This window comes from Brachybacterium sp. NBEC-018 (genome assembly GCF_024860185.1).
Lineage (GTDB): Bacteria > Actinomycetota > Actinomycetes > Actinomycetales > Dermabacteraceae > Brachybacterium > Brachybacterium rhamnosum.
The window spans coordinates 228,472-283,996 of sequence record NZ_CP100650.1 but is presented as its reverse complement, the minus strand read 5'-3'; the positions used below and the strand labels follow the sequence as shown (position 1 = coordinate 283,996).

General features: G+C 74.8%; 52 protein-coding genes and 1 tRNA gene (2 of these 53 running past the window's edge). 29 read left to right on the top strand and 24 right to left on the bottom strand.

The window, feature by feature from the left end; all coding sequences use genetic code 11:
• From NLU66_RS01275 to NLU66_RS01255, 5 genes are all read right to left on the bottom strand, one after another.
• On the bottom strand, positions 1 to 461 hold the 5' portion of the coding sequence (locus NLU66_RS01275; RefSeq protein ID WP_259361149.1) for a response regulator transcription factor. The gene continues 154 nt to the left of window position 1, outside the view; only the first 461 of its 615 coding nucleotides appear in the window; the start codon lies at positions 459 to 461; the stop codon falls past the left edge of the window.
• Positions 458 to 1,669 (bottom strand): sensor histidine kinase, encoded by a 1,212-nt coding sequence (locus NLU66_RS01270; RefSeq protein WP_259361148.1) that lies wholly within the window; start codon positions 1,667 to 1,669, stop codon positions 458 to 460. Before NLU66_RS01270 ends, NLU66_RS01275 begins: the two co-directional genes overlap by 4 nt.
• Before the next feature lie 48 nt (positions 1,670 to 1,717).
• Positions 1,718 to 2,458 carry an ABC transporter permease gene (locus NLU66_RS01265; protein ID WP_259361147.1) on the bottom strand — a complete coding sequence of 247 codons (741 nt, stop codon included), beginning with the start codon at positions 2,456 to 2,458 and terminating at the stop codon, positions 1,718 to 1,720.
• Between the two features lie 29 nt (positions 2,459 to 2,487).
• The gene (locus tag NLU66_RS01260; protein WP_259361146.1) at positions 2,488 to 3,399 is read right to left on the bottom strand and encodes an ABC transporter ATP-binding protein; all 912 of its coding nucleotides are present in this window, start codon (positions 3,397 to 3,399) and stop codon (positions 2,488 to 2,490) included.
• A gap of 90 nt (positions 3,400 to 3,489) precedes the next feature.
• Complete coding sequence (locus NLU66_RS01255) at positions 3,490 to 4,017, bottom strand: SRPBCC domain-containing protein (protein ID WP_259361145.1); 528 nt, start codon at positions 4,015 to 4,017, stop codon at positions 3,490 to 3,492.
• An 84-nt stretch (positions 4,018 to 4,101) separates the two neighbouring features.
• Here NLU66_RS01255 and NLU66_RS01250 point away from each other — a divergent pair, with 84 nt between their 5' ends.
• The 3 genes from NLU66_RS01250 to NLU66_RS01240 are packed head-to-tail and all read left to right on the top strand — an operon-like array spanning position 4,102 to position 6,714.
• A complete protein-coding gene (locus tag NLU66_RS01250) occupies positions 4,102 to 5,118 on the top strand; it encodes a methionine ABC transporter ATP-binding protein (RefSeq protein WP_259361144.1) in 1,017 nt (338 codons plus the stop codon).
• A complete protein-coding gene (locus NLU66_RS01245; RefSeq protein ID WP_259361143.1) occupies positions 5,115 to 5,822 on the top strand; it encodes a methionine ABC transporter permease in 708 nt (235 codons plus the stop codon). The genes NLU66_RS01250 and NLU66_RS01245 overlap by 4 nt, the downstream gene beginning before the upstream one ends.
• A gap of 40 nt (positions 5,823 to 5,862) precedes the next feature.
• A complete protein-coding gene (locus NLU66_RS01240; RefSeq protein WP_259361142.1) occupies positions 5,863 to 6,714 on the top strand; it encodes a MetQ/NlpA family ABC transporter substrate-binding protein in 852 nt (283 codons plus the stop codon).
• A gap of 83 nt (positions 6,715 to 6,797) precedes the next feature.
• Here the strand turns inward: NLU66_RS01240 and NLU66_RS01235 are convergent, their stop codons facing one another.
• Positions 6,798 to 8,960 carry a S9 family peptidase gene (locus NLU66_RS01235; RefSeq protein WP_259361141.1) on the bottom strand — a complete coding sequence of 721 codons (2,163 nt, stop codon included), beginning with the start codon at positions 8,958 to 8,960 and terminating at the stop codon, positions 6,798 to 6,800.
• 135 nt (positions 8,961 to 9,095) lie between these two features.
• On the opposite strand from NLU66_RS01235, the gene NLU66_RS01230 reads away from it, so the two are divergent.
• From NLU66_RS01230 to NLU66_RS01210, 5 genes are all read left to right on the top strand, one after another.
• Entirely contained in the window at positions 9,096 to 9,608 is a 513-nt protein-coding gene (locus NLU66_RS01230; protein ID WP_259361140.1) for a hypothetical protein, read from the top strand.
• Between the two features lie 10 nt (positions 9,609 to 9,618).
• Positions 9,619 to 10,845, top strand: a complete 1,227-nt coding sequence (locus NLU66_RS01225) for a sensor histidine kinase (RefSeq protein ID WP_259361139.1) — start codon at positions 9,619 to 9,621, stop codon at positions 10,843 to 10,845.
• Positions 10,842 to 11,510 carry a response regulator transcription factor gene (locus tag NLU66_RS01220; protein ID WP_259361138.1) on the top strand — a complete coding sequence of 223 codons (669 nt, stop codon included), beginning with the start codon at positions 10,842 to 10,844 and terminating at the stop codon, positions 11,508 to 11,510. Before NLU66_RS01225 ends, NLU66_RS01220 begins: the two co-directional genes overlap by 4 nt.
• Before the next feature lie 63 nt (positions 11,511 to 11,573).
• Positions 11,574 to 11,661: transfer RNA gene (locus NLU66_RS01215), tRNA-Ser, on the top strand.
• 187 nt (positions 11,662 to 11,848) lie between these two features.
• Positions 11,849 to 13,120, top strand: a complete 1,272-nt coding sequence (locus NLU66_RS01210) for an MFS transporter (RefSeq protein WP_259361137.1) — start codon at positions 11,849 to 11,851, stop codon at positions 13,118 to 13,120.
• 18 nt (positions 13,121 to 13,138) lie between these two features.
• Here the strand turns inward: NLU66_RS01210 and NLU66_RS01205 are convergent, their stop codons facing one another.
• On the bottom strand, positions 13,139 to 13,411 hold the full coding sequence (locus NLU66_RS01205; RefSeq protein ID WP_103385081.1) for an HPr family phosphocarrier protein: 273 nt from the start codon (positions 13,409 to 13,411) through the stop codon (positions 13,139 to 13,141).
• 94 nt (positions 13,412 to 13,505) lie between these two features.
• Here NLU66_RS01205 and NLU66_RS01200 point away from each other — a divergent pair, with 94 nt between their 5' ends.
• A complete protein-coding gene (locus tag NLU66_RS01200; protein ID WP_259361136.1) occupies positions 13,506 to 14,183 on the top strand; it encodes a TetR/AcrR family transcriptional regulator in 678 nt (225 codons plus the stop codon).
• A gap of 18 nt (positions 14,184 to 14,201) precedes the next feature.
• Here the strand turns inward: NLU66_RS01200 and NLU66_RS01195 are convergent, their stop codons facing one another.
• Positions 14,202 to 15,560, bottom strand: a complete 1,359-nt coding sequence (locus NLU66_RS01195) for a M20/M25/M40 family metallo-hydrolase (RefSeq protein WP_259361135.1) — start codon at positions 15,558 to 15,560, stop codon at positions 14,202 to 14,204.
• 154 nt (positions 15,561 to 15,714) lie between these two features.
• On the opposite strand from NLU66_RS01195, the gene NLU66_RS01190 reads away from it, so the two are divergent.
• Entirely contained in the window at positions 15,715 to 16,623 is a 909-nt protein-coding gene (locus tag NLU66_RS01190; protein ID WP_259361134.1) for a hypothetical protein, read from the top strand.
• 13 nt (positions 16,624 to 16,636) lie between these two features.
• Here NLU66_RS01190 and NLU66_RS01185 read toward each other — a convergent pair whose 3' ends face one another.
• Positions 16,637 to 17,098 carry a SufE family protein gene (locus tag NLU66_RS01185; RefSeq protein WP_259361133.1) on the bottom strand — a complete coding sequence of 154 codons (462 nt, stop codon included), beginning with the start codon at positions 17,096 to 17,098 and terminating at the stop codon, positions 16,637 to 16,639.
• Positions 17,095 to 18,012, bottom strand: a complete 918-nt coding sequence (locus tag NLU66_RS01180; protein ID WP_259361132.1) for a sulfurtransferase — start codon at positions 18,010 to 18,012, stop codon at positions 17,095 to 17,097. Before NLU66_RS01180 ends, NLU66_RS01185 begins: the two co-directional genes overlap by 4 nt.
• A gap of 238 nt (positions 18,013 to 18,250) precedes the next feature.
• On the opposite strand from NLU66_RS01180, the gene NLU66_RS01175 reads away from it, so the two are divergent.
• Together NLU66_RS01175 and NLU66_RS01170 are read left to right on the top strand one after the other, a co-directional pair.
• Positions 18,251 to 18,679, top strand: coding sequence for a VOC family protein (locus tag NLU66_RS01175; protein WP_137769132.1), 429 nt, complete (start codon positions 18,251 to 18,253; stop codon positions 18,677 to 18,679).
• Positions 18,680 to 19,390: 711 nt separating this feature from the next.
• A complete protein-coding gene (locus NLU66_RS01170) occupies positions 19,391 to 20,911 on the top strand; it encodes a 13E12 repeat family protein (RefSeq protein ID WP_259361131.1) in 1,521 nt (506 codons plus the stop codon).
• Here NLU66_RS01170 and NLU66_RS01165 read toward each other — a convergent pair.
• The 4 genes from NLU66_RS01165 to NLU66_RS01150 are packed head-to-tail and all read right to left on the bottom strand — an operon-like array spanning position 20,908 to position 24,446.
• Positions 20,908 to 21,705 (bottom strand): inositol monophosphatase family protein, encoded by a 798-nt coding sequence (locus NLU66_RS01165; RefSeq protein WP_259361130.1) that lies wholly within the window; start codon positions 21,703 to 21,705, stop codon positions 20,908 to 20,910. The two genes, NLU66_RS01170 and NLU66_RS01165, sit on opposite strands and share 4 nt — an antisense overlap.
• Before the next feature lie 28 nt (positions 21,706 to 21,733).
• Positions 21,734 to 22,756, bottom strand: coding sequence for an asparaginase (locus tag NLU66_RS01160; protein ID WP_259361129.1), 1,023 nt, complete (start codon positions 22,754 to 22,756; stop codon positions 21,734 to 21,736).
• Positions 22,753 to 23,955 (bottom strand): methyltransferase domain-containing protein, encoded by a 1,203-nt coding sequence (locus tag NLU66_RS01155; RefSeq protein WP_259361128.1) that lies wholly within the window; start codon positions 23,953 to 23,955, stop codon positions 22,753 to 22,755. The genes NLU66_RS01160 and NLU66_RS01155 overlap by 4 nt, the downstream gene beginning before the upstream one ends.
• 32 nt (positions 23,956 to 23,987) lie before the next feature.
• Positions 23,988 to 24,446: a DUF3817 domain-containing protein gene (locus tag NLU66_RS01150; RefSeq protein WP_259361127.1), complete on the bottom strand. Its 459-nt coding sequence runs from the start codon at positions 24,444 to 24,446 to the stop codon at positions 23,988 to 23,990.
• Positions 24,447 to 24,598: 152 nt separating this feature from the next.
• Here NLU66_RS01150 and NLU66_RS01145 point away from each other — a divergent pair, with 152 nt between their 5' ends.
• Positions 24,599 to 25,249, top strand: a complete 651-nt coding sequence (locus tag NLU66_RS01145; protein WP_259361126.1) for a GOLPH3/VPS74 family protein — start codon at positions 24,599 to 24,601, stop codon at positions 25,247 to 25,249.
• A gap of 6 nt (positions 25,250 to 25,255) precedes the next feature.
• Here NLU66_RS01145 and hrpB read toward each other — a convergent pair whose 3' ends face one another.
• Entirely contained in the window at positions 25,256 to 27,853 is a 2,598-nt protein-coding gene (gene hrpB, locus NLU66_RS01140; RefSeq protein WP_259361125.1) for an ATP-dependent helicase HrpB, read from the bottom strand.
• A gap of 38 nt (positions 27,854 to 27,891) precedes the next feature.
• Positions 27,892 to 28,461 (bottom strand): hypothetical protein, encoded by a 570-nt coding sequence (locus NLU66_RS01135; protein WP_259361124.1) that lies wholly within the window; start codon positions 28,459 to 28,461, stop codon positions 27,892 to 27,894.
• 157 nt (positions 28,462 to 28,618) lie between these two features.
• Here NLU66_RS01135 and NLU66_RS01130 point away from each other — a divergent pair, with 157 nt between their 5' ends.
• Entirely contained in the window at positions 28,619 to 29,398 is a 780-nt protein-coding gene (locus NLU66_RS01130) for a hypothetical protein (protein ID WP_259361123.1), read from the top strand.
• A 115-nt stretch (positions 29,399 to 29,513) separates the two neighbouring features.
• Positions 29,514 to 30,728, top strand: coding sequence for a MalY/PatB family protein (locus NLU66_RS01125; protein WP_259361122.1), 1,215 nt, complete (start codon positions 29,514 to 29,516; stop codon positions 30,726 to 30,728).
• A gap of 12 nt (positions 30,729 to 30,740) precedes the next feature.
• On the opposite strand, the gene NLU66_RS01120 is transcribed toward NLU66_RS01125, so the two are convergent.
• The 3 genes from NLU66_RS01120 to NLU66_RS01110 form a co-directional block, all read right to left on the bottom strand.
• Complete coding sequence (locus NLU66_RS01120; RefSeq protein WP_259361121.1) at positions 30,741 to 31,346, bottom strand: DinB family protein; 606 nt, start codon at positions 31,344 to 31,346, stop codon at positions 30,741 to 30,743.
• 344 nt (positions 31,347 to 31,690) lie between these two features.
• Entirely contained in the window at positions 31,691 to 32,743 is a 1,053-nt protein-coding gene (locus NLU66_RS01115) for a bile acid:sodium symporter family protein (protein WP_416232172.1), read from the bottom strand.
• Positions 32,744 to 32,803: 60 nt separating this feature from the next.
• Positions 32,804 to 33,031 carry a hypothetical protein gene (locus NLU66_RS01110; RefSeq protein WP_259361120.1) on the bottom strand — a complete coding sequence of 76 codons (228 nt, stop codon included), beginning with the start codon at positions 33,029 to 33,031 and terminating at the stop codon, positions 32,804 to 32,806.
• Between the two features lie 184 nt (positions 33,032 to 33,215).
• Between NLU66_RS01110 and NLU66_RS01105 the strand changes: the two genes are divergently transcribed.
• Complete coding sequence (locus tag NLU66_RS01105; RefSeq protein WP_259361119.1) at positions 33,216 to 35,438, top strand: ArnT family glycosyltransferase; 2,223 nt, start codon at positions 33,216 to 33,218, stop codon at positions 35,436 to 35,438.
• Positions 35,435 to 36,643, top strand: a complete 1,209-nt coding sequence (locus tag NLU66_RS01100) for a bifunctional glycosyltransferase family 2/GtrA family protein (RefSeq protein ID WP_259361118.1) — start codon at positions 35,435 to 35,437, stop codon at positions 36,641 to 36,643. The genes NLU66_RS01105 and NLU66_RS01100 overlap by 4 nt, the downstream gene beginning before the upstream one ends.
• A 47-nt stretch (positions 36,644 to 36,690) precedes the next feature.
• Here NLU66_RS01100 and NLU66_RS01095 read toward each other — a convergent pair whose 3' ends face one another.
• The 3 genes from NLU66_RS01095 to NLU66_RS01085 all read right to left on the bottom strand — a co-directional run bounded on the left by NLU66_RS01095 (position 36,691) and on the right by NLU66_RS01085 (position 41,065).
• A complete protein-coding gene (locus NLU66_RS01095) occupies positions 36,691 to 38,217 on the bottom strand; it encodes a glutamate--cysteine ligase (RefSeq protein ID WP_259361117.1) in 1,527 nt (508 codons plus the stop codon).
• 82 nt (positions 38,218 to 38,299) lie between these two features.
• A complete protein-coding gene (locus tag NLU66_RS01090; protein ID WP_259361116.1) occupies positions 38,300 to 39,613 on the bottom strand; it encodes a prolyl oligopeptidase family serine peptidase in 1,314 nt (437 codons plus the stop codon).
• Positions 39,614 to 39,751: 138 nt separating this feature from the next.
• A complete protein-coding gene (locus NLU66_RS01085) occupies positions 39,752 to 41,065 on the bottom strand; it encodes an MFS transporter (protein ID WP_259361115.1) in 1,314 nt (437 codons plus the stop codon).
• 288 nt (positions 41,066 to 41,353) lie between these two features.
• On the opposite strand from NLU66_RS01085, the gene NLU66_RS01080 reads away from it, so the two are divergent.
• The 7 genes from NLU66_RS01080 (at position 41,354) to NLU66_RS01050 (ending at position 49,672) form a co-directional block, all read left to right on the top strand.
• Positions 41,354 to 42,064, top strand: a complete 711-nt coding sequence (locus tag NLU66_RS01080; RefSeq protein WP_259361114.1) for an NUDIX hydrolase — start codon at positions 41,354 to 41,356, stop codon at positions 42,062 to 42,064.
• A 41-nt stretch (positions 42,065 to 42,105) separates the two neighbouring features.
• A complete protein-coding gene (nadA, locus tag NLU66_RS01075) occupies positions 42,106 to 43,410 on the top strand; it encodes a quinolinate synthase NadA (RefSeq protein WP_259361113.1) in 1,305 nt (434 codons plus the stop codon).
• Positions 43,407 to 45,029 carry an L-aspartate oxidase gene (gene nadB, locus NLU66_RS01070; RefSeq protein WP_259361112.1) on the top strand — a complete coding sequence of 541 codons (1,623 nt, stop codon included), beginning with the start codon at positions 43,407 to 43,409 and terminating at the stop codon, positions 45,027 to 45,029. The genes nadA and nadB overlap by 4 nt, the downstream gene beginning before the upstream one ends.
• Positions 45,029 to 45,883: a carboxylating nicotinate-nucleotide diphosphorylase gene (nadC, locus tag NLU66_RS01065; RefSeq protein ID WP_259361111.1), complete on the top strand. Its 855-nt coding sequence runs from the start codon at positions 45,029 to 45,031 to the stop codon at positions 45,881 to 45,883. Before nadB ends, nadC begins: the two co-directional genes overlap by 1 nt.
• Before the next feature lie 13 nt (positions 45,884 to 45,896).
• A complete protein-coding gene (locus NLU66_RS01060; RefSeq protein ID WP_259361110.1) occupies positions 45,897 to 47,012 on the top strand; it encodes a cysteine desulfurase family protein in 1,116 nt (371 codons plus the stop codon).
• A gap of 32 nt (positions 47,013 to 47,044) precedes the next feature.
• Complete coding sequence (locus NLU66_RS01055) at positions 47,045 to 48,283, top strand: NAD(P)/FAD-dependent oxidoreductase (protein ID WP_259361109.1); 1,239 nt, start codon at positions 47,045 to 47,047, stop codon at positions 48,281 to 48,283.
• Between the two features lie 147 nt (positions 48,284 to 48,430).
• Complete coding sequence (locus tag NLU66_RS01050; protein WP_259361108.1) at positions 48,431 to 49,672, top strand: MFS transporter; 1,242 nt, start codon at positions 48,431 to 48,433, stop codon at positions 49,670 to 49,672.
• A gap of 10 nt (positions 49,673 to 49,682) precedes the next feature.
• Here the strand turns inward: NLU66_RS01050 and NLU66_RS01045 are convergent, their stop codons facing one another.
• Positions 49,683 to 50,075, bottom strand: a complete 393-nt coding sequence (locus NLU66_RS01045) for a hypothetical protein (RefSeq protein ID WP_259361107.1) — start codon at positions 50,073 to 50,075, stop codon at positions 49,683 to 49,685.
• Positions 50,076 to 50,166: 91 nt separating this feature from the next.
• On the opposite strand from NLU66_RS01045, the gene NLU66_RS01040 reads away from it, so the two are divergent.
• From NLU66_RS01040 to NLU66_RS01025, 4 genes are all read left to right on the top strand, one after another.
• Positions 50,167 to 50,907 (top strand): DUF402 domain-containing protein, encoded by a 741-nt coding sequence (locus NLU66_RS01040; protein ID WP_259361106.1) that lies wholly within the window; start codon positions 50,167 to 50,169, stop codon positions 50,905 to 50,907.
• Positions 50,904 to 51,737 (top strand): sugar phosphate nucleotidyltransferase, encoded by an 834-nt coding sequence (locus NLU66_RS01035; RefSeq protein WP_259361105.1) that lies wholly within the window; start codon positions 50,904 to 50,906, stop codon positions 51,735 to 51,737. The genes NLU66_RS01040 and NLU66_RS01035 overlap by 4 nt, the downstream gene beginning before the upstream one ends.
• On the top strand, positions 51,734 to 53,101 hold the full coding sequence (locus tag NLU66_RS01030; protein WP_259361104.1) for a galactokinase family protein: 1,368 nt from the start codon (positions 51,734 to 51,736) through the stop codon (positions 53,099 to 53,101). Before NLU66_RS01035 ends, NLU66_RS01030 begins: the two co-directional genes overlap by 4 nt.
• Before the next feature lie 63 nt (positions 53,102 to 53,164).
• Positions 53,165 to 54,007, top strand: coding sequence for a hypothetical protein (locus NLU66_RS01025; RefSeq protein ID WP_259361103.1), 843 nt, complete (start codon positions 53,165 to 53,167; stop codon positions 54,005 to 54,007).
• A 25-nt stretch (positions 54,008 to 54,032) separates the two neighbouring features.
• Here the strand turns inward: NLU66_RS01025 and NLU66_RS01020 are convergent, their stop codons facing one another.
• Positions 54,033 to 54,989, bottom strand: coding sequence for a DMT family transporter (locus NLU66_RS01020; protein WP_259361102.1), 957 nt, complete (start codon positions 54,987 to 54,989; stop codon positions 54,033 to 54,035).
• Positions 54,990 to 55,152: 163 nt separating this feature from the next.
• Here NLU66_RS01020 and NLU66_RS01015 point away from each other — a divergent pair, with 163 nt between their 5' ends.
• Positions 55,153 to 55,525: the start of a WXG100 family type VII secretion target gene (locus NLU66_RS01015; protein WP_259361101.1), read on the top strand. Its footprint extends 929 nt past the window's final position; the window shows 373 of its 1,302 coding nt (coding positions 1-373); its start codon is at positions 55,153 to 55,155; its stop codon lies off the right edge, out of view.

Below are 55,525 nucleotides of genomic sequence, written 5' to 3'. Positions count from 1 at the left end.
TACTCGAGGACGTCGGCCTCGCGCGGGGTGAGCGGGGAGTCGCCCGAGGAGATCGTCTCCGCGGCGAGCTCGGGGTCGATCGCCCGGCGGCCCGCGGCGACGGTCCGCACCGCGGCGGCGAGCTCCCCGGCGGCCGCGGTCTTGGGCAGGAAGCCCAGCACCCCCTCGGCGAGGGCGCGCTTGAGGTAGCCGGGTCGCGCGTGCGAGGTCACGACCAGCACCCGCGTGGCGGGGGAGACGGCCGCGACCCGCCGCGCGAGCTCGAGGCCGTCGCCGTCGGGCATCTGCAGGTCCAGCAGCGCGACCTGCGGCTGCAGGCGCTGCGCGAGCTCCTCGCCCTCGGCGCAGCTCGACGCCTCGCCGACCACGTCGAGGTCCTCCTCGAGCGAGAGCATCGTGGCGAGCGCCGAGCGGATCAGGTGCTCGTCGTCGACCAGGATCACCGTGGTCCTCTCGGTCATCGCGCGTCCTCCTCCGTGGTCCCCGTGAACGCGGCGCGGAGGGCGAAGCGATCGCCCTCGCGGCCCGCGGTGATGCTCGCGCGCTCGCCGAAGCGCTCCCGCAGGCCCGTGATCCCGCTGCCCTCCATGTGCTCCTCCTGCTCGGCCCGCTCCGGCTGCGGGCGCAGCCCGTCGTTGTCGACCTCGACGCCGTCGGCGCCCAGGCGGATCCGCACCGACCGGGCGTCCGCATGGCGCAGCACGTTCGTGCCGCCCTCGCGCAGCACCCAGGCGGCGGGCTCCGCGAGCGCGGCGGGGACGTCCTCCGCCCCGCCGAGCACCGTCACCGACGCCCCGGCCGAGCGGAGCAGCGATACCGTGCCCCGCAGCTCGGCGGCGAGGTCCACCTCGCGGTACCCGCGCACGAGCGCCCGCGTCTCGGCGAGGGAGCCGCGGGCGATTCGGGCCACCTCCCGGCTGTGCTCGGCCGCCCGCGGATCGCCCCGCTCGACCAGCTGGGCGACGAGCTCCCCGGTCACGGCGATCGCGGAGAGGTCCCGGCCGGTGACGTCGTGCAGGTCACGGGCGAAGCGCAGCCGCTCCTCGGCGACCGCGAGCCGCGACTGCGCGACCCGGGCGAGGTCCAGCTCGCGCACCAGGGCGGCGAGCCACAGGGAGCTGCGGCACGCGCCCACGAGGCTCGTGAGCACGACCGCGAGGATCACCGCGGCGAGGAGCGAGAGGCCCAGCGGCACCATGAGCAGGGCCGCCGCGGTGATCGCGCCGCCCGCCCAGGTCCACGGGACGCGCAGGGCGAGCGTCGAGACCCCGCCGATCACGCACCCCACCGCCACGTTCACCGTCGTCGCGCCGAGGGCGAGCACCACGAGCGAGGCGACCGCGGGGAGCACGGGCAGGACCAGGGTGTGCAGCGGGCCGCGCATCCAGCCCACGTCGGGGAGGGAGCCGGCCGGGCCGGGAGCGGCGGGGCGCCGGGCCCAGGCGGCCGTCACCTGCCACCCGGCCACGCTGCAGAGCACGGTCGAGACCCCCACCAGGGCGACGGTCGTGACGGTCCCGGGGACGCCCTCGCCGGCCGCGCGGAGGAAGAGCGCGGCGAGCGCCGGGATGGAGCCGACCAGGAGCGCGACGGACCAGATGGTGTAGTCGCGGAACACCTCCCACGGCCGGCCGACGCCCGGCGCCTTCCCCTCGATCGTCCCCGTCATGATGGTCATCCTCTCAGGTCAGGCGGTCCGCAGGTGTTCCGGGCCGGATCAGCCGCGCGGCTCCCAGCGCATCTCCCGCTGCACCGCCCACAGGCCGAGCACGAGCCAGGCGACGAGCACGCCGAGGGGCTTCAGCGCCGCGGACCACGGATCCTCCGCGAGCCAGCCGAGCTGGAGCAGGTCGTCCATCGCGGCCGAGGGGATGAGGGAGATCGCCCGCTGCGCGACCTCGGGCAGGCCGTCCGTGGGGATCGCGCCGGCGCCGATCACGAGCAGGGCGATCACGGGCAGGGAGGTCACGCCCGCCGCCTCGACGGTGCGGGTGCGGTTCGCGGTGAGCAGGGCGAGCGGGACCATGACGAGCGCGCCCGCGGCGATCCCGGCGATGACGAGCACCGGCCGCTCGGGCAGCGGCAGGTCCATGAGCACGATCGCGAGCACGGTCATGAGCACGGTCATGACGGCGGCGATCGCGAGCGCGGGCACGGCGGCCGCGGCGAGCACGGTCGCATCGGAGGCCTCGCCGGTGCGCAGGCGCTTCAGCACGAGCTCCTGGCGCCGCGCGACATAGGTGGAGAGCAGGTTGTAGTAGACGATGAACACGAGCGCGATGACGAACTGGGCGCCCAGCAGGGGGATCAGCTGGGCGGGCGCGAGCTGCTGGTCCTTGAGCAGCGCGGCGAAGAAGACCGTGATCGCGGGCGGGAACGCGAGGGCGAGGAAGAGCTGGGTGCGGTTGCGCACCAGGAGCGTGAGCTCGGCGCGGGAGAGGCCGACGATGGCGGGCATGGGAGGTCCTTCCGTGGGTGGGGCAGGGGTCAGGAGGCGAGGGTGAGGAACACGGACTCGAGGCTCGCGGCGCGCGCGTCGAGGCCGCGCAGCGGGACCTGCTCCGCGCGGGACCAGGTGAGCAGCGTGTGGAGGTCATCGGCGAGGGACTCGGTGGAGACCTCGAGCCGGCCGCCGCGCAGCACGGCCTCCCCGTGCAGCGGGGGCGGGAGCGGGGCGTCCTCGGGGAGGTCGGCGCGGATCCGGGAGGGGTGCCCGGCGACGACCTCGTCGACCGTGCCCTCGCGGACGATCCGGCCCTGGTGCATGATCGCGAGCCGGTCCGCGAGGGACTCCGCCTCGTCGAGGTAGTGGGTCGTGAGCACGATCGTGGTGCCCTGCTCCTTGAGGCCCCGCACGAGCTCCCAGGCGCGGGAGCGGGACTCGGGGTCCAGGCCCGTCGTGGGCTCGTCGAGGAAGAGCAGCTCGGGGTCGCCGGCGATCGCGCAGGCCAGGTCGAGGCGTCGCACCTCGCCGCCGGAGAGGGAGGAGATGCGGGTCCCGGCGCGGTGGGTGAGGTCGACGGCGGCGAGCAGCTCGCCGACGGGGCGCGGTGCGGAGAGCGTCGAGGTCCACATGCGCAGCGCCTCCGCGGCCGTGAGGTCCGCGGGGAAGCCGCCGCTCTGGAGCATGAGGCCCTGACGGGGGCGCACCGCGCGGCGGTCTGCCACGGGATCCATGCCGAGGACGCTCACGGTGCCGGCGCTCGCCGGGGCGAGGCCCTCGAGCACCTCGAGGGTCGAGGTCTTCCCGGCGCCGTTGGTGCCGAGCAGGGCGAAGAGCTCGCCGCGGCGGACCTCGAGATCGATGCCGTCGACGGCGGTGTAGGCGGAGGCGCCGCGGCCGTAGCGGCGGGTGAGCCCCCTGGCGGAGAGGACGGGGTCTGCGGTGCTGTTCGTCATGGGGACCAGCCTTCCGCCGCGGGCGGCGGGGCGGCAGGGCGCCCGGTCATCGGCTCCGGTGCGATCCTCACGCCCCGGTCATGACATTCCTCAGGTCGCGGGGTACAGCGCCCGGAAGTGGTCGCAGCGGCCGGGCACGTAGTCCGGCTCGAAGCTGATGGCCGTCACGTCCCCGCGCGTGCGCGAGGCGACCAGGCGGTCGAGGTAGAACTCCCAGCCGGGGCCGATCATCGCCGCGGCCTCCGCCTCCGCGACCCGCTGGCGCAGCGTCACCGCCGTCCACCCGGGGCCCGCCTCCTCGACCGTGAGCTCGAGGACCCACGGGTCGCCCGCCTCCCCGGTCTCGAGCTCGAGCCGCCGCGGGCCGTCGCACACGAGGACCCTCGCCTCCATCCACGGCCGGCCCTCCTCGGCGTCCATCTGCACCTCGATCCCCGTGGCGGGGTCGCCGCGCCAGGTGCCGAACCAGGTCGCGGTCCGCGCGGGGTCGGTGAGGGCCGTCCAGGCGTCCTCGACGGTGCCGGGGAGCAGGCGACGGATCGCCAGGCGACCGTCCGGATCGAGGGTCGAAGAGGGGCCGGCGGGGGTGTCGCCGAGGCGGGGCAGGTGGTCGCTCATGGGCGGAGCGTAGTCCTGTGAACTTCGTTTCTCCGGATGAACAGGGGTGCCGGAAAGGGGTGCTTGGATGCTTCACTGCCTGACGTGATCACTCTCGACGGACTGCGCAAGGTCTTCCCCGCCCCCGGCGGCGGAGACCCCGTCGTCGCGCTCGACGGCATCGACCTCCACCTGGACGCCGGCCGCATCCACGGCATCGTCGGCCGCTCCGGCGCGGGCAAGTCCACGCTCATCCGCTGCCTGACCGGCCTCGAGAAGCCCACCTCGGGCCGCGTCGAGATCGACGGCACGGACGTGGCCGCCCTCGACGGCGCCGCCCTGCGCGGCGCGCGGCGGAACCTCGGCATGGTGTTCCAGCACGCGAACCTGCTGGACTCCCGCACCGCCGCCCAGAACATCGCCCACCCGCTCGAGATCGCCGGCGTGCCCCGCGCCCAGCGCGAGGAGCGCGTCGCCGAGCTCGTGGAGCTCGTGGGCCTCTCCGGTCGCGAGCACAACCACCCCGCCCAGCTCTCCGGCGGCCAGGTCCAGCGCGTCGGCATCGCCCGCGGCCTCGCCGCGGAGCCCAAGGTGCTGCTGTGCGACGAGCCCACGAGCGCCCTGGACGGCGGCACCACCCGCCAGATCCTGCGGCTGCTCGCGGACCTCCGCGAGCGCCTCGGCATCACGGTCGTCATCATCACGCACGAGATGGCGGTGGTCCGCGAGGTCTGCGACACCGTGACCCTGCTGCAGGACGGCCGCGTCACCCAGACCGGCGACCTCGTCGACGTCGCCGCGGATCCCCACGGCCCGCTCTCCGGCGAGCTGATCCCGCTGCCGCCCGTGCCCACGGGCGTGGTCGGCACGATCCTCACCTGCGACTACGGCGACTCCGGCACGCTCCGCACGAGCGAGGACCTCGTGCGCGCCGCCGAGCGCCACGGCGCCCAGGCGCAGATCGTCGCCGGCACCATCGAGACCATCGGCGGCCGCCAGGTGGGTCGCGTGCAGCTCGCGCTGCGCGGGTCCGACGGCCGCCCCGCGGGGCCCGAGCTCCTCGCCGCCCTCACCGCCGAGCTCACCGAGGCCGGCGTCGTCGCCCGGGAGGTGGCCGCATGATCGAGACCCTGCAGGAGTGGGCGCAGAACCGCGCCTTCACCGAGTGGACCGGCACCGGCAGCCTCTGGTGGTCGATCCTCGTCACGCTCTACATGACGGCCGGCACGATGGTGCTGACCGTGCTGCTCGGGCTGCCGCTCGGCGTCGCGCTCTTCGAGACCGAGTCCTCGCCGCGCCCCGCCGTGCGCGCCGCGAACCGGGTCGTGGGCTTCGTCGTGAACGTGCTGCGCTCGTTCCCCTTCTTCATCCTCATCATCGCGCTGATCCCGCTCAGCCAGCTGCTGCTGGGCCGCTCGACCGGCCCCAACGCGGCGATGCTCGCCCTGGTCATCGCCTCCGTGCCCTTCGCCGCGCGGCTGTTCGAGCTGAACCTGCGCGAGATCCCCGCCGGGAAGATCGAGGCGGTGCAGATGATGGGCGCGACCCGCTGGCAGGTGATCCGCCAGGTGCTGATCCCCGAGGCGCTGCCCGGCATCATCGGCTCGATCACGACCACCACGATCGCCGTCATCGGCTACACCGCGATGGCCGGCTCCGTGAACAGCGGCGGCCTCGGCCAGCTCGCCTACAACCGCGGCTACACCGGCTACCAGACCGAGATCATCGTCGCGACGGTGATCCTGCTGGTCCTCATCGTCATCGCCGTGCAGTGGATCGGCTCGCGCCTCGCGCGCGCCGTCGACCACCGCGCCCGCACCGCCTGAGCCCCCGCCTCCCCACCCCTCCTCGGAAGGACCACCCCTCATGAGCATCCTGAACCGTCGCTCCCTGTTCGCCGTCTCCGGCGTCGGCCTCGCGGCCGCCGGCCTCGCCGCCTGCGGCGGCGGCTCCTCCGACGGCGACTCCCTCGCCTCCGACGGCGGCGTCACCACGATCCGCGTCGCCGCGACCCCCAAGCCGCACCTGGAGATCCTCCAGTTCGTCTCCGACAACCTCGCCGAGGGCGCCGGGCTGAAGCTCGACCTGCAGGAGCAGTCCGACTACAAGGTCCCCAACCGCCTGCTCTCCGACGGCGAGGTGGACGCGAACTACTTCCAGCACAAGCCGTACCTCGACACCGAGATCAAGGAGAACGGCTACGAGATCACGGCCTTCGAGGGTGTGCACATCGAGCCGCTGGGCCTGTACTCCGACGCGCTGAAGAGCATCGACGAGCTGCCCGACGGCGGCGAGATCGCGATCCCGAACGACCCGACCAACCGCGGCCGCGCCCTCGCCCTGCTCGCGGACAACGACGTCATCACCCTCACCGACGGCATCGAGCCCACCGAGGCCACCCCGGACGACGTCGCCGAGAACCCGAAGAACCTCACCTTCTCCGAGGTCGACGCCGCGCTCATCGGCCGCACGCTCGCGGACTACGACGCGGCCGTCGTCAACGGCAACTACGCGATCGAGGCGGACCTCGTCCCCTCCGAGGACGCGCTCGTGCTCGAGGCCGGCGAGGGCAACCCCTACGCCAACTTCCTCGCCGTGCGCACCGAGGACAAGGACAACGCGGCCCTGAAGAAGCTCGACGAGCTCCTCCACTCCGAGGACGTCAAGACCTTCATCACGGACACCTACAAGGACGGCTCGGTCATCCCGGCGTTCTGATCTGCGCGGACATCTGTCCGACGCGCCACCACGGAGGGTCCGCCTGCAGCTGCAGGCGGGCCCTCCGGACGTCTCGGGCCCGCTCAGACCCGCGCGGTCGCCCCGAGCTGGTCGAGCAGCCAGGCGAGCTCGTCCGCCCGCTGCTCCCACTTGCGGTAGCGGCCCGAGCGGCCGCCGTGCCCGGCGACCATCTCGCAGCGGAAGAGGATCGGCCGGTCCTGCTGATCGGAGGTCACCGTCTCCCGCAGCCGCGCGACCCACTTCGCCGGCTCGACGAAGAACACGCGGGTGTCGTTGAGGGAGGTCGAGGCGAAGATCGCCGGGTACTCCACGGCGCGCACGTTCTCGTAGGGCGTGTACTCCTTCATGTACCGGTAGACCTCCTCGCTCTCGAGCGGGTTGCCCCACTCCTCCCACTCGCCGACCGTGAGCGGCAGGTTCGGGTCGAGGATCGTGGTGAGCGCGTCGACGAAGGGCACGCCGGCGATGATCGCCCGGAAGCGCTCGGGCGCGAGGTTCGCGACGCCGCCCATGAGCAGGCCGCCCGCGCTGCGCCCCTCGGCGGAGAGCCGGTCCGGCGCGACGAGGCCCTGGTCCACGAGGTGCGCGGCCGCGGCGACGAAGTCGGAGAAGGAGTTCTTCTTCGCGAGGATCTTGCCCTGCTCGTACCAGTCGCGGCCCATCTCGCCGCCGCCGCGCACGTGCGCGATCGCGACGACGAGCCCGCGGTCCAGGAGGGACAGGCGCGTGGGCACGAAGGACGGGTCGATGCTCACCTCGTAGGAGCCGTAGCCGTAGAGGTAGCCGGGGGCGGTGCCGTCCGCGGGCACGTCCTTGCGGGCCACGAGGGAGATCGGCACGGCGGTGCCGTCCTCCGCCTGCGCCCACAGGCGCTGCTCGCGGTACAGCTCGGGGTCGTAGCCGGGCACGGGGGTGCGGCGCAGCACGGTGCGCTCCCCGGAGGCGACGTCCACCTGGGCGATCGTCGCGGGGGTGAGCAGGCTCGTGAGCTGGTAGCGCAGGGCGGGGGAGTCCCAGGCGGGGTTCGTGTCGAGCTCGACCACGTCGAGCTCCCCGCCGTGGTCCACGTCCCAGGCGGCCTCGACGTCGAGGGAGCCGTCGGCCCGGCGGGGGATGACGCGCACCGCGGCGAGGCCGCCCGCGCGCAGCTCGAGGGCGACGCAGCCGGCGAAGGACTCGACGCCCAGCAGGCGCTCGCCCTCCCCGGCGCTCAGCAGCGGCGTCCAGGCGGAGGAGTCCGCGGCGTCGAGCGGCGCCTCGGCCAGGGCGAAGCCCTCCACCCCGTCGTTGTGGACCACGAGCAGGCGGTCGCCGGCCCATTCGACCGCGTAGTCGACGCCGTCGCGTCGCCCGCCTGCGGGGCGCGGGGCGGCCGTCGGGTCGGCGAGGTCGAGGATCCAGGCCTCCGCCGTCGTCGTCGAGCTCGACTGCAGCACGAGGGCCTTCCCGTCGCGGGAGCGCTCGAACCAGACGGTGAAGCGCTCGTCGGCCTCCTCGAGCACGAGCTCGTCGGCCGACGGGTCGCCGCCGATCCGGTGCCGCCAGATCTGGTGCTGGCGCCAGGCGTCGTCCACGCGGGCGTAGAAGATCCACTGCTGGTCGGCGGAGAACGCGAGGCCGTAGCCGGTGCCGGTGACGGACTCGTCGATCACGGTCCCGGTCGTGAGGTCGGTGACGACGATCGTGAAGCGCTCGTCGCCCGCGAGGTCCACGGCGTGGGCGAGCAGGTCGTGCTCGGGGGAGGGGGTGAGGCCGCCGAGCGAGAAGAACTCGGCGTCCTTCGCGGCGGCCTGCGCGTCGAGCAGCATCTGCTCGCCGGGCAGCAGCTCCCCGGGCTCGATCGCGGGCACGCCGCCCGTGCCGCGGGGCAGCTCCGGCGACTCGGCGACGCGCGTGAAGGCGGGGTAGTCGTCCCCGGCGGTGGTGCGGGTGATGTACCACCAGTCGGCACGGCGCACGGGCACGGAGAGGTCGGTCTCCTGGGTGTGGCCCACGAACTCCTGCACGAGCTCCTCACGCAGGCCGGCGAGGTGTGCGGTGCGGGCGTCCGCGTAGGCGTTCTCCGCCTCGAGGTGCGCGATGACCTGGGGGTCCTCCTTGTCGCGGAGCCATTCGTAGGGGTCCGTGACGGTGTCGCCGTGATGGGTGCGCTCCTGCGGCCGGCTCTCGGGGACCGGGGCGGGCGGAGCGGCGGGGTCGGGCACGGGGACCAGGGGTGACGTCATGGATCGAGCCTAGTTGCCCCACGGAGTGTCCACCTCCTTCTCCACCCTCCTCTCCACCCGTGGGTGGTTCGGCTCCGGGCGGGTCCTGCGAAGACTGGGGTCACCCGTTCCGCCGCCCCCAGGAAGGCCACTCCGATGTCCCTCTCGTCCCTCCCGCCGCTCAGCCCGATGACGATCCTGATCGTCGTGCTGGTGCTCGTGCTGATCTCCCTCCAGCAGATCCGCTGGTCCCCGCTGGACACCCGCCGTCTCCTCCGGGCGCCGGTGATCCTGCTGATCGGTGCCGTCTACCTCGCACGGGACGCCCTCAACGGCACCGCCGGGTGGTCCCTCCATCCGATGGACCTCGTCCTGCTCGTCGTGGAGGTCCTGCTCGCGCTCGGCGGCGGTCTGCTCATGGGCCGGCTCTCCGAGACGAAGGAGGTGGGCGGCGGGGTGATGATGCGCCTGCGCCCGGTGGGGCTGGTGGTCTGGTTCGGCTACTTCGGCGTGCGGATCGGCACGGAGGTGCTCGCCCACGGCCTGCACCTCGTCCTCAGCTCCTCGACGCCTCTGCTGCTCGTGATGATCGCCGTGGTCAAGGGTGTGCAGGCGGCGGTGATGCTGCAGAGCAGCGCCCTCGCGACCGCGTCGCTGCGCACGGCGTAGCATCACGGCCGTGCCGACCCGCGAGCAGGTGCCGCCGCATGAGGACGGGGAGGAGCGTCGCCTGGATCGCGGGCTCGTCCTCCTCGCCCTCGCGCTCGTCCTCGTCGTCGCCGTGGTGCGCGAGGCGCTCGCCGGGCCCTGGTGGGTGGTCCTGCTCGCCCTGGTCCTCGTCCCCGCCGCGCTGGTCGCCGCGATCTCACGGCTCCCGCGCGCGGCCGGGCCCCTCCGCCCCGGCGGACCCCTCGCCGAGGTCGCCTGGGTCGTCGTGGTGATCGGGGGCGGAGCTCTCGTGGGCGTCGCCGGCTCCGCGGGCTGGCCCACCTTCGCGGCCGGCGCGATGCTGCTGGCCGGGATGCTCACGGTCCCCGCCCGGCGCGTGGCGCTCGTCATCGCCGTCGCGGCGGTGCTGGTCGCCGCGGGAGAGCTCGCGCGTCCCGCCTCCACCGATGAGCTGGTGGTGACCGCGCTCGGGCTGGGGGTGGTCGTCCTCGGGGCCGTCGGTCGCCGCGCCACCGCGGAGCGCCACCGGGAGCAGAGGCGCTCGGCGCACGAGGCGGCCCGGGCGGCGGCGCTCGAGGAGCGCGCGAGGATCGCCCGGGACCTCCACGACGTCCTCGCCCACACGCTCGGCGGGCTGGTCCTGCAGCTGGACGCGGCGCAGGCGGAGCAGAGGGCCGGGGCGGATCCGGAGCGGCTGGCGGCGCGCCTGGACGCATCGCGGGAGCTGGCGGTCGGCGGGCTGCGGGAGGCGCGGCGCGCGGTGCAGGAGCTCCGCGGCGAGCAGGAGACTCCGAGCGCGCGCGTGGACCTGCAGGATGCGCTCGCGCCGGTGCTCGACGGCACCGTCGCGCGAGAGGCAGGGCTGCGCCGCGAGACCGTCGGCCCCTCGCCCCTGGTCCCCGATGCCGTCGCGCGGGAGGTCGCCGCGGCCGCCCGGGAGGCGGTCACGAACCTCGCCAAGCACGCCCCGGGGAAGCGCGCGGCGGCGACCCTCGTCGCGGTCGGCGGCACCGACCCCGGGGCCTTCCGCCTCGACCTCGTCAACGCCCTGCCGGACGGTCCGCGCAACGGCGCCCTCGCCCCGACCGGCGGTGGCTTCGGCCTGCCGGGCATGCGCGACCGGCTCGCGGCGGTCGGTGCGGGCCTCGAGGCCGGCGTCGAGGGCGACGAGGGCGGTGCCCCGGGACGGTTCGTCGTCACCATCCGATGGCCCGAGGAGAGGGGAGAGGCCTCATGAGCGAGGACCTGCTGCGCGTGATCGTGGCCGACGACCAGGACATCGTGCGTGACGGCCTGGTGACGGTGCTGGGGCTGATGGAGGGCATCGAGGTGGTCGGCGAGGCGGCCGACGGCGCCGCCGCCTGCGACCTCGTCTCCCGCACGGCCCCGGACGTGGTGCTCATGGACCTGCGCATGCCGGTGCTCGACGGCGCCGCGGCGACCGCGCGGATCACGGCGGAGCATCCGGGGACCGCGGTGCTGGTGCTGACGACCTTCGCGGACGACGCCTCCATCGGCGGGGCCCTGCGCGCAGGGGCCCGCGGCTACCTCACCAAGGATGCCGGGCGCGAGGACATCGCGGCGGCGCTTCGGAGCGTGGCGCGCGGGCAGACCGCCCTCGGGGCGGTGGTCGCCGCACGTGTGCTGCCGAGTGCCGGCGCAGGGCCGGACGACCGGTCGTCCGGGCCGGCGGCGACGACGGGACCGGCGCAGCTGACGCGCCGCGAGCAGGAGGTGCTCGAGATGATCGGGCGCGGGCTCAGCAACGCGGAGATCGCGGGGGAGCTGTTCGTCTCCACGGCGACCGTGAAGACCCACATCAACAACCTCTTCGCGAAGCTCGGTCTGCGCGATCGCGCCCAGGCCGTGCGGCTGGCCCTGCGCGGCGGCCCTCCGACGTGAGGTCGCTCGCACCGTCGGAGGACGGATTGAACGGCGGGCGGGCAGGCCGGTAGGGTGATCGGCGGTAGCGTGTCCGAGCGGCCGAAGGTGCATCACTCGAAATGATGTGTACGGTAACCCCGTACCGCGGGTTCAAATCCCGCCGCTACCGCTCGTGACCAGGGATGTCGTCCCGGTCCGCGAAGGCCCCCACCGCGAGGTGGGGGCCTTCGTCGTCTCCGGGCGCGTCAGGGTCTCGCGGGGCGGACATGCGCGTCCCGGTGCGTGGTCGTGGCGCCCGTCACGAGAGCGGTCCGGGGGTCTCGCCAGCGATGAACCTCCGGGTGGAGGATTTCCCCATGGCATCGTCCTCCTCCTCGTGCGACACCGACACGCCCGCCCCCGCCGTCCCCACCACGACCCTCGAGGTCCCCGTGATCATGCCCGGCGCCCTCGAGGACGCCGCAGAACCCGCCGCGCCCGAGGCCGCCGCGGGCCGCGCCCACCACCCCGTGGTCATCGCCCTCGCGCTCTCCGCCGGGACCGCTGCGCTGGTCAGCGCCGAGTTCATCCCCGCCGGCGTGCTGCCCGGCATGGCCGCGGACCTCTCCGTCACCGAGGGGCGCGCCGGCCTCACCGTCGGCGCGACCGCCCTCGCCGGCGCCCTCACCGCCCCCACGATCGCCTCGATCGTGCCGCGCGCGGACCGCCGCACCGTGCTCCTGGCCCTGCTGGGCCTCGCCGTCCTCTCCAACCTCGTCGTCGCGATCGCGCCGAGCCTCGCCGTGGTCCTCGCGGCCCGCGTGCTGCTGGGCGCCGCGATCGCCGGCTTCTGGTCCTTCGCGCTCCCCGTCGGCGTGCAGGTCACGGGGCGCGGACCGCTCGTCTCGACGACCGTCGCCCTCGGCACGAGCACCGCGACGATCGTCGGCGTGCCCGTCTCCTCGGTGCTCGGCGACGTGATCGGCTGGCGCGCCGTGTTCGTGCTCGTCGCCGTGGTCACCGCGCTCGCGGGCGTGATCCTCGCGCTGCTGCTGCCGCGGGTCCCGGCCTCGCCCGGCGCGGGCTTCGCCATGATGCGCGCCGCCCTCGCCAACCGCCGCCTCGTCGCCGGCGTCGCGGTCATCATGGTCGCGGCCTTCGCGAACTTCGCCGCCTACCCGTACATCCGCGTCGCGATCGAGGCGGTCGACGCCTCCGCGGTCGCCGTGCTGCTGCTCGCGTGGGGCCTCGGCGGCCTCGCCGGGAACCTGCTGGGCGGCTGGGGCAGCCGCCGCCTGCGCCCCGCGCTCGTCGCGGCGCTCTCCCTGCTCGCCCTCGCCCTCGTGGGCATGGCGCTCACGGAGCAGACGGCCGTCCTCGCCCTCGCGGTCATCGCCTGGGGCGTCAGCTTCAACATGGTCCCCGTGCTCACCCAGCTGTGGGTCGCCACGGCGGAGCCCACGCGCGTCGAGTCGGCCGTGGCGCTGCAGGTCACGGCGTTCCAGATCGCGATCATGATCGGCGCGGTCGTGGGCGGCGCGATCGTCGACGCGCGCGGCCCGGACACGGCCATGCTGCTCGGCGCGGGCTCCGCGCTCGTCGCCGTCGTCGGCTTCGCGGCGATCCGGGTGCGCCCGCGCACCGCCTGACCGCTCAGGAGGGAGGGGTCAGTACTCCTCGTCGAGGTTCTTCTCGAGCAGCGCCGCGAGCGCGTCGACGGCCTCCTCGGCACCCTCGCCCTCGGCCCGCAGCGTGACCTCGTCGCCGTGGTCGGCGCCGATCGTCAGGAGCATGAGGATGCTCCGCGCCGGGACGGCGTCGCCCCCCTGCTTCTGGACGGTGACCTCGACGGACTGCTCCGTCGCGGCCTGGGAGAAGATCGCGGCGGGGCGGGCGTGGAGCCCGCTCGTGCTCGCGATCCTCACGGTGCGCTGTGCCATCGGCAGTGCCTCTCTGTGCTGCGGCGGTCGGGGGCAAGGGTACCGCCGTCGCGCCGTGTCCCGGTTCGCCCGAGTGCGGCCTTACGATGTGCGGATGGCATCCGATGAGCGCGCCCCGGACCCCCGCCCGGCCCGTACCCGCGCAGCGATCTACGCCGCCGCCCGCGAGCTGAGCGCCGCGGACGGCGAGGTCACCGTCAACGCACTGGCCAAGCGGGCGGGCGTCAGCCGCGCCGCCTTCTACAGCCACTTCGGAGGCCTGGACGACCTGATCGGCGCGATGGTCCACGAGCTGCTCGACGGGATCCGCGTCGAGACCGTCGCCCTGTTCCACCAGGGCCGCAGCGTGCACGAGATCGTCCAGTACTCCGCCGCGGCGACCTCCGCCTACGTGGTCGAGCACCATGCCTTCCTGCGCGGCGCGATCGACTGGAAGTTCACCCAGCGCCCCTACATGGGCCTCGTGCGGATCTACGCGGAGCTCTTCGAGTACGCCTTCCAGGCGCTCGGGGACGAGGTGCCCGCGCACCTCCCGCAGCGGGAGATGTCCCGCTTCCTCGCGGGCGGCTACATCCACGTCATCGCCGCGTGGCTGCTGGACACCGAGGAGAAGGCCCTCGCCGGGGAGGAGCTCGACCCCCGGGAGCTGCTCACGATCCTGCTGCGCGTCCTCCCGCCCTGGTACACGGGCGTCGGCCCCGACGACCCGATCCCCGAGGTCCCCGTGCGCGTCGACGACGAGCCGGGGCCGACGGCGGCGCCGACGGTCTGACCGGCCCGCCCGCGCGCCTCAGCAGTCGCGCACGAGGCGCAGCAGCACCCGCGCGCCGAAGCGGATCGCGTCCACCGGCACCCGCTCGTCGATGCCGTGGAACAGCGGCGCGAAGTCGAGGTCCGCGGGCAGCTGCAGCGGCGTGAAGCCGTAGCCGGCGATGCCCAGCTGGGTCAGCGGCTTGTTGTCGGTGCCCGCGCTCAGGCAGTACGGCAGCACCTTCGAGCCCGGGTCCTCCGCCTGCAGGGCCGCCGCCATCGCGTCGTACAGCGCGCCCTCGCGCGGGGCGTCGGTGTCGATGCCGAGGTTGTCGACCACGACCTCGACGTGCTCCCCGGCGAGCTCGCGCAGCAGGTCGAGCACCTCGTCGAGGTGCCCGGGCAGGTAGCGCACGTCGAAGCCGGCCTCCGCCGTCTGCGGGATGACGTTGACCTTGTAGCCCGCGTCGAGCTGGGTGATGTTCGCGGAGTCCCGCAGGGTGCCCGTGACGAACTGCCGCGCCCCGCCCAGCAGCGGCAGGAAGGCGTCGACGTCCTCCTCGTCCCAGGCGGTGCCGGTGATCTCGGTGACCCCGTCGAACAGGGCCCGCACGCTCGCGACGTACTCGATCGGGAACTCGTGCTCGTCGATCGCGGTGATGGCCCGTGCGAGGCGCACGATCGCGTTCTCGTCGTTGGGCACGGAGCCGTGGCCCGCCCGGCCCGTGGCCCGCAGCCGACCCCACGCGTAGCCCTTCTCCGCCGTCTGCACGAGGTAGGCGCGCACGTCCTCGCCGGTCGCCTGCTCGGGCAGGGTGATCGAGTAGCCGCCCACCTCGCTGATCGCCTCGGTGTACCCCTCGAACAGCTCGGGATGCTCGGCGACCAGCCACTTCGCGCCCCACACGCTGCCGTTCTCCTCGTCCGCGAAGAAGATCAGGCGCAGGTCCCGCGGGGGAGTGGCGCCCGTGCGCGCGAGATGCCGCACGAGCGCGAGCATCATCCCGACCATGTCCTTCATGTCCACGGCGCCGCGGCCGTAGAGCATCCCGTCGCGGATCTCCCCGCCGAACGGGTCCACGCTCCAGTCCTCCGCCCGCGCGGGGACCACGTCGAGGTGGCCGTGGATGATGAGCCCGCCCCGCTCACGGTCCTCCCCGGGCAGCGTGACGACGACCGTCGGCCGGCCCGGCGCGGACTCGTGCACCTCCGGCTCGAGACCCACCTCGCGCAGCAGCGCTACCACGTGGTCGGCGGCCTCCGCCTCGCCCTTGCCCCAGGTCTCCGGATCGTTCCCGCCGAAGTTCGAGGTGTCGATGCGGATGAGCTCCTGGGTGAGCCGCACCGCCTCGTCCTGCAGCTGCTCGAGCTCGGCGGCGGTGGGATCGGCGATGGGCATGGAGGGGGCTCCTGGAGGTGCTGGCCGGCGGGGTCGGACGTGCTCCCGCCACCGTAGCGCCCGCCGCCCCGCCCGGCCCCCAGCCAGGTCACCCGGCGTCACGGGAGCGAGCCGCCCTACGATGGGGGCCCAGGCCGATCCCGGAGGTGACCCGATGTCCCCGCGACGTCTCCCGCTGCCCCGCACGCTCCCGTCCCTGCCCCTCGGCGCCGCGGCCCGCGAGCGCTCGCGCCTGCTCGCCGAGGCCCGCGCGATCGACCCCGACCTGCCCCGCTCCGCCGACGCCGCCGCCGTGGTCCGCTCCGCCCGTCGGCTCGCCCGCCGCGCCGCGCAGGACGAGTACGCGCGCGACGGCGTGCGCCACGTGACCCTGCCCCCGGACTTCGGCCGCGCCGAGCTGCGCCGCGCCGACATCCCCGGCGACGCCGAGTTCCAGCTGTTCACGCAGGACGTCATCGGCGCCCTCGACATCGCCCCGAGCACCCTCGAGGTGGACGACGCCCGCGCCCTGCTGCGCTCCGCGACCTCCCGGGACGGCTACGGCCTGGGCCCCGAGGCCGCCGCGGATCTCGTCTCCTACCTGCTGAGCCGCGCCTGGGCGCTGCAGGAGGCGGAGCTCGCCGAGCGCGGCGCCCCCGCCGCCCGCAGCGAGGAGGAGTTCGTGGCGCAGGAGGCCGCGACGATCCGCGAGGAGGTGCGGGAGGCGCTCGTGCGGCTCGTGCGCACCCCGCTCGAGCTGCAGATCGCCCGACGTCGCCACGAGGAGATCGAGGCCGGCCGCAGCGACCCCGCCCCCGCCGCGGAGCGCGAGGGACGCCCCGGGCAACGCGCCGACGCCGGCACCGCAGGTGCCGCCGGCACCGCTGGCACCTCCGGCTCCGACGGCGCGAAGGTGCCGCTCGACGCGGCCTGGCGCTTCGCGAACTCGGAGACCGGCCGCCGTGCCTTCGGCGCCGCGAACGACTTCTACCGCTCCGAGGCGGGGCAGAAGGTGTTCCACGCCGCGAAGGACGGCGCCGGGAAGCTGCGGAAGGCCTACGACCGCCGCGGCGACCGCGGCTGACCCGGGTGCGGGGTCAGGCCCCGGCCTTCTCCACCAGCTGGCGCTTGATGCGGGCGAGCATGCCCGCCATGCCATTCAGCCGCAGCGGGCTCACGACCTCCGCGAGGCCCAGCCCCCGGGTGACGCCCTCCGGGGTGTCGAGCACCTCGCCCACGGTGCGCCCGTCGAGCGCCTCCGCGAGGATCGACGCGAAGCCGCGGGTCGTCGGCGCCTCCTGCGGGGCGGAGAAGAACAGGTGCGCGATCGCCTCGCGACCGCTGCCCTCCACCTCGGTGACCAGGAAGATCGGGGACTGGCACTCGGGCACCGGCTCGAGCAGCTCGGGGTGCTCCGCGTAGCGCTCGGGCAGCGCCGGCAGCGACTGCGAGAACTCCAGCAGCAGCTGCAGGCGGTCCTTCGGTCCCAGGGCGTGGAAGTCGTCGGCGATCTCCTGGAAGGCCTCCGGCAGGGCGTCGGCGCCGTCGGTCGGGCTCATCGGGTCGGGGCCTCGCCCGGCTCGGTGCCCACCGCGACGGGCAGGCGCACGCCGTTGCCCCACTCTGTCCACGAGCCGTCGTAGTTGCGGACGTCCTCGAAGCCCAGCAGGTAGCGCAGCACGAACCAGGTGTGGGAGGAGCGCTCCCCGATGCGGCAGTACGCGATCGTCGGCTGCGCGGCGTCGTAGCCGAGGTCCTGCAGGTAGATCGCCTCGAGCTCGGCCCGCGGCCTGAAGCGGCCGTCCTCCGCGGCGGCCCGCGCCCAGGGCACGGAGTGCGCGGTGGGGATGTGCCCGCCGCGCACGGTGCCCTCCTGCGGGTAGTCCGCCATGTGGGTCCGCTCGCCCGTGTACTCGGCGGGGGAGCGGACGTCGATCAGCTGCCCGCCGAGGAAGCCGAGCACGTCGTCGCGGAAGGCGCGGATCGGCGCGTCCTGGCGCTCGACCACGGGATACCCGCTGCTCGCTGCGCGCGTGGGCTCCGCGGTGGTCAGCTCGCGCCCCTCGGCCTGCCAGGCGGCGCGGCCGCCGTCGAGCAGACGCACGTCCGCGTGGCCGAACAGCTCGAACACCCACAGGGCGTAGGCGGCCCACCAGTTGGACTTGTCGCCGTAGAGCACGACTGTCGTCCCGCGCGTGATGCCGTGGCGGTCCATGAGCGCCGCGAAGGCCTCGCCGTCCACGTAGTCGCGGGTGACCGTGTCGTTGAGGTCGAGGTGCCAGTCGATCTTGACGGCGCCGGGGATGTGCCCGGTCTCGTAGAGCAGCACGTCCTCGTCGGACTCGACGACGACGAGCTCGGGGCCGTCGGCCTCGCCGGCGGCGATCCGCTCGGCGAGCCACTCGGTCGTCACGAGCTTCTCGGGATGCGCGAACTCCTGCAGCGCGGGACTCGGGTCGAGGGCGATGGGCATGGGGCCTCCTTCGAAGCGGCGCGGCGTGAGGGCCGGGAGTGGACGACGGGGCGCCGTCCGAGGCCGCTTGCGCGCCGGCGATGCGGACCCCACCAGTCTGTCACCCGGGAGGCGGCGATGGTGCGACGGGGTGCTCGTGTGAACAGCGTGCGTCCCCGGGGCGTCCGACGGGCGACGCCGAGGGCCGGAACCCGCGAAGTGCCTTCCCGGAGCACCCCTCGCGCCCTACCGTGTCGTCATGGAGAACCTGGACCAGGACCCCGTCATCCCCCGCCTCGACCTCGTCGTCCTCGACTGCCCGGACGCGCTCGAGCTCGGGACCTTCTACGCGAAGCTGCTGACCTGGCGGATCGAGGAGGGCTCCGACCGCGACTGGACGACCCTCACCCCGCCGCGCGGCGGCATCACCCCGGAGAACCTCGAGGGCGAGGCGACCCTGGCCTTCCAGCGGATCGACGACTACGTCGCCCCGACCTGGCCGACGGGCACCCACCCCCAGCAGTTCCACCTCGACTTCTCCGTGAGCGACGTCGAGGAGGCCGAGCCGCGCGTCCTCTCCCTCGGCGCGACGGTCCACGAGCACCAGCCCTCCGCCTCGGGGTCGTTCAAGGTCTACCTCGACCCGGCCGGGCATCCCTTCTGCCTCGTGCGGCATTCGGTGGTCTGAGCCAGGGAATCTGACACCTCGCATTCTTGTGGGAAGGCGCCCGATATTCCTTCTGGGGTTTCGGGCGCTTCTGTGTGTGGAATTGCGGGGTGTGGGTTTGTGGGTTCGCGGGGTGAGGGGTGGAGGGTCGAGGGTAAGGCGCGAGGGGCTGGACGGGTCGGGCCTGTCGGGGCGTGCCTGCCGCGCCGCCGTCCCTGCTGTGTCGGCAGCCCCCGAGGGTCGGCCATTCCTCCTGTGCCGGCAGTGCTCGTCGACCTGCTGACTCTGCTGTATCCCCAGCGCCTGCCTTCCTGACACCTCTGCTACTTCCGCAGTGCTCGTCGACCTGCCGTCTCTGCTGTACCGGCGGGGCTCCCCGGGCCTGCGGTGTCAGCACCTCGGCCGTGTCCCCTCGGCCTGTCGTTCCTGCTGTGCCTGCCGCGTTCGGCGTGCCCGCCGACTCCGCGGCGCCCGCCGTGCCCCTCGACTCCGCGGCGCCCGCCGTGCCCGCCGCGCCCGTCGGCTCTGCGGCGCCCGCCGCATCGGGCGTGCCTGTCGGCCCCGCGGCGCCCATCGTTCCTCCCCACTCACGGGTTATCCACAATTTCCACGGATGTGGTGGAGATGCTTGATCTCGAACGACTGTTCGGGGATGATGGGGGAAGCGAACAAGGGGTCGAATGCAGGGTGTCGTGTTTCGGATGCTGTAGGGCAGGATGAGGGAGGGGAATCATGGTCGAGCAGTGGATGCAGGACATGGCGTCGCTCCTCGCCGCGGCGCCGGATCAGGCCGCCCTCGCGTCCCTCCCGGATGCCGTCCAGATCGACCTCGTCACGGCCCTCGAATCCGCACGCGCATCGCTGAGCGCGGTCCAGGCGCGGGCGGAGGTCGCCTTCCGCGACGCGCAGCTGGAGGAGCAGCGCCGGCTCGGCGTGCCTCGCAAGGACCTCGGCCGGGGGATCGCGGATCAGCTCGCCCTCGCCCGCCGGATCACCCCCAAGCAGGCCTCGGACCAGCTCACCTTCCATCGCGTGCTGGTCGAGAGCCTTCCCCGCACCCTGCGCCTCCTCGAGGGCGGCCGGATCAGCGACTGGGGTGCGAACCAGGTGGCGCGGAACGTCCTGCTCCTGGACGAGGAGGACCGTGACCGGGTCGACGAGGCCCTCGCCCCGGTCCTCCCGTCCCTGACGGCCGGGGCGGCCGGCCGTCGGGCCCTCGCCCTCGCGCAGTCCCTGGATCCGGAGGCCGCCGTCCGCCGCCGATCCCTCGCGGTCGCCTCCCGGCGCGTGGGCCTGCGCCCGGCGCCTGACGGCATGAGTCATCTCCACGCCCTCGTCCCCGTCGAGGACGGCGTGGCCATGATCGCGGCGCTCCGCTCCGCGGCGGCGACCGCCCGGGCCACAGGGGAGAGCGGCGCGCTGCCGGTGGGCGCCGTCATGGCGGATTTCCTCGTGGAGCGCGTGACCGGCCGATCCCCCATGGTCGGGGTGCCCATCGAGATCCAGCTGCTCATGACGGATCGCACGCTGCTCACCGGTACGGAGGAGACCGCCACCCTCGACGGCATGCCCCTCCCGGGCGGCGTCGCCCGCGGCCTCGCGCTCGGTGCGACGGCGGCGCTCCGCACCCCGCATCGCACGTCGGTGCCACCCGGCACCGCCTCGCCGCCATCCGGCATCGGATCAGCGTCACCCGGCGCCGGGCCCCTGCTGCGCGGCGTCAGCTCGCCGCCACCGCCATCTGCGCAGGCATCATCGCCTCACTCGCCGCAGTCACCACCCGCGGACCGTCAGGGCACCACTCTGCCGATCGCCCCGCCGGAGGAGGCCTCGCGCTGGATCCGGCGGCTGTACACGGATCCCGCCACCGGTGAGCTGAACGGCATGGACACCCGCCGCCGCTTCTTCACCGGCTCCGTGCGCCGCTTCATCAGCCTGCGCGATCAGCACTGCCGCACGCCCTGGTGCGACGCGCCGATCCGGGACATCGACCACGTGCACCGCGCGGCCGACGGAGGCGCCACCGACCTCACCAACGGCGTCGGCCACTGCGAGCGCTTCAACCACGTGCGGGAGATGCCCGGCTGGGACTCGCGCCTCGAGCCCGTTCTCGCGCCCGGTGGCGCCATCGCGCCCGACCCCGCCATCACCTCCGACCCCGGCGCTGCATCGGGGAAGGTCCTGCGCATCACCACCCCCACCGGCCACGAGTACACCTCGCTCGCCCCGTCGCTGCGTGACGCTCTCGCCTAGCGGAGGCTGAGGCCCCCATCCGCGCCCAGCATCCCGACGAGCTCCTGCACGGTCTCGGGGATGCCGACGACCACCAGCTCCCCGGCGTCATCCGAGGCGATGGCGGCGCCGGCCTCGCTCGCCAGGAGCGTTCCGCCCACGAGATCCCAGATCTCATTGCGGTACGCCACCAGAGCAGCCAGCTGTCCTGTCACCAGCAGTCCCCAATCGGCCGACGGTGCCCAGGTCCGCAGGAGGCGCTTGGTGCCACGCTCCAGCGTCTCGAACATGGCGTTCCGCCGCGCATCGTCGTGCCCGACGCGGTAACCCTGGGTGAACGAGACCGTGGAGGTGCGCAAGGACTGCGGTGTGCCGACGGCCAGTCGCCGGGGCATGTCCGCCCCCTGCTGCCATGCGCCTTCGCCGCGGACCGCCCAGAAGGTACGCCGGCGAGGGGAGTCGTGGACCGCCGCCACGACCGGCTCGCCGTCCTCGCACAGCGTCAGGCACACGCCATAGACGGGGAGCCCGAGCACGTAGTTGTTGGTGCCGTCCAACGGGTCGATGAGCCAGCGATACCGGGAGTCTCCCGCAGCGCCCTGCTCCCCGTTCTCCTCACCGAGCACGGCGTGCTCCGGATAGTGCTCAGCGAGCGCCGCGGCGATCCTGTGTTCCGCCTCCCGATCCACGTGGGTGACGAGGTCGCCGTCCTCGCCCTTCGCCTCGACCCTCGCGCGCTCGAGCTCGGCAACCGCCAGATCACCGGCGTCCTGCACGAGGGAGACGGCGAGGGACGCGGCGCGGTGGAAGTCCATCTTCCGACTGTAGCCACGTCCTCGCTGTTCAGGAGCCGAAGCCGGCGAACGCCTCCCGGATCGCCGCGGCATCGGCGCCGGAGGCCAGCAGCACCTGCAGCAGCAGGCGCGCCTTCTGCGGGGACAGCAGCCCGGCCATGACGATGCCGCGCGCCACCAGATCCGCGCCCGCGCCGGGGTAGGCGTAGTGGGTCTCCGAGGTGCCGCCGCTCGCCACCCGCGTCGCGACGACGACCGGCACGCCGGCCTCGAGCAGGGCCGTGAGCCGCGGGACGGTGCCCGCCGCGACGTGTCCCATGCCGGCGCCCGCGACGACGAGGCCCCGCAGCCCCGTCGCCGCGGCATCGAGCAGCGCGAGGTCATCCCCGAGCCCGCTCATCACCGTCGCCACCGTCGGCAGCTCCGCCGGCAGGTCGCCGTCCACGAGCGCCGGCCGCGTCGGCGCCGGGAACAGGGGGCGCAGCAGCGGCCCGTCGATCAGCGCCACCGGGCCCGACGGCTCCGAGGTGAACGCCGAGACCGACCGCGAGGACGCCTTCGTCACCCGGTCCGCGAGATACAGCGCGCCGTCGAAGGCGACGAGCACGCCGAGCCCCCGGGCGAGCGGCGACGCCGCCGCATGCACCGCGTCCTGTAGATTCGCGGGCCCGTCGGCCCCCGCGGCGTTCGCGGGGCGCATCGCGCCGGTGACCACGAGCGGCGCGTCCCGGTCCCAGAACCGGTTCAGCAGGAACGCCGTCTCCTCGAGCGTGTCCGTCCCGTGGGTGAGGACCACGCCGCGGGCGCCCGCGTCCACCGCGGCCCGCGCCCGCTGCAGGACCGTGCGCAGGTGGGAGGGTCGCACCGAGGCGGAGGAGACGTTCGCGATCTCCTCGTGCACGAGCTCGATCCCGCCCTCGCCGCCTGCGCCCCGGAGACCGGCGGCGAGGCGGGCGCCCGCGTCGGCGGAGGGCACGGCGCCCTGGCCGTCCGCGTCCTGATGCATGAAGATCGTGCCGCCCAGGGACAGCAGCTGGACGCGGGCGGCCTCGGCGGCCGGGGCGGGGGTCATCGGGGATCCTTCGGGGAGGGGACGGCGGTCGGGGTGCGGCGCAGTCGCACGATCACCTCGGCGTGCTCCGTGTGCGGGAACATGTCGACGTAGCGGGCGGCGACGATCCGCAGCGAGGGCATGGCGGCGAGGTCCGCGGCGAGCGTGGCCGGGTTGCAGCTGGAGTAGACGACGTCGGCGACGCCGGAGCCCTCGAGCCAGGCGGCGAGCTCGGGGCCGATCCCGCGCCGCGGCGGGTTGACGATCGCGGCGTCCGGCGGACCCTCGGGACTCTCCGCCTCGTGGCGCGCCCAGGCGGTCGCGTCGTCGGCGAGGAAGGTGACCGGGAGGCCGTGCGCCGTGGCCGCCTCGCGGGCGCCGTCGATCGCCTCGGGCGTGGCCTCGACCCCGGTGATGCGGGCGGCGGGCGCGGCGAGCGCGGTGTGCAGGGCGAAGCCGCCGAGGCCGCAGTAGAGGTCCCAGACGCGGGGCGCGGGGGCGGAGAGCGCCTCGGCGATCCAGGCGGCACCCTGGCGGTACAGCTGCCCCGCGACCTCCGTGTGGGTCTGCAGGAAGGACCGCGGCCGCGCCCGCAGCACCACGTCCCCGGTGCGCACGCCGATCGAGGCGGCGCCCCACAGGGGCACCTCCTCCTCGCCCTCCACCCGCGTCGTGTGCTCGGGGTGGAGGTTCGCGGAGACAGCGACGATCGAGGGGTGCTCCTCCAGCAGTCGCGGCAGGTGCTCGCGGATCCGGCCCAGCGCGGAGTCCGTGCGGAGCACCAGGCGCACCACGTGCTCCCCGTCGGGCGAGGCGGTGACCAGCACGTTCTTGAGCTCGCCGCGACGCCGGGCGACGCTGTAGGGCGGCACCTGCGCGCGCCGCACGAGGGCCTTCACGCCCTCGAGCACGGCCTCGACGCCCACGGGGTAGAGGGGGCAGTCGCAGAGGTCCGCGCCCTCGGCCTGACCGGGCAGGCCCAGCACGGGCTCCTGCGCGGTGCCGGAGACGGCCATCTTCCCGCGGGCCCGGAAACCGGACTCGGCGCCCAGGACCGGCGGCCCCCACACGTCACCGGCAGCGGGGCCGGCGGTGGGGTCGACGAAGGGGGAGAGCAGCTCCTGGATCCGTGCGCCGGCCTCCTGCACCTGACGGGTGCGCGGGAGGGGCAGCAGGGTGCAGGAGCGGCATTCCCCGGCGTCGAAGTGGTGGCACTGCACCGGGGAAGTCTACGGGCGGTCGCGGAGGGCGATCAGCTCCCGGGAGGGCCCACCACGAGCATCGCGGAGAACACCACGGCGACCAGCACCACGGCGATCACGGCCGACGGGACCGGGCGTCGCACGGCGAGCGAGACGAGCTTCTCCGGTGCGGTGCGCGCGGGCTCCTCCCGCAGGCGCCACTGCTCGCCGACCTTCCCGCGCCGCAGCAGCCAGCGCTCCGCGGGGATCGTCGCGAAGGGCACGATCGCCGAGGCGAGGCCCAGCAGCAGCTCGCCGGCCCGCCAGCGCTGGTCGATCGCGACGACGACGGTCGCGACGACGAAGGCGAGGAACACGAAGCCGTGCAGGCCGCCGCCGATCCGCACGCCGAGCTCGGTGACCTGCGGCCCGTACTTGAGGAACATGCCGATCAGCAGGAGGGCCCAGGTCACGGCCTCCGCGAGGGCGAGGGCGCCGTAGAGACGGGCGGGGGAGAAGGCAGAGCGCATGGGGTCCTCGGGGTCGGGGGAGGGCGTCCGGCCGATCCTGCCAGGCACGGCTGGAGGTTCACCGGGACCTCGGGCCCGGGGCCGACGGGCGTCGGGCAGGACCCCGACGATCGGGTGGTGACCACGCGCACGCCCCGGGTCACACTGGGGGCATGACCTCGATCCCCGGCGAGATGTTCCTTCTCCTGACCCACGAGTCCGGCCGCCAGGAGGCGACGCAGTACCGCCGCCAGGCGCTCGTCGCCGCTGTGCTGACCGAGCTGCTGCTGCGCGAGCGGATCGCCCTGACGGAGGGGCGCAGTCCCCGCGTCGACGTGCTCGACCCGGCCCCCACCGGCGTGGCGGAGCTGGACCAGGTCCTCGCGCACCTGACCACGCTGCGGTCCCCGAAGATGGGCTCCCTGCTCGGGAAGCGCGCCTGCGACGTCACGGAGACCATCGGCGATGCCTTCGCGGCCGCCGGTGAGGTGCGGCGCAAGGACGGCTGGTTCCTCACCTCGTGGCCCGCCGGCAGCTCGGCCCTCGAGGCGGAGCTCCGCGCCCGCCTCGGCGCCGTCCTGCAGGGGACCCGGCGGGCGAGCCTGCAGGACGCCGTGCTGCTGGAGATCCTGAAGGCCCTCCGGGTGGGGCAGAGGATCCTGCGCGAGGAGTCCGGCGGCATGTCCCGGCGACAGCTCGACCGGACCGTCGAGGCGCTCGACGTCGACGTGCCGGCCGCCGCCGCCCTGCGCCGCATGATCGACGCCCTCAACGCCGCCATGGCGACCTCCGCGAGCACGACCACGATGGCCGGCGGGTCCTGACCCTCCTCAGCTCCGCCGCGTGGTGCGGGCGGTCGCCGGCGCGGTCCACGGGTCCTCCGGCCAGGGATGCTTCGGGTAGCGGCCGCGCATCTCCTTGCGCACGTCCTGATAGGGCCCGTCCCAGAAGGACCGCAGGTTGTCGGTGACGGCGAGCGGGCGGCGGGCCGGGGAGAGCAGGTGGAAGAGCACCGGCACCCGGCCCTGCACGAGCCGCGGGGTCTCCGCGAGGCCGAACAGCTCCTGCAGCTTCACGGCGACGACGGGGCGGGCGCCCGGGTCGTCGGGGTCCGGGTAGTCGATCCGGGCGCTGCTGCCGGAGGGGACCGCGAGCCGCGGCGGCACCAGCTCGTCGAGGGCGGCGGCCTCCGGCCAGGGCAGCAGGGTGCGCAGCGCGGCGGTCACGTCGATCGTGTCGAGGCGGGTCGCGGCGCGGCCCCGTCGGCCGGAGAGCTGCGGCCCCAGCCAGGCATCGAGCGTGTCCAGCAGGGACGCCTCGTCCATCGCGGGCCACGGATCGCCGAGCTCGCGGTGCACGAGCGCGAGGCGGGCGCGCAGGTCACGGGCCGTCTCCGGGAGTCGCAGGGCATCGAGCCCCTCCGCTCGGACGGCGGCGAGCACGGCGGGAGCGGCATCCTCCGCTGTCGCGGCGACCGGGGTAGAGGACAGCTCGATCGCGCCGAGGCGCCTCCGTTCCCGCACCCGCACCGCGCCGTCCTCGAGACGGGCGTCCCGGTCGCGCACGAGCAGACCGGCGCCGATCGTCAGGGCATCCTCCTCGGTGAGCGGGGCCGCGGCACGGATGACGGCGCCGGTGCCGTCGGCCGCGCGTCCCTCCGCCCGCTGCACCTCCCACACGGCGAGCCACTGGGCGCCGCGCAGGGTCGACTCCGCGGGCAGCGCCGCACGGGTGCCGGAGGCGAGCAGGTAGCTGCGGTGCTCGCCGCGGGGGCCGTCGTCGACCCGGCGGGCGATCCGCTCCGGCCGGCCGAGGGCGAGGACGGCGCCCACGCGCTCCTCCTCGCCGCCCGCGGTGAGCGGCGGCGGGGCCGACGGGGGTGCGTCCCGGTGCTCGCCGCGCACGAGCCGCTCGAGCCGCTCGACCTCCCGCCGCCAGGCGGCCGACGAGGGCGCCCGCCCCGCGCGCAGGTCCCGCAGCAGGCGCGGGAGGTCCGCGCCGACGGGCCGATGGTCGCCGGAGAGCGCGGCGACGGCCTCCGCCGCGGGGCGCGGGGCCCCGAGGGCGAGTGCGCCGTCCGCGAGGGCGCGCGCCTCGCGGACCCCGACGGGCCAGCGGGAGGCCCGCTCGCCTGCGGGGGTCGCCCGGCCGTCCTCGTCGACGAGTCCCATCGCCCGCAGGGTCGCCTCGGCGGCGCGGATCTCCCGCTCCGGCGGCGGTGTGAGCAGGGAGAGGCCCTCGCCGCGGGGCGTGCCCCAGCAGGCGAGCTGCAGCGCGGCGTCGGTGAGGTCCGCCGCGGTGATCTCCGGGGCGGAGTGCGCGGGCATGCCGGCGAGGTCCGCGGGCGAGAGGACCCGCACCGCGCGGCCGGGGCCGGTGCGGGCGGCGCGGCCCGCCCGCTGCTCGATCGCGGCCCGTGAGGCGCTCACCGTGACCAGGCCCGTCATGTCCCGCCCGCGGTCGCGGCGCACCTCGCGGGACAGGCCCGCGTCTACCACGAGGTGCACGCCCGGGACGGTCAGGGAGCTCTCCGCGATCGCCGTCGAGACCACGATCCGCGGCGGCTCGCCCGGGCGCCGGCCGCCCGTCGCGCGGTCCTGCGCGGCGGCGTCGAGGCGGCCGTGCAGGGGCAGCACCTCGACCCCGTCGCCGACGAGGCCGCGCAGGCGGGAGACCGTCTCGTCGACCTCCCGCGCGCCGGGCACGAAGACGAGCGCGTCGCAGTCCTCCTCCGCCCGGGTGCGGGCTGCGGTGCGGGCGAGGTGGTCGAGGTACTCGCGGGGCACGCCCCGGGCGTCGAGCCGCGGGGTGGGCGGCGGCGCGAGGTCCAGGCGCAGCGGGTGCAGGGCGCTCGGCACCTCCACGATCGCGGCGCCGCCCAGCAGATCGGCGACCGCCGCGGCGTCGAGCGTCGCGGACATCGCCCCGACCAACAGGTCCTCCCGCAGCAGGCGCACCTCGGCGAGCATGCCGAGCAGCAGGTCCGTCTCGAGGGAGCGCTCGTGCACCTCGTCGAGCAGCACCGCGCCCACGCCGGGGAGCTCGGGATCCGCGAGCAGGCGCCGCAGCAGCACGCCCGGGGTGAGCATCTCCAGCCGCGTGGACGCCCCGACCTCGCGCTGACCGCGCACGGTGAAGCCGACGGGGCCGCCCGCTCGGCTGCCGTCGAGCTGGGCGATACGGCGGGCGGCGGCGCGCACGGCCACCCGCCGGGGCTGTGTGACCAGGGTCGATGCGGTGGACGCCGGGGACCGCTCGGCGAGGAGGTTCGCGATCAGCGGCGGCAGCAGGGTCGTCTTGCCGGTGCCGGGCGGCGCGGTGACGACGAGCGCGCCGGTCGCGGCGGCCGCCTCGAGCTCCGCGCGGGCGGCGGCGACGGGCAGGCCCTCGCCGATCCGGTCGAGGTCGAAGCGATGCGGCGCGGTCACCGTGGAAGGCTAGCCGAGCGGTCCGCGCCGGTGCGGGGTCAGTCGATGAGGTCGAACTCGACCTGGTCCGTGTCCCCGCAGACGCTCGTCACGGAGATCGTCCACTGGTCCTCGATCGAGACGGTCTCGCCGATCGCCGCGGGCTCGATCCCGCGGGTGCCGCCGTCGACGGTGGCGCTGAGCACCGCCTTCTCCCCGTCGATCGAGACGGCCTCGATGCTCAGCGACTCGCCGCCGCGCTCGGGGAGGTCCGGCGTGGACGGCGAGCCCTCCTCGGTGAGATAGGCGCCCTCGCCGGTGCAGGCGGCGGGCGGCTCGAAGCCCTCCGGCGCCGGGGTGACCGGATACGGGTCGCTCGAGACCTCGACGGTGGCCTGCCCGGTGCCGCCGCCGTCGGAGGGCGCGAGGACGACGGTGCCGTCGCCGCCGTCGTCGGAGGCGCCGCTCGCGCCGCCCGCATCGGAGGCGGAGGAGGGGGCGGTCGGGTCCGCGACCGGGTCCTCGACGCCGCTCGTGCAGCCGGCGGCGAGCAGGCCCACGGCGAGCAGGGACGTGAGGACGCCCAGGCCGGAGCGGTGGAAGGGGCGACGGGCGGCGGTGCGGGTCACGCGGGGAGTCCTCCGGGGTCAGGGGTCGCGGCGGGACACCGCGACGGGCCGACCCTATCCCCGGGCCCCGTCCGTGGCACCATCGGGGGAGCGGCAGGACCTGCCGGAACGCGGAGGAGCACCGCGAACACGGCGAACGTGACGAGGAGGGGAGCGCATGGTCAGGACACCGCGACCGACGCCGGCGGCGCTCGCCGGGAGCACCCCGCCCGCGCAGCGCGTGCGGCCCGTGGACTGGAGCGCGCGGCCCGCCGGTGCCGGCAGCGCGGAGGGAGCCGACGGCGGGGATGTCGCTGCCGCCGCCGACCCCTCCCGCAGTCCGTCGGCCCCGCTGCCCCGCCGGCGCGCCCGCACCGTCGAGCTGCCGCGCCCCGAGTCGGCGCCGCCCGCCGGGGCCGTGCACTCGCTCCGTGCCGACGACCCCCGTCCCCTGCCGAGACCGCTGCGGATCGACGAGGGGCTCGTGCGCACCGTCGGCGTGGACGGGGTGGACAGTGAGCAGATCGTGCTCGCCGTCGCGGACCCCGAGGACGCCTGGACCGCGGACGCCGGAACGAGCGACCACTTCCGCCGTGGCGGCATCGTGGTGCAGGTGCGGCGCGCGGACAACGCCGTGATCGGCCTGTTCTCGACGCCCTACGCCCTGTCCGTGCGGCCCGAGGAGTACGAGCCCGCGCTCGACCTCGCCGATCTCGCCGCCGGTCGCAGCGCCCGCGGCGGCACCGGCACCCGCCACCCCACCTCCCGCCGCGAGCTGCTCGTGCGCATGCAGGAGGCCGGGTTCGTGGTGACCCCGGGATCCGGCCACGGCCGCGTCACCCACCCCGACCACCCGGGGCTCTTCGTGCCCTTCGCCTCGACACCGTCGGACCGCCGCTTCACCCGGCACGCGGTCGCGCAGATCCGGCGCGTGTTCGGCATCGACCTGCGCCGCTGAGCACCGCCGGGCCGGACGCTGCCCGTTCACAGTGCGTGACCTCCTGACCGCGTGCGTGCGCGGGGCTCCTAGCCTGGGCGTGGACCGCCGCCGCCCGTGAGGAGAACCCGCCAGCATGACCCGCTACGACTTCGAGACCCTCGTGGACCGCACCGCCATGGGCTCCTCCAAGTGGGCGGCGATGCACCGCGCGGCCGCCGCGCACGGCACGGACCTCACGGCCCATGACGGGCCGATCGCGCCGTTCTCCATCGCGGACCTCGACCTGCCCAACGCGCCCGAGATCGTCGAGGCCCTGCAGGAGGCGCTCGCCGGCGGGCTCGTGCTCGGCTACACGGTCCCGACGGAGGCCTACCTCGACGCGGTGACCGGCTGGTTCGCGCGACGCCACGACTGGCACGTGGAGCCGGAGTGGGTGCGCGTGACGCCCGGCGTGATCCCCGCCTTCACCCTCGCGATCCGCGAGTTCACCGCGCCCGGCGACGGCGTCATCGTGAACACGCCCGCCTACTACCCGATGTTCCCCTCGATCGGGTCGAGCGGCCGGCGCGTGGTGCGCAACCCGCTCGTGGAGCGCGAGGGCCGCTTCCGGATCGACCTCGACCTGCTCGAGGAGCAGGCCCGGGACCCGCGCACCACCGCGCTGCTCTTCGCGAGCCCCCACAACCCCACCGGGCGGGTCTGGGAGCGGGAGGAGCTCGAGGCCGTCGCCCGGATCGTCGTCGAGCACGACCTGCTGCTCATCAGCGACGAGATCCACCACGACCTCGTCCAGCCCGGGCACCGGCACACCGTCGTCACCGAGGTGGACCCCGCGCTCGCGGAGCGGACCCTCGTGCTCACCTCGACGAGCAAGTCCTTCAACATCGCCGGCCTCGGCATCGCGAACGCGATCATCCCGGACCCGGAGCTGCGGGACCGCTTCACGCGGGCGCGCGACGACCTCGGCTTCGACAACCCGACCGTGCTCGGCGCGGTCGCCGTCCAGGCCGCCTACACGCGCGCCGAGGGCTGGCTCGACGAGCTCAACGCGCTCGTGGGCCGGAACCAGGCCCTGCTCACGGCGTTCTTCGCCGAGCAGTTCCCGAGCGCACGGGTCGCGCCGCTCGAGGGCACGTTCCTGAGCTGGGTGGACCTGCGGCCGCTGGGGCTGGACGCCGAGCGCCTCGCCCGCCTCACCGCGGGGGAGGCCGCCCTGTTCCTCGACGAGGGCACCGTCTTCGGCCCCGAGGGGGAGGGCTTCGAGCGCTTCAACATCGCGACCCCCACCCCCGTGCTCGAGGCCGGTCTCGAGCGTCTGCGCCGGGCGCTCGACGCGGCCCTCGCCTGACGAGGCGGCGGCTCAGAAGGAGTCGGCGATCGCCTGCAGGCGGGCCCGGTACGCGACGAAGTCGTAGTCCGCTCCGGGCAGGTTGTCCCCGGCGCCGCGCAGCCCGGCGGCGCCGTCCACCTGCTCGCGGAGGATGTCCGCGTGGCCGGCATGACGGGAGACCTCCACGGCGACGTGCACGAGGATCCGGTGCAGGGTGACGTCGCCGCGCTCGCCCCACCAGGGCACGTGCCCGGCCGCGTCGAGGGGGAGTTCGGCGACGGTCCCGTCGGCGAAGGCGCGCACCCGCGCGTACGTCGCGAGCACCTGCTCGGCGCTCTCCTCGGGGCCGACGACCCAGTCCGCCTGCGGATCGGCGACGACCGCCTCCTCCGGCACGAGCTCCTCGGGCGCGGGGTAGGCGCGGCCGAAGGTCTCACCGAAGTAGCCGGCCTCGACGTTCGCCACGTGCTTCACGAGGCCCAGCAGGGTGGTGCCGGTGGGGGTGCGGGGCAGGCGCAGCTCCCGCTCGGGGAGGCCCTCGACCTTGCCCACGAGGGCCGTGCTCGCCTCGCGGAGGTAGCGGTGCAGGGTGTCCTTGGCGGCGTCGCGCGGCGGGGTGGGATCCGGTGTCGTCATCGGGCCAGTGTGCGCCGCCCGGGGTGACAGGACGTGTCCGCACAAAAAGGTGCCCCGGCTCGTCCCCACGAGCCGGGGCCATCCCTTTCCCCCGCGTCCCGGAACCGTGGACTCTGCCTCCTCCTCAGTCAGCAGGTCCTCCGTGACGCGATGGGATTACTACACACGGGCTCCCGGAAGGTTCGCTGGAGCACCCCTGCCAAGAACCTGAGAGCGGGTGCCCCCAGCTGGGCAGGCGCTGGTCATCGCGATATCGGTGCAGGTCAGCGGATCACATGCGCGCGGCGATTCTGCTCGGATGTGATCCAGCGCACCGGGCCGGGATCGCGGTAGATCGGCGCGGATCAGGCGTCGGCGGAGGGGGTCGCCCCGCGCGCCGGCGTCGGGGTGTCCTCGTCCGTGCCGAAGCGGCGGTAGATCATCGCGAGCACCGCACCGGAGAGGTTGTGCCAGATCGAGAAGACCGCGCCCGGCAGCGCCGCGGCGGGCGAGAAGTACTGTGCGGCGAGGCCCGCGGCGAGGCCCGAGTTCTGCATGCCGACCTCGATCGAGACGGTGCGGGCGGCGCGCACGGGCTGCTTGAGCACGCGGGCGAAGCCGTAGCCGAGCAGGTAGCCGAGCACGTTGTGGAGGATGACCGCGAGCAGCACGATCGCGCCGGCCTCGAGGACCTTGTCCGCGCTGTTGCCGACCACGGCGAGCACGACCATCGCGATGGCGATCGTGGAGAGCCAGGGCAGCACCGGCAGGATCCGGTCCACGAGCTTCGAGAGCAGCAGGCGCACCACGAGGCCCAGCACCACGGGCACCAGCACGATCTTCACGATCGACAGCGCCATCTCGCCGCCGTCGACCGGCATGTACTGACCGGCGAGCCACAGGGTCAGCAGCGGCGTGAGGATCGGGGCGAGCAGCGTGGAGATCGAGGTCATCGTGACCGAGAGCGCCGTGTCCGCCTTGGAGAGGTAGCTGATGACGTTCGAGGAGGTGCCGCCGGGGGCGCAGCCCACGAGGATCACGCCCGCGGCGAGCTCCGGCGGGAGCTGCAGCAGCACGGTCACGCCGAGGCCCAGCAACGGCATGATCACGTACTGGGCGACGACGCCGATGAGCACGGGCAGCGGGCGGCGCACCACGAGGGCGAAGTCGGGGATCGTCAGCGTGAGCCCCATGCCGAACATGATGATGCCGAGCAGCAGGTTCACGTAGGGGACCAGCTGCTTCGTGGTGTCCGGCAGCAGGAAGCCGGCCGCGGCGGCCGCGAGGACGAGCAGCGGGAACACCGTCACGGCGATGCGCGCGGAGCGGTCCTCCTTCGCGCGGTCGGCGGCGGCGGAGGCTCCGGCGGGGGAGGAGTCGGTGGGGGTCGAGGAGGGGGAGGGGGAGTTCTCGGTCACCCGCTCACGATAGGGCGCCCGCCCAGGATTCGAGACGAGATCTCGGATCCTGGGCGGCCCTCAGACGCGGTGGCGGCGCACCGTCCGCGCGAGCCGCGCGGGGACGGCGGGCTTGCGGCCCGCCCACTCCACCGGTGAGAGGGCCGGGGCCGACGTCGGGCCCGCGGCGGCCGGCGCGCCGCCGGCAGCAGGGCCGACGGAGGCGCCGTCGGCCGTGTCCTCGGAGTCGGTCGCGGGACGGATGCCGACGGTCGGGGCGGGAGCGGTGCGCACGGTGGAGAAGACCATGGCACGACGGTGCGGCCCCGAGCTGTCGATCCGCTGTGCGGGGCACGGACCGGGCATGTGCACGGCGGCGCCCGGCGGCGACCGCGGTGAGCACGGTCACCGCGCCACCTGCGCCGATGGTCTCTCATCAGCACCATGGGCGCCGCACAGCAGATGCATAGCCTCCGCGCCGACGCTCGTGGACATGACGACCACACCTCCGTCCGTCGAGCCCTCGTCGACCTCGACGACCCCGACTTCGACCGACGCGACACCTCCCGCGTCCCCGGGCCGCGCGCACCGCGCCGGGCTCCGCGACCGCTTGCGCCCCACCGACCCCTGGTGGGCGGTCGCGGCCTTCGCCGCGCTGCTCGTGGGCACCGCCGTCCTGTACTTCTGGGACCTCACCGTCAACGGCTACGCCAACGAGTTCTACGCGGCCGCCGCGCAGGCCGGCTCCGAGAGCTGGACGGCCTTCTTCTACGGCTCCCTCGATGCGGGCAACGCGATCACGGTGGACAAGCCCCCGGCCTCCCTGTGGTTCATGGCGATCTCCGTGCGGATCCTGGGGCTGAGCTCCTTCGCGATCCTGCTCCCACAGGTGCTCATGGGCATCGCGACGGTCGGAGTCGTCGCCCGCACCGTGCGCCGCCACTCCGGGATCGGCGCCGGGCTGCTCGCCGGGCTCGCCATGGCGCTCACCCCGGTCGCGGTGCTCATGTTCCGCTTCGACAACCCCGACGCGCTGCTCGTGCTGCTCATGACCCTCGCGGCCGCGGCGACCCTGCGGGCGATCGAGAAGGGCTCGATCCGCTGGATGGCGGTCGTGGGCGCGCTCATCGGGTTCGCCTTCCTCACCAAGACCCTGCAGGCCTTCCTCGTGGTGCCGTTCTTCGGCCTCGCCTGGACGCTCTTCGCGGCGACCACGCTGCGCCGCCGCATCCTCGGACTGCTCGCAGCCGTCGCCGCGCTCGTGGTCGGCGGCGGCTGGTGGGTCGCGATCGTCGAGCTCGTGCCGGAGAGCTGGCGGCCCTACGTGGGCGGCAGCCAGACGAACTCCTTCCTCGAGCTGACCTTCGGCTACAACGGGTTCGGCCGCCTGACCGGCGACGAGACCGGCTCCGTGGGCGGCGGTGGCGGCAACAGCGGCGGCGGCTGGGGGAGCACGGGCCTGCTGCGCATGTTCGGCGACGCGAGCGGCGGTCAGATCTCGTGGCTGCTGCCCGCCGCGCTGCTGCTGCTCCTCGCCGCGGTGGCGCTGCGCCTCCGTGCCCCGCGCACCGACCTGCGCCGCGCCGCGCTCATGGTGTGGGGCGGCTGGCTGATCGTCACGATGCTCGTGTTCAGCTTCATGGCCGGCATCTTCCACGACTACTACACGGTGGCCCTCGCCCCTGCGATCGCCGCCCTCGTGGGCATCGGCGCCGGGGAGCTGTGGGAGCGCCGCGGCCGCTGGTGGGTGCGCGTGATCCTCGCGCTCGTCATGCTCGTGACCGCCGCCTGGGGCTGCGTGCTCCTCGAGCGGACCGGCGCCTACCCGGTCGCGCTGCCGATCGTCGTCGGCGTCACCGGCGTGCTCGCCGCGATCGGCATCGTGCTCGCCCCGCGGCTGCGGCGCAGCGTGCTCATCGGCGTCGCGGCGCTCGCGCTCGTCTCCGCCTTCGCGGGGCAGGCGGCCTCCGCCGCGAACACGGTGAGCACCGCGAAGACCGGCTCGATCGTCACCGCCGGCCCTGCCTCCCAGGGCGGCATGGGCGGCGGTCCCGGGGGCGGCATGCCCGGGGGTGGCGGCCCGGGCGGGGGCCCCGGCGGCGGCATGGGCGGTCAGGGCGGCGGCCAGCCGCCCAGCCGGACGGGCCAGGGACAGGGCCAGACGGGCCAGATGCCCGCCGCGCCCGGTGGTCAGACCGGCCAGACGCCGGGCCAGGGCCAGTCCCAGGGCCAGACCGGCCAGATGCCCTCCGCCCCCGGCGGGCAGTCCGGCACCGACGGGACGGCCGCGGGCGGCGCCGGCGGTGGCAGCGGCATGAGCGGCCTGCTCGACGGCGAGACCCCCTCCCAGGAGGTCGTCGACGCGCTGCTCGAGGACGCGGACCAGTACACCTGGGTCGCCGCGACCATCGGCTCGCAGAACGCCGCGGCGCTGCAGCTCGCCACCGAGCAGCCCGTCATGGCGATCGGCGGCTTCAACGGCAGCGACCCGAGCCCCACCCTCGCCGAGTTCCAGCAGGACGTGGCCGACGGCGAGATCCACTACCTCGCCACCGGCAGCGGCTTCGGCGGCCAGCAGAACGGCGGCGCGGACACGGGCTCCGAGATCCAGGAGTGGGCCGCGGAGAACTACGAGACCGTCACCATCGGCGACACGCAGTTCTACGACCTCACCCAGCCGCTCTCCGGGGCCGATGCCACCGGGACGGCCTCGTGAGCGCGGGCGCCGTGACCGACCCCCGGCCGCAGGCGGTCGCCGAGCCGCCCGTCGGCACGACCGTCCTGGACGTCGTCGTGCCGGTGCTGAACGAGGCCCACACCGTCGGCGCCTGCGTGCAGCGGCTCCTGGGTCACCTCGAGGCGACGTTCCCGTACCCCTACCGGGTGACGATCGCGGACAACGGCTCCGACGACGGCACCGCGGAGATCGCCAGCGAACTCGCCGCGACCCACCCCGAGGTCGCCGTCGTCGAGCTCACCGAGCGGGGCCGGGGGCGGGCGCTGCGCCGCACCTGGGCCGACTCCGACGCGCTCGTGCTCGCGTACATGGACGTGGACCTCTCCACGGACCTCGACGCGCTGTGGCCGCTCGTCGCGCCGCTGATCTCCGGGCACAGCGACCTCGCGATCGGCACGCGCCTGCACCGCTCCTCGCGGGTGGTGCGCGGCACGAAGCGCGAGTTCGTCTCCCGCTGCTACAACGCCCTGCTCTCCGTGCTGCTGGGCGCCGGGTTCACCGACGCCCAGTGCGGGTTCAAGGCCATCCGGGCGGACGTCGCCGCGGAGCTGCTGCCGCTCGTCGAGGACGACGCCTGGTTCTTCGACACCGAGCTGCTCGTGCTCGCCGAGCGCTGCGGGCTGCGCATCCACGAGGTGCCGGTGGACTGGTACGACGACCCCGACTCCCGGGTCGACGTCGTCGGCACCGCCCGCGACGACCTGCGCGGGGTGGCCCGCGTGCGCCGCTCCCTCGCCTCCGGCCGGCTCCCCGTGGAGGACATCCGCGCCCGCATGGGGCGCACGCGGCCCTCGCACCAGACCGGCGGGCAGGTGATCCGCTTCGCGCTCGTCGGCGGTTTCACGACGGTCCTGCACCTGGGTGGCTTCGCGCTGCTCCACGCGCTGGGGCTGCTGGGCTCCCAGGGCGCGAACCTCACGGCCCTCGCGATCGCGACCGTCGTGAACACCGCGCTGAACCGGCGCTGGACCTTCGGGGTCCGCTCGAAGGAGGGGGCGCTGCTGCATCAGCTGCAGGGCTTCACGATCCTCCTGCTGACCTGGGCGCTCACCGCCGGATCGCTCGCCGTGCTGGGCGGAGTGTGGCCCGCCGCGCCCACCGGCGTGCAGACCGTCGCGCTCTTCGCCGCGGCCGTGATCGCGACGGTGACGAAGTTCGTCGTCATGCGGCGCTGGCGGGACTGAGGCGCTGGGAGGTCAGGGCGTCGCCCCGCGGGACCGGGCCGTGCGGCTCAGACCCGCGGGGTGCGGGCGGGGACGGGCCACTCGTGCACGGGGTCCCCGGAGTCGACGCCCGCGCGGTAGCGGCGGGTCATCTCGGCGAGCGCCGCGGGGCGGTCCATGCCGCGCAGCTCGAGCGAGGTGACCGTGTCGATCTGCCAGCGGGCGCCGTTGCGGCCCGAGCGGGCGCGCGCGGTGAGGATCGACTCGTAGCGGTCCACCACCGCGGAATCCGCACCGAGCTCCCGCAGGCCGGCCATGGCCTGCGGGATCAGCTGGTCGAGCAGGAGATCGGCGACGCGCACGCGGCCCGTGACCCGCGGCCAGCGGATCCGCGCCTCGAGGCCCCAGCGGGCGCACTGCTGGAAGGCGTCGTCCGCCTGCTCGAAGCTCATGCGGGACCACAGCGGCCGCCGCTCGAAGACGAGCGCGTGGACGATCCCGTAGAAGAACGCGGCGTTCGCGGCCATGTCCGCGGCCGTCGGCCCCGCCGGCAGGAGACGGTTCTCCAGCCGCAGGTGGGGGACGTCCGTGCCGGGATCGTAGATCGGCCGGTTCCAGCGCCAGACGGTGCCGTTGTGGAGCATGAGCTCGTGCAGGCGCGGCGAGGCGCCCTCGGTGAGCAGCGGCTCCTCCGCCATCTGCCGCGACTCGGGGATGAGCGCCGGGAACAGGCGCACGTTCTCCTCGAAGAGGTCGAACATCGAGGTGATCCAGCGCTCGCCGAACCAGACGCGCGGGCGCACGCCCTGCGCCGCGTACTCGGGCGGCCGGGTGTCGAGCGCCTGCACGAAGGCGGGGATGCGGGTCTCGTGCCACAGGCGCTTGCCCAGCAGGAACGGGGAGTTCGCGGCGAGGGCGACCTGCGGCCCGGCGATCGCCTGCGCCGCGTTCCAGGCGGCCGCGAACTGCTCGGGCGGGACCTGCAGGTGCAGCTGCAGCGAGGTGCACGCGGATTCCGGGGCGATCGAGTCGAAGGTCGCGTCCAGACCCTTGCCCTCGCCGTTGATGCGCAGCGCGATCTCCTCGCCGCGCGCCTCGAGCACGCTCGCCTCGAGCGCCGCGTAGCGGTGGCCGGGTGCGCGCCACTCCTCGCCCTCGTAGAGCTCGGCGGAGATCGTGGGAAGGTGGCCGACGGGCACCACGCGCGCCCCGTGCTCCTGCGCCGCGGAGTCCGCGCGCTGCATGCGCTCGCCGAGGGACCGCTCGAGATCGGCGAGGCCGCGCCCGTGCGGGGCGGAGACGGGGAGGTTCGCCTCGACGTTGTAACGGCCGATCTCGTGCGTGTAGTCGCCGTCGTCGGCGTCGGCCCCGGCGCGCTCGGCGAGGGTTGCGAGGACGTCGTCCGCGGTGAGCGAGGGCGCCATGGTCTCGGCGTCGGCGAGATTCAGCTCGAGCTCGACCCCGATCGTGCCCTCGTCGACGAACTCGGCGGTGTCGAGGAAGGTCTCGAAGAGGTCGAGGTTCCTCCGCAGCTCGTGGCGGTAGTGCGTGCGCTGACCGCGCGTGTACTCGGTCGAGCCGATCTCGCGTCCCATGGTGACCTCCCGGCGGTGCGTGGATGCGCTGGCCAATCCTGGCACGCCGGGCGGGCCGATCGCGCCCCGCGCCCGTGGGCGGTCACCGGTGCTGGGCGGCCATCCACTCCCAGAGGCTCTCGCCCTCGGCGCGGGGGTCGTTGCGGGCGGCGTAGATCCAGGACCAGTGCCCGGGGTAGGAGACGCCGTCGTAGGTGACGTCCTCGTACAGGCTCAGCAGGGAGTCCTCGATGAGCTCGTGCGCGTGGACGGTGTTCGCCTGCGGGTCGACGGTGTCGTCGTCCGCGGCGGCGATCAGCCAGGTGGGGGTGTGGATCCCGGCGAGCTCGGCGTCGCTGACCAGAGGGTCGGTCGAGCCGTAGAAGGTGTCGACGACGCCGCAGATCGGGACGGCGGAGGCGAACTGGCGGTGGTTCTCGACGACCATCTTGAGCGTCATGTACCCGCCGTTGGAGCAGCCCATGACGTGGATGCGGTCCGGGTCCACGCGGCGGGTGCGCTGCATCTCGGCGATGACCTCGGAGACCAGCGGTGCGAAGGTGGGGCCGTCGAGCATCCAGGCGGAGGTGCACTGCGGGGCGACGACGTGCGCGCCGCCCAGGATCTCCTGCGCCTCGGCGGTCGCGGGGCCCAGGGCGCCGCGGTTCGCACGCAGGTGGACCTCGTTGTCGTAGCGCACCGCACCGCCCTCGCCGATGCCGCCCTCACCGCCGCCGTGGAGCCAGATGACGAGCGGGAGCGCGCGGGACCGCCCGCGGGTCGCGGGGGAGAAGAGGCGGTAGTTCATGCCGGAGTCGGTGACGTGGGAGGTGAAGGCGTCCACCTCGGGGGAGACGAGGTCGCCCTGGGTGAGCTCGCCGAGCCAGGCGGAGCCGGCGCCCTTGCCGTTCGCGGGCAGCGGCGAGTGCTGCAGGACGGTGTACTCGAGGTCGAGCTGGACGTTGCGGCCCTCGTCGGCCAGGTAGTCGAGCGTGTTCGCGCCCTCGACCCCGTAGCCGTGCTCGAGGGCGATCGTCACCGTGCCCGCGCGGTCCACGGTGACGGCGGTGACGGTGCGCGCGGTGTCGACGACGACCGCGCCGGAGACGGGGTTCGTGCCGCGCACAGCGACGGAGAAGGTCGAGGGGAGGGCGTCGCCGGCGAGCAGCCGGCCGCGGCGGGTGACGTCGATGACGAGGGAGGTGACCTGCTCGCCGCTGTCGAGCACCTCGCAGTGCAAGTCGAAGGTCGTGGAGCGCCCGGTGGGGCCGGTCGCCCGCGCGACGGGGGCGCCGGCGGTCGCGACGAGGCCCAGCGGCGCGGCGGCGGCCGCGGCGGCGAGCACCGAGCGGCGCGCGGGGCGGCGCGAACCCGTGGGACGGGCGGAACGAGCGGGACGAGCGGGGCCGACGGCCATGCGAACTCCTGTGTCCGGGGTGACCGGGGGATGGTGAAACGTGTCACCTGAGGGGAGAACCTAGACCTCGGAGGGGTGGAGGGCAAGTGCCGCGGGCCCGCTGTGGACGCGGCCGGGGTGGGGAGGGCGCGGTGGTGGTCAGCCCGCCGGCTCGGTGCGCGGGAGAGCGCTCGCCCGCCCGGCGCCGATCGCGGCGGCGAGAGTCACGACGGAGAGGGCGATCAGCACGAGCGCCGGGTGCCACCAGGCCTGCCCGGTGAGGCCGCCGAGCGCACCGGTGAGCAGCGGGACGAAGCCGCTCACGGTCGCCGCGACCGCGTAGGCGAGGGAGAGCGCGGAGGCCCGGAAGCGGCCGGGGAACAGATCGGCCATGAGTCCGCCGAGCGCCGCCCACGACATGGTGGGCAGGATCCCGCCGATCACCATCATCGCGACGAGCACGCCGAAGGTCGCCGAGCCCAGCAGCGCGTACATCGGCAGGGCGATGAGCGCCGTGCCCGCGGCGCCGATCGCGACGACCAGCCAGGAGCTCGTGCGGGCCGCGAGCGCTCCGAACAGGGGCACGGTGACCAGCTGCAGCAGGGCGCCGATCGTCGCAGCCGTCAGCAGCTCGGTGTAGGGGAAACCGAGCACGGCCGCGCCGTAGTTCATCGTGTAGGTGTTCATGAGCGCGTAGGAGCCGATGCCCAGCTGGGCGGCGCCGATCGCGAGCACGAGGGCCAGCGGTCGCGAGCGCAGCAGCTCGGAGACGGGCATGCGCTCGCGCCGGTTCTCGCGGGAGAGCCGCGCGAACTCGGGGGTCTCCTCGATCGAACGGCGCAGGTACAGCGAGATGAGCAGCAGCGGGAAGGCGATGAGGAAGGGCACGCGCCAGCCCCAGTCCGCCATCGCCTGCTCGGTGACGAGCGTGGGCAGCACGAGGAACAGCGCCGCGGAGAGGATCGAGCCGATCGGCGAGCCCAGCTGGGGGATCGCGGCGGCGAAGGCGCGGCGCACCGGGTGCGCGTGCTCGGTCGCGAGCAGCACGGAGCCGCCCCATTCCCCGCCCAGCGACATGCCCTGCGCGAGGCGCAGCGCAACGAGCCCGATCGCGCCGAGCCAGTCGGCCTGCGCATAGGTGGGCAGGAGGCCGATCAGGCCGGTCGCGACGCCCATGATCGACACGGTCCACAGCAGCGTGGCGCGCCGGCCCAGGCGGTCACCCATGTGGCCGAAGAGGATCGCGCCCACGGGGCGGATGACGAAGGAGACGGCGATCGTGCTGAAGGAGGCGAGGGTGGATCCGGCCGGGCCCAGCGGGTCGAAGAACAGCGGTCCCACGAAGAACGCCGCGAAGTAGGCGTAGAGGTAGAAGTCGAACTGCTCGAGCGCGGTGCCGATCATCGAGGCGGCCGCGATCCGGCCGGGCCTGCGGCTGCCGGGTGCGGGGCGCGCGGGGGCGGTGGTGGTCATGGTCCTCGCCTTCTGCCGTGCGCGGGCCTTCGGGCCCCGGGGCGGACGGCCCCACCGAGCCTAGGGAGGTCAGACGGCGGATGGGGCGCGGGGCGACGGGCCTCACATGCCGCGGGCGGCGAGGGGGAGCGGGCGGGCCGGGGCGTCGTCGGGCGGGGGAGTTCGAGTCATCCGACCTGTGATCCGGATCACGAGATCTGGGTCATCCCTCCGGCTTCTGGTCCGCCTGAGCCTAAGCTCCTCGCCACACGTAAAGGTGCCGGTGACTTTAACAGGAGGTGGACGGCCATGAGCGATCGCGCGACCCCGGACGAGCAGCAGCGCGTCGCGCTCGCCGTCTCCACGGTCATCTTCGCGCTGCGCCCGCACCCCACCACGCGCCGGCTCGCCGTGCACCTCCCGCTCGTGCGCCGCATCCGCGCCCCTCACCAGGGACGATGGGCGCTCCCCGGCGGTCCGCTCGGGGCCAGCGAAGGGCTCGGCGCCGCCGCGAGCCGCACCCTCGGGGAGACCACCCGGCTGCGCCCGCGCTACCTCGAGCAGCTCTACGCCTTCGGCGGCCCGGACCGCGCCCCGAGCGCCGCCGAGCGCACCGTCTCGATCGTCTACTGGGCGATGGTGCGCCCCCAGGAGGCCGACGCCGGCGTGGCCGGGGTCAACGTCCGGTGGTTCCTCGCCGACGAGCTGCCCGAGCTCGCCTTCGACCACAACCTCATCGTCGAGTACGCCCTGTGGCGCCTGCGCAACAAGCTCGAGTACTCCCGCATCGCCGCCGCCTTCCTCGGGGAGACCTTCACCCTCGCGGAGCTGCGCGGCGTCCACGAGGCCGTGCTGCAGCGACCGCTCGACCCCGCGAACTTCCGGCGCCAGATGGAGGCGTCGGGCCGGCTCGTCCCGACCGACGAGTTCCGCACCGGCGGGCGGCACCGCCCCGCCCGGCTGTTCCGCCACGACGAGTCCATCCACCTCGCCGACAACGGCCCGCTCACCCGGGCCTGACCCGCCGTCCCACGACCATCCCTGAACCACGGAGGCCACCGATGACCACCACCGCCTCGGTCGAGCTCACGCTGCGCGACATCTCCGCCGGCGCCGCCGCCGGCAGCTCCTGCTCCACCCGCCTGCTCGACGCTCCCTGGGACGTGGACCGCGAGGACCCCGGCTACGGCCCCGGCGCCTCGATGGCCGATGCGATCCCCGCCGTCGCCCCGCGCCAGGGCGAGATCCCCGCCGAGTACCGCGAGGCGAGCGCCGAGGAGCTCGACCGTCGGATCCGCGCGGCGAAGGCGGAGCTCGGCGACCGCGTCGTCGTGCTCGGCCACTTCTACCAGCGCGACGAGGTCGTCCGGTACGCCGACTACGTGGGCGACTCCTTCCAGCTCGCGACCGCCGCGAAGGCCCGCACCGAGGCGGAGGCGATCATCTTCTGCGGCGTGCACTTCATGGCGGAGACCGCGGACCTCCTCTCCACCCCCGAGCAGGCCGTGATCCTCCCGAACCTCGCCGCCGGCTGCTCGATGGCGGACATGGCGGACATCGACCAGGTCGAGGAGTGCTGGGAGCAGCTCATGGAGGTGCTCGAGGACGAGGGCCAGGAGGAGGGCCTCGCGCCCGTCATCCCGGTGACGTACATGAACTCCTCCGCCGCGATCAAGGGCTTCGTGGGCCGCCACGGCGGCATCGTCTGCACCTCCTCGAACGCCTCCACCGTGCTCGCCTGGGCCTTCGAGCGGGGCCGCCGCGTGCTCTTCCTCCCGGACCAGCACCTGGGCCGCAACACCGCGAAGGCCATGGGGATCGGCCTCGACGAGATGGCCATGTGGAACCCGCGCCGGCCGCTCGGCGGCAACGACGAGCAGACCGTGCGCGACGCGCGGGTGCTGCTCTGGCACGGCTTCTGCTCGGTCCACAAGCGCTTCACCGTCGCCCAGATCGACAGTGCCCGCGCCGAGCACCCGGACGTGCGCGTCATCGTCCACCCCGAGTGCCCGATGGAGGTCGTCGACGCGGCCGACGAGGCCGGCTCGACGGACGTCATCCGCCGGGCGATCGAGGGCGCGACGGAGCCGACGACCTTCGCGATCGGCACCGAGATCAACCTCGTCCAGCGGCTCGCCGCGCAGCACCCGCAGCACGAGATCTTCTGCCTGGACCCCGTGGTGTGCCCGTGCTCGACGATGTACCGCATCCACCCCGGCTACCTCGCCTGGACGCTCGAGGCGCTGCTGCGCGGCGAGGTCGTCAACCAGGTGAGCGTCTCCCCGGACGTCGCCGAGCCCGCCCGCGTGGCCCTCGAGCGGATGCTCGCCGCGAAGCCCGCGCCGCTCGCCGGGAGCGCCCGGTGACGACCCGCGGGGCGCTGCACGCCGACGTCCTGAGCGCCGACGTGCTGAGCGTCGACGTGCTGATCGTCGGCTCCGGGATCGCCGGGCTCACGGCGGCTCTCGAGATCGCCGGGGACGCGGACGTGCTGCTCGTGAGCAAGGGCGCGCTCGCCGAGGGCGCGACCCTCCACGCCCAGGGCGGGATCGCCGCGGCCGTCGGCCCCGGGGACACCGCCGAGGACCACGCCCGGGACACGCTCGCCGCCGGGGCCGGCCTCGCCGAGGAGGCCGCCGTGCACCTGCTCTGCGAGGAGGGGCCCGCCGCGATCGCCCGGCTCGTGGAGCGCGGCGTCGCCTTCGACCGGGACGAGGACGGCGCCCCCGCGCTCGGCCTCGAGGGCGCCCACGGCCGCCCGCGGATCCTCCACGCCGGGGGCGACGCGACCGGCCGCGCGATCGAGCTCGCGCTCGTCGCCGCCGTGCGCGCCCGCGGGATCCGCGTGCTCGAGCGCACCGCGCTGGCGGACCTGGTCGTCCACGACGGGCGCGTGCGCGGGGCGCAGCTCCTCGGGGCCGACGGGCGCGTGCGGGAGGTGCGCGCCGGAGCGGTGCTGCTCGCGACCGGCGGCGCCGGCCAGCTCTTCGCCCACACCACGAACCCGCAGGTCGCGACCGGTGACGGGGTCGCCGCGGCGGCCCGCGCGGGTGCCGCCCTCGCGGATCTCGAGCTCTACCAGTTCCACCCCACCTCGCTCGCCGTCCCCGGGGGCTTCCTCGTCTCCGAGGCCGTGCGCGGGGAGGGCGCGGTGCTGCGCGACGCCGACGGCCGACGCTTCCTGCCCGCCGTCGACCCGCGCGCCGAGCTCGCTCCGCGGGACGTCGTCGCCCGCGCGATCGCGCACACCATGGCCGCCCAGGGCGGGCTGCCCGTGCGGCTCGACGCGACGGGGATCGGCGGGGACCGGCTGCGCGAGCGGTTCCCGACGATCGACGCCGCCGTGCGCGCCGCGGGCCTGGACTGGGGGCGCTCGCCGATCCCGGTCACCCCCGCCGCCCACTACTGGATGGGCGGGATCCGCACGGACCTCGACGGCCGCACGAGCGTGCCCGGGCTGCTCGCCGCGGGGGAGTGCGCCCGCACCGGCGTGCACGGGGCGAACCGCCTCGCCTCCAACTCCCTGCTCGAGGGGGCCGTGCTCGGCGCCCGTGCCGGGGTCGCCGCCGCGGAGGACGCCGCCGATGCGCCGGCCACGGACGACCTGCCTGGCACGGGCGTCGCGGCCGACGGGACCAGGACGGACGCCGTTGCCGCTTCTGCCTCCGCCGGCCCTGTGACCTGGACCCGTGCCTATCTCCAGCAGCTCATGTGGTCCCACGCGGGACTGCTGCGCAGCGGCGAGCAGCTCATGGAGGCCGCCGCGGTGCTCGAGGGCTGGCAGGCCCCCGCGCCCCGCACGATCGCCGCGCTCGAGGACCGCAACCTCCTCGAGCTGGGCCGCCTGCTCGTCGCCGCGGCGCTCGCCCGGCCGCGCTCCGTCGGCGCCCACCACCGCCTCGACGATCCCGGCGAGGCGGCGACCGTCGGCCCCGCCGGCTCTTCCGCCGCTCCCGCCTCCCTGCACCCCCTGGAGACCCGCTGATGCTCACCCGCGCCCAGATCGACCCCGTCGTCACCGCCGCCCTCGCCGAGGACGCCCCCTGGGGCGACCTCACCGGCCAGGTGTTCCTGCCCGCCGGTGCGAGAGCCGCCGCGCAGCTCGTGGCGCGCGAGGACGGCGTGCTCGCCGGGATCGACGTGCTCGAGGCCGCCTTCCGCCTCACCGACGCCACCGTGCAGGTCACGCCGCGGGCGGCCGACGGCGACCGCTTCACGGCCGGCACGGTGCTCGCCGAGATCACCGGTCCCGCCCGGGCCGTCGTGCAGGCGGAGCGGGTCGCGCTGAACCTCGTCCAGCGGCTCTCCGGGATCGCGACCCGCACCCGCGTGCTCGTGGACGCCGTCGCAGGCACGGGCGCCCGCATCACCGACACCCGCAAGACCACGCCCGGCCTGCGCGCCCTCGAGCGCCACGCCGTGCGCTGCGGCGGCGGCGTCAACCACCGCTTCTCCCTCTCCGACGGGGTCATGGCGAAGGACAACCACCTCGCCGTGCTCCGCGAGCAGGGCATCGACCTCACCGCCGCGATCCTCGGGGCGCGCGAGCAGCTGGGCCACATGACCCGGATCGAGGTCGAGGTGGACCGGCTCGACCAGATCGAGCCGGTGCTCGCGGGCGGCGTGGACGTCATCATGCTCGACAACTTCTCCCTCGAGGATCTGCGCCGCGGCGTCGAGCAGGTCGCCGGTCGCGCGATCGTCGAGGCGAGCGGCACGATCACCGAGGAGACCGTCGCGGAGGTCGCCCGCACCGGCGTCGACATGATCTCCTCCGGCGCGCTCACCCACTCCGTGCGCAGCCTCGACCTGGGACTCGACATGGCCGTCTCCGCATGAGGGAGGGGCGCGCGTGATCTACCTCGACGCCGCCGCGACGCTGCCCGTGCGGCGGGAGGCCCTCGAGGCCGCCTGGCCGTACCTGACCGGCACCTTCGGCAACCCCTCGAGCCACCACGCGGTGGGGGAGGCCGCCGCCGCGGGGCTCGAGGATGCCCGGCGCCGGGCCGCGGCCGTGCTCGGCGTGCGCCGCAGCGACGTCGTCTTCACCGCGGGCGGGACCGAGGCCGCGAACCTCGCGATCAAGGGCCTGGCGCTGGCCTCCCCGCGGGGGAAGCACCTGGTCACCTCCCCTCTCGAGCACGAGGCGGTGCTCGAGTCGGTCGACTTCCTGCGGCGGGTGCACGGCTTCTCGGTGACCCTCGTGGATCCCGGGACCGACGGCGTCATCACCCCCGCCGCGCTCGGGGCCGCGCTGCGGGAGGACACGACGCTCGTCTCCCTCGCCGCCGCGAACAACGAGATCGGCGCCGTCAGCGACGTCGCGGCGCTGGCCGCGGTCGCCCACGACGCGGGCGCCCTGTTCCACACCGATGCCGTGCAGGCCGCCGGGTGGATCGACCTGCGCGGGCTCGGCGCGGACGCCCTCACCCTCGCGGGCCACAAGATCGGCGCCCCCAAGGGGACCGGCCTCGCGATGATCCGCGGCCGCCTGCCGATCGAGCCGCTCGTCCACGGCGGCGGGCAGGAGGGCGGCCGCCGCTCCGGCACGGAGAACGTCGCCTTCGCGGTGGCGCTCGCCGTCGCCCTCGAGCTCGCGGAGGCCGAGCGGGAGGAGAAGGCCGCCCGGATCGCGCCGCTGCGGGACCTGCTGCTCGAGGCCGCGGAGAGCACCGGGGCGGTGCTCACGGGGCCCCGGGAGGCGCGCCTGCCCGGGCACGCCTCCTTCCTGGTCCCCGGCCGCAGCGGCGAGTCCGTGCTGCTGGACCTCGAGCGGCGCGGCGTCGTCGCCTCCTCCGGCTCCGCGTGCGCCGCCGGCAGCGACGAGCCCTCGCACGTGCTCACCGCCCTCGGCATCGACCGGGAGGCCGCGCAGACCGCCGTGCGGCTCACCCTCCCCGGGGACCTCACCGCCGGGCAGGCGGAGCAGGCGGTCGGTGCCCTCGCGGCGGTGCTGGGCGAGGGCTAGGGTGGCGGCGTCCGCCTCGCGAAGGAGCCACCATGACCTCGTCATCGCCCGCCCTGCAGAGCAGCTACGACCACGTCGTCGTCGGAGGCGGCATCGCCGCGGACAAGGCCGCCCGCGCGATCCGCGAGCAGCAGGAGGGGGCGAGCATCCTGCTCGTCTCCGCCGCGGAGGACGCCCCCGCCTACCGGCCCGCCCTCACCAAGGACCTCTGGACGGGCGAGGACCCGGACCCCGCCTCGCAGGACCTCGGCACCGCCGGTGACACCGGCGCGACCCTGCTCACCGGCACCGAGGTCACCGCGATCGACCCGCAGGCGCGCACCGTCACCCTCGGCACGGGGGAGAGCGTCGACTACGGGGAGCTGCTGCTCGCGACCGGATCCGCCGCGCGGACCCTCGACGGCGCCCCGGAGGACCCGCGGATCGTGACCCTCCGCGAGGTCGCCGACTACCGCCGCCTGCGCGAGCTCGTGGGCGAGGGCACCGAGGTGGTCGTCGTGGGCGGCGGCTACCTCGGCACCGAGATCGCCGCCGGGCTGAGCGTCGCGGGCGCCTCCGTCACCCTCGCGATCTCCGGGCAGGCGATCGGCGAGAGCCTCTTCCCGGCCTCGATCACCGCGCACCTCGGGCGCGTGTACGGCGGCCACGGCGTGCGGCTCGAGAAGGGCTTCCGCCTCGCCGGCATCGAGGCGGGGGAGCGCCTCACGCTGAGCGGGGAGGACGGCCGCACCCTCACCGCGGAGGTCGCCGTGCTCGCCCTCGGCGCCCGCCTGCGCACCGAGCTCGCCCGGGACGCCGGCCTCGAGCTCGACGAGCAGGGTGCGATCGTCGTCGGCCCCCACCTGCGCACCTCCGCCCCGCACGTCCACGCCGCCGGGGACGTCATCCGCTTCGAGGACCCGCTGCTGGGCGCCCGCCACGTCGAGCACATCGACCACGCCGAGGCCTCCGGGACCGCCGCCGGGACGGCCATGGCGGGCGGGGACGCCGAGTACGCGTACACCCCGCTGTTCTACTCCGACCTCTTCGACGACGGCTACGAGGCCGTGGGCCGCCTCGACGGCCGCGGCGAGAACGTCGAGCTGTGGGACGAGGAGGGCGGCGCGGCCGTCGTCCACCATGTCGAGGACGGCCGGATCGTCGGCGTGCTGCTGTGGAACACGTGGGACTCCGTGCCCGCCGCCCGCGAGCTGCTCGCCGACTCCCGCGACGGGAAGGTCGACGTGGCCGACGTCGCCGCGCTGCGGGAGCGGATCGCCCCGGGCGGCTGAGCCGGCGCGCAGGGACCGCTGAGGGGTACCGGTGGGCACTCCCACGCTCCGCGGTGACGGAGGATCCTGGACGATGACGCGGGCCCGTCGGCCCCGCCCGGCCCGCGTCACCGCGAGAACCCACCCTGCTCGACCCCCTGGAGCCCCATGCCCGCCGCCCCCGCGCAGCCCGTCACCGCCACCGTTCTCGGGACGGAGCACCGCGCCTCCCCGCGCGCCCTCGTCGCCGCGACCCTCACCCTCGTGCTCGCCTTCGCGGTGTCCTCGTCGCCGGTGCCGCTGTTCACGACCTACCGCCGGGCCGACGGCCTCACCGACGGCGACTTCTCCCTGGCCACGGTCGCCTACTTCGCCGGGACGATCCTCGCGCTGCTCGTGCTGGGCCGGCTCTCCACCCACCTGGGCCGCCGCCCGCTCGCCCTCGCCGCCGCCGCCGCGCTGCTGCTCGCCGGGGCGCTTGTCATGCTCCGCGTGGACTCCCTCGCCCCGCTCGCCCTGGGCCGCTTCCTCTCCGGCCTCGGCTGCGGGATCGCGAGCAGCGCCGTCATGAGCTACGTGGTCGACGCCGCGCCCCGCCGCCCCGCCTGGCTCGCCACGATGATCACCTCGCAGTCCCCGATGGTCGGGCTCACCCTCGGAGCGTTCGGCTCCGGGCTGCTCGTCGAGCACGGGCCGCGCCCCACCACGACCGTGTTCCTCGTGGGCGCGGGCGCGATGACGCTGTGCCTGCTCGCGCTCGCGATCGCCCCGGAGACCGGCCCGCGCCTGCGCGGCGCCCTCGCCTCCCTGCGACCCCGGGTCGCGGTGCCCGTCGCCGCCCGCCCGCTGCTGCCGGCGCTCGCCGCGGTCGTCGTCTCCACCTGGGCGATGGGCTCCTTCTACCAGGCCTTCGGCCCGTCGGTCGTCGCCGACGGCCTCGGCACCGACGACGCCGTCGTCTTCGCGGTCGTGTTCTCCGCCTACATGCTGCCGAGCGTGCTCGGCGCCCCGGTCGGCGGGCGGATGTGCATCCGGACCGCGCAGCGCACCGGCATGGCCCTCTTCGCGATCGGCGTGCTCGGCGTGCTCACCGCGCTCGCCCTCGACAGCGTGGTCCTGTTCATCGCGGCGAGCATCGTCGCGGGCGCCGGCCAGGGCATGGCGATGAGCGCGAGCGTGCGCTCCGTGCTCTCCACCGCGACCCCCGCGGAGACCGCCCCCACCATGGCTGCCGTCTACCTGCTCTCCTACAGCGGCGCGATGGCCGCGAGCCTGGTCTCCGGCCAGCTCACCCGCTGGTACGGGGTGGAGCAGATCGTCATCGGCTACGGCGCGCTCGCCGTCGCCGCCGCCGTGGTCACCGCGCTCTGCGCCCGCGAGCCGCGGCCCGTGGAGGCCCCCGCGGCGTGAGCGCCCGGGCTCAGCGCCGGGAGGGGTCGCGCGGGCGGGCGTCGAGCCGGAAGGCGAGGAGCAGCAGCGCCGCCACGACGACCAGCAGCGGGAACCACAGCGGCGCATGGATGCTCTCGATCACGAGCGAGGAGAGCACCGAGAGCCCGACGACCCCCACGATGATCAGCCGCGAGGCGGTGGGCGCGGGGGCACCCGCGTGCTCCGGTCCCGCCCGGCGGATCGCGACCGCGTAGACCAGCAGGCCCGCCGCGAGCAGCGCCACCATGACGACCACGCGCGCCACGCCGTTCGGGATCAGCCACGGCGCGTACGGCATGAGCACGCCTCCCGCGAGGAGCAGCGACGTGACGGCCTGCCCGATCCACCGGCGAGGACCCGACGTCGCCTGCTCCGTGCTCATTCCCGGCCTCCTGGGGTCTGCTGCTCTCGGTCGCCCCCGAGCCTAGGCGTCCGCCGGGCGGCGCGGTCGCCCGATGCGTACGGTGGCGGCCATGGACACATCGACGAGCTCCTTCGGCGACCTCCCCGTCCCGCCCCCGGAACCGCCCGTGCCGCCGCACCCGATCGGCGCGAGCGTCGTCCAGCGCAGCGTCCGCGTCTTCCCCGAGACGGGGCCGGCCGTGGGGTTCGCCGTGGGCGGGACCGTCCTTCAGGACGACGAGGATCTCATCGTGATGATGACCGCCCCCGGCTCCGGGACGGCCGGGCGCAGCGGCCCCCGCTCGGGGCCGAACGGGCGGCTCGTCGCGCCGGGGGACTGGGACGGGCGCTATGAGCTGGGGGCCTGGCGAGGGACCACCGTGGTGCGCGTGCATCGACCGGGGGAGCCCTGGTCGATCTGGCGCTGGCACGACGGCACGGACTGGACCCGGAGCTGGTACGGGAACCTCGAGGCGCCCTGGCGCCGCACCCCGCTGGGGTACGACATGCAGGACTGGGCGCTCGACGTCGTCGCGGAGGGGGACCCGGCCACCGAGGACTGGCAGGTGAGGATGAAGGACGAGGACGAGCTCGCCTGGTTCGTCGGCAACGGCACCGCGTCCCCGGAGATCGCCGAGCGGATCGCCGCGACCGGCCAGGAGCTGCGCGGCCTGCTCGAACGGCGCGAGGGTCTCGTCGGCGCGGACTGGGACCGATGGGCGCCCCCGTCGGACGCACTCCCGGTGGCGCTGCCGTCGGGGTGGCAGGAGCTCTCCCCGCGGCCCGGTCACTCCGTAGACTCGGCCGGGTGAGCCACGACACCGAAGACAACGAAGCCGTCCGCCGCGCCGTGATCCTCGCGCGGGGGCTCGGCACCCGGATGCGCCGCGAGGACGCGGACGCCGATCTCGACGAGGCGCAGGCGAGCGTCGCCGCGAGCGGGGTGAAGGCCCTGATCGACGTGGGCCGGCCGTTCCTGGACTACGTGCTCTCCACCCTCGCCGACGTCGGCATCACCGAGGTGTGCCTCGTGATCGGTCCCGAGCACGACGTGCTGCGGGAGTACGCCGCATCCCGCAGCGGCGGCCGGCTCACCGTCACCACCGCCGTCCAGGAGGAGCCGCGCGGCACGGCCGACGCCGTCGCCGCCGCCGCGGACTTCGCCGGTCACGAGCGGATCGTCGTGCTGAACTCGGACAACTTCTACCCGCGCGAGGCGCTCGAGGCGCTCGTCGCCGTGCAGGGCGCGGCCCTCGTCGGCTTCGACCGGGACGCCCTCGTCGCCGGCTCGAACATCGCCGAGGACAGGATCAGCGCCTTCGCCGTCGCCGCCGTGGACGAGCACCAGCAGCTGCGCAACATCATCGAGAAGCCGGACGAGGAGACCCTCGAGAACCTCGGCGGGGACTGCCCGATCTCGATGAACGCGTGGCTGTTCACCGCCTCGATCTTCGAGGCGTGCACGCGCATCGAGCCCTCCGTGCGCGGCGAGCTCGAGATCATCGACGCCGTGCGCCTGCTCATCAGCGAGGGGGAGCCGTTCACCGTCGTCCCCGTCGAGGCCGGGGTGCTCGACCTCTCCTCCCGGGCCGACGTCGCCGCCGTGGCCCGCGCGCTCGAGGGCGTGGAGGTGTCCCTGTGAGCACGGTCCTCGAGCAGCTGCGCCGCGAGGCGGAGGAGCCCACCCACGCGGACTGGTCCAGCCCGCGCACCGCGACCTGGTTCGTGCCCGGGCGCATCGAGGTGCTGGGCAAGCACACCGACTACGCGGGCGGCCGCTCCCTGCTCGCCGCCGTCGACCTCGGCCACACCGTGCGCGCCGTCGAGCGCACCGACCGCGAGCTGCACGTGACCAGCGCGCTCGCCGGCGATCCCGTCGTCGTCGACCTCGACGCCCCCGCCCGCCATCCCTCCCCGCCCGGGCACTGGGGCGGTTACGTGCGCACCGTCGTCGAGCGCCTCGAGACGAACTTCCCGGGCCGCCTGCGCGGCGCCGAGGTGCACGTGACCTCGACGCTCCCGCTCGCCGCGGGCATGTCCAGCTCCTCCGCGCTCGTGGTGGGCCTCGCCCTCGCCCTGCTCGACCTCGCCGGCGTGGCCGACGAGCCGCCCTTCACCACCGAGATCACGACCGACGAGCAGCTCGGCGAGTACCTGGGCTGCGTGGAGAACGGGCAGAGCTTCGGCTCGCTCGCGGGGGACCGCGGCGTGGGCACCTTCGGCGGCAGCGAGGACCACACGGCGATCCTCTGCGGCGTCGACGGCGCGCTCGTGCAGTACTCCTTCTGCCCCGTGCGGCGCGAGCGGGAGGTGGCGCTGCCCGCGGGGCTGTCCCTCGTGGTCGCCGTGAGCGGCGTGGACGCGGAGAAGACGGGCGCCGCCCTCGCGGACTACAACCGCATCTCCCTCGCCGCCCGCGAGATCGTCACCCGCTGGCAGCAGGCGACCGGCCGCACCGAGTCCACCCTCGCGGACGCCCTCGCGACCGGCCCTGCGGCGCTCTCCCGGCTGCGGGAGCTCGTGGGGGAGGACAGCCCGCTCACCGGCCGGCTCGAGCAGTTCGTCGCCGAGTCGGAGCGGATCGTGCCCGCCGCGGCGCTCGCCCTCGAGGACGGCGACCTCGCGGAGCTCGGCTCGCTCGTCGACGAGTCGCAGGCCGGCGCGGAGACGGGCCTCGGCAACCAGGTCCCCGAGACGGTGCGCCTGCAGCGCCTCGCCCGGGAGCTCGGCGCGCACGCCGCGAGCGCCTTCGGCGCCGGGTTCGGCGGCAGCGTGTGGGCCCTCGTCGGCCGTGCGGAGGCGACCGACGGGGCCGACGGGGCCGACGGTGCGGACGGGGTGCAGGCGGAGGAGTCCGCTGAGCAGTTCGCTGAGGATTTCGCTGAGCAGTTCGAGGAGCGATGGCTCGCCGCGTACCGCGAGGAGTTCCCCGAGGCCGGCGCCCGCGCCACGACGCTCGTCACCCGGCCCGGCCCCGGCGCGCACCGCCTCGACCCCGAGGAGTGAGCCCTGCGCGGAAGGGCCCGCTCGGCAGGGTGATCGCGGGGGCGGCTGTGCCACGATGAGCGCATGACCGCGCCCGTCCCCTCCCACCTGTCCTGGCCCGCCCCCGCCGCCGTCCTGCCCATCCGGGACCTGCGCCCGATCGTGGACCGCCTCAGCTCGATCGCGACCTCCCACGCGCAGGACGTCACCCTCCTGCCGGGCCTCGCGACCGGCGAGGAGGAGGTCGCCGCGGACCCGCCGCCCGCGCTCGAGCAGATTGTCGACGAGATCGGCGGCATCGAGGCCGGCGGATTGCGCGTGCTCGACCTCCTCGTCGAGGAGCGCGTGGACGTGGGCCCGTACACGCTGCTCGGCGAGCACACCACCTACTACCCCCTGTACGAGGGGGAGGACGTGGCCGTGGTGCTCACCCTCGACGACGCCGGGACCCCCGGCGCGGTGCACGGGATCGGCGAGGACCTCGCCCTGACCCTCGCCGCGGAGGACCTCGCCGGCTGGATGACCCAGGTGGCCGACGCGCTCGAGGCCGCCCTCGCGCAGCTCGACGCGCGCGTCGTGGAGCTGCACGGGGAGGACGCCGCCGGCAAGGACACCCTGCGCGCGGAGGTGCTCGGGGAGCTGCTCGAGCAGCACCTGCTGGCCGACGTCCTGGGCCTCGGCGCGGAGGAGGACCCGGAGCGGGAGGCCGCGCTCGCCGCCCGCGAGCTGCCGATCGTCGCGGCCGCCGATGCCGGCGCCGGCCCCCTGCCCACGCTGCCCGAGGGCGCGACCGCCGTCGCGGACCTGCGCGGTGCCCCGCTCGGCGCGCGCGTCGCCGTCATCGACGCGGAGCTGCCCGGGGACCCGCTGGACTGGCACGTCGCCTGGCGTGCGGGCGGTCGCGTGCTCGCCGTCGTCCCCGACTGAGCAGGACGGTCGGGGGAGGCGCCCGTCAGATCCGCCGGGGCCGCGAGGCCGTGACCCCGGCGGCGACGAGCGTAAGCACCGTGCCCGCGATCGTGAACGGCGTCAGATGGCCCGGCGCGGCGACCGCGTCGATCACGACGGAGCCGATGATCTGGCCGGCGATCGTGGACATCGCGAGGGTCAGCACGCCGAGCGGTCCCGCGAGATGCGCCGCGAGAGCGATGAAGGCGACGCCGATCGCCCCGCCCAGGTAGAGCAGCGGGTTCGCGGGCGGCGGCTGCGGCGCCCCCACGACCAGCACGTGCACGAGCGCGGCGATGACCAGGGCCGTGGTGCCGACGACGAAGTTGCCGAGCGTCGCGACCATGAAGTGGCCGCTGTGCTGGGAGACCCGGCCGTTGACCGCCTGCTGCAGCCCCATCGCGACGCCCGCGACCATCGGCAGGGCGAGCAGGTACCAGGGCGCGTCGGTCGCGATCCCGCCGGACATCGCCAGGGCCACCGAGGCGACCATGAGCAGAGCGCCCACGAGCCGGGTGGGCGTCAGGTGCCGCACCCCGCCGGGCCCCAGGCCCGTGCGGTCCACGACGAGCCCGGTGACCGTCTGCCCCGCGACGACGCACACGATGAACAGGGCCACGCCCACGAGACCCACGGTGAGGCCCTGGCCCAGCACGAAGGTCGCGCCGCCGAGGCCGCCGAGCGCGAGGTACCAGGGGAAGGCGCCGCTGCGCAGATCGCCCACGAAGGCCCGGGTGAGCGTGCGCACGCGCGGCAGGAACACGAGCAGCACGAGGATCAGCACGAGCCCCGAGCCGAAGGAGATCGCGGCCGCGACGAAGCCGTCGTCGAGGGAGGCGGCGAGGTCGGCGTTCAGCCGGGACTGGATCGCTCCGAGCACACCGCCGGCGACGGCCGCGGGCAGGGCCCAGCGCGGCACGTGGTGGTGGGGTGCGGGGGTCTCGGCAGGGGAGTCGCTCACGGCGGCCCACTGTATGCCCGGCGCGGGGGTGGCCGTGCAGGTGGTCCGCGCGTTCCGCAAGCCCCGGGGATGGGGAGTGCTCCCCATCGCCGGGGGAGCGGGACCGCCGCTACGGTGAGCGGGACCGGGGGACGACCAGGGCCGAGGCAGGGGAAGAGGACGGATGAGCACCTTCATCGGGGCGGACACGGAGGCGCTGCGCGCCTTCGGTGCGACGGTCTCGCGCCGGGCCGACGAGATCGACGGCCTGTACGCGCAGCTGCGCTCCGCGATCGACGGGACCGAGTGGACGGGCGAGGACGCGGACCGCTTCCGCGCGCGCTGGAGCGGGAGCGTGCGCGCCGGCCTCGAGGACAGCGCCGTCGAGCTGCGCCAGCAGGCCCGGCGGCTCCTGCACAATGCGGAGGAGCAGGACGCCTCCTCGGCGCCGGACGCCCCGGGCGGGGGCTCCGGGTCGGGCGGCGGCGGTGCGGGATCGGGTGCCGGTGGGGGCTCCGGTGTCGGTGGTGGTGCGGGAGCCGGCTCCGGTGGCGGCG

Coding starts and splice junctions, on each gene's coding strand:
- NLU66_RS01270 (WP_259361148.1), bottom strand. CDS start 1,669: ATGACGGGGACGATCGAGGGGAAGGCGCCGGGCGTCGGCCGGCCGTGG.
- NLU66_RS01265 (WP_259361147.1), bottom strand. CDS start 2,458: ATGCCCGCCATCGTCGGCCTCTCCCGCGCCGAGCTCACGCTCCTGGTG.
- NLU66_RS01260 (WP_259361146.1), bottom strand. CDS start 3,399: ATGACGAACAGCACCGCAGACCCCGTCCTCTCCGCCAGGGGGCTCACC.
- NLU66_RS01255 (WP_259361145.1), bottom strand. CDS start 4,017: ATGAGCGACCACCTGCCCCGCCTCGGCGACACCCCCGCCGGCCCCTCT.
- NLU66_RS01245 (WP_259361143.1), top strand. CDS start 5,115: ATGATCGAGACCCTGCAGGAGTGGGCGCAGAACCGCGCCTTCACCGAG.
- NLU66_RS01240 (WP_259361142.1), top strand. CDS start 5,863: ATGAGCATCCTGAACCGTCGCTCCCTGTTCGCCGTCTCCGGCGTCGGC.
- NLU66_RS01235 (WP_259361141.1), bottom strand. CDS start 8,960: ATGACGTCACCCCTGGTCCCCGTGCCCGACCCCGCCGCTCCGCCCGCC.
- NLU66_RS01230 (WP_259361140.1), top strand. CDS start 9,096: ATGTCCCTCTCGTCCCTCCCGCCGCTCAGCCCGATGACGATCCTGATC.
- NLU66_RS01220 (WP_259361138.1), top strand. CDS start 10,842: ATGAGCGAGGACCTGCTGCGCGTGATCGTGGCCGACGACCAGGACATC.
- NLU66_RS01210 (WP_259361137.1), top strand. CDS start 11,849: ATGGCATCGTCCTCCTCCTCGTGCGACACCGACACGCCCGCCCCCGCC.
- NLU66_RS01205 (WP_103385081.1), bottom strand. CDS start 13,411: ATGGCACAGCGCACCGTGAGGATCGCGAGCACGAGCGGGCTCCACGCC.
- NLU66_RS01200 (WP_259361136.1), top strand. CDS start 13,506: ATGGCATCCGATGAGCGCGCCCCGGACCCCCGCCCGGCCCGTACCCGC.
- NLU66_RS01195 (WP_259361135.1), bottom strand. CDS start 15,560: ATGCCCATCGCCGATCCCACCGCCGCCGAGCTCGAGCAGCTGCAGGAC.
- NLU66_RS01190 (WP_259361134.1), top strand. CDS start 15,715: ATGTCCCCGCGACGTCTCCCGCTGCCCCGCACGCTCCCGTCCCTGCCC.
- NLU66_RS01185 (WP_259361133.1), bottom strand. CDS start 17,098: ATGAGCCCGACCGACGGCGCCGACGCCCTGCCGGAGGCCTTCCAGGAG.
- NLU66_RS01180 (WP_259361132.1), bottom strand. CDS start 18,012: ATGCCCATCGCCCTCGACCCGAGTCCCGCGCTGCAGGAGTTCGCGCAT.
- NLU66_RS01175 (WP_137769132.1), top strand. CDS start 18,251: ATGGAGAACCTGGACCAGGACCCCGTCATCCCCCGCCTCGACCTCGTC.
- NLU66_RS01170 (WP_259361131.1), top strand. CDS start 19,391: ATGGTCGAGCAGTGGATGCAGGACATGGCGTCGCTCCTCGCCGCGGCG.
- NLU66_RS01165 (WP_259361130.1), bottom strand. CDS start 21,705: ATGGACTTCCACCGCGCCGCGTCCCTCGCCGTCTCCCTCGTGCAGGAC.
- NLU66_RS01160 (WP_259361129.1), bottom strand. CDS start 22,756: ATGACCCCCGCCCCGGCCGCCGAGGCCGCCCGCGTCCAGCTGCTGTCC.
- NLU66_RS01150 (WP_259361127.1), bottom strand. CDS start 24,446: ATGCGCTCTGCCTTCTCCCCCGCCCGTCTCTACGGCGCCCTCGCCCTC.
- NLU66_RS01145 (WP_259361126.1), top strand. CDS start 24,599: ATGACCTCGATCCCCGGCGAGATGTTCCTTCTCCTGACCCACGAGTCC.
- NLU66_RS01130 (WP_259361123.1), top strand. CDS start 28,619: ATGGTCAGGACACCGCGACCGACGCCGGCGGCGCTCGCCGGGAGCACC.
- NLU66_RS01125 (WP_259361122.1), top strand. CDS start 29,514: ATGACCCGCTACGACTTCGAGACCCTCGTGGACCGCACCGCCATGGGC.
- NLU66_RS01120 (WP_259361121.1), bottom strand. CDS start 31,346: ATGACGACACCGGATCCCACCCCGCCGCGCGACGCCGCCAAGGACACC.
- NLU66_RS01110 (WP_259361120.1), bottom strand. CDS start 33,031: ATGGTCTTCTCCACCGTGCGCACCGCTCCCGCCCCGACCGTCGGCATC.
- NLU66_RS01105 (WP_259361119.1), top strand. CDS start 33,216: ATGACGACCACACCTCCGTCCGTCGAGCCCTCGTCGACCTCGACGACC.
- NLU66_RS01095 (WP_259361117.1), bottom strand. CDS start 38,217: ATGGGACGCGAGATCGGCTCGACCGAGTACACGCGCGGTCAGCGCACG.
- NLU66_RS01090 (WP_259361116.1), bottom strand. CDS start 39,613: ATGGCCGTCGGCCCCGCTCGTCCCGCTCGTTCCGCCCGTCCCACGGGT.
- NLU66_RS01085 (WP_259361115.1), bottom strand. CDS start 41,065: ATGACCACCACCGCCCCCGCGCGCCCCGCACCCGGCAGCCGCAGGCCC.
- NLU66_RS01080 (WP_259361114.1), top strand. CDS start 41,354: ATGAGCGATCGCGCGACCCCGGACGAGCAGCAGCGCGTCGCGCTCGCC.
- nadA (WP_259361113.1), top strand. CDS start 42,106: ATGACCACCACCGCCTCGGTCGAGCTCACGCTGCGCGACATCTCCGCC.
- nadC (WP_259361111.1), top strand. CDS start 45,029: ATGCTCACCCGCGCCCAGATCGACCCCGTCGTCACCGCCGCCCTCGCC.
- NLU66_RS01055 (WP_259361109.1), top strand. CDS start 47,045: ATGACCTCGTCATCGCCCGCCCTGCAGAGCAGCTACGACCACGTCGTC.
- NLU66_RS01050 (WP_259361108.1), top strand. CDS start 48,431: ATGCCCGCCGCCCCCGCGCAGCCCGTCACCGCCACCGTTCTCGGGACG.
- NLU66_RS01045 (WP_259361107.1), bottom strand. CDS start 50,075: ATGAGCACGGAGCAGGCGACGTCGGGTCCTCGCCGGTGGATCGGGCAG.
- NLU66_RS01040 (WP_259361106.1), top strand. CDS start 50,167: ATGGACACATCGACGAGCTCCTTCGGCGACCTCCCCGTCCCGCCCCCG.
- NLU66_RS01025 (WP_259361103.1), top strand. CDS start 53,165: ATGACCGCGCCCGTCCCCTCCCACCTGTCCTGGCCCGCCCCCGCCGCC.